This window comes from Flavobacterium galactosi (assembly GCF_048158585.1).
GTDB classification, from domain to species: domain Bacteria; phylum Bacteroidota; class Bacteroidia; order Flavobacteriales; family Flavobacteriaceae; genus Flavobacterium; species Flavobacterium galactosi.
The window spans coordinates 749,729-807,399 of the sequence record NZ_JBLNKV010000001.1 but is presented as its reverse complement, the minus strand read 5'-3'; the positions used below and the strand labels follow the sequence as shown (position 1 = coordinate 807,399).

Annotated in this window: 47 protein-coding genes, 1 tRNA gene and 1 pseudogene (2 of these 49 running past the window's edge); 22 read left to right on the top strand and 27 right to left on the bottom strand. The window is 35.1% G+C overall.

Annotated features, from left to right (window positions below; genetic code table 11):
• The 16 genes from ACM55M_RS03460 to aspS form a co-directional block, all read right to left on the bottom strand.
• Positions 1-275, bottom strand: the beginning of a protein-coding gene (locus ACM55M_RS03460) for an NADH-quinone oxidoreductase subunit N (protein WP_416856098.1). The gene continues 1,096 nt to the left of window position 1, outside the view; the window shows 275 of its 1,371 coding nt (coding positions 1-275); the start codon lies at positions 273-275; its stop codon lies beyond the left edge, outside the window.
• Positions 276-287: 12 nt separating this feature from the next.
• Positions 288-1,730 (bottom strand): complex I subunit 4 family protein, encoded by a 1,443-nt coding sequence (locus ACM55M_RS03455; RefSeq protein WP_416856097.1) that lies wholly within the window; start codon positions 1,728-1,730, stop codon positions 288-290.
• Positions 1,731-1,739: 9 nt separating this feature from the next.
• Entirely contained in the window at positions 1,740-3,635 is a 1,896-nt protein-coding gene (gene nuoL, locus ACM55M_RS03450; protein ID WP_416856096.1) for an NADH-quinone oxidoreductase subunit L, read from the bottom strand.
• A 6-nt stretch (positions 3,636-3,641) separates the two neighbouring features.
• Positions 3,642-3,962, bottom strand: coding sequence for an NADH-quinone oxidoreductase subunit NuoK (nuoK, locus tag ACM55M_RS03445; RefSeq protein WP_035668725.1), 321 nt, complete (start codon positions 3,960-3,962; stop codon positions 3,642-3,644).
• A 1-nt stretch (position 3,963) separates the two neighbouring features.
• Positions 3,964-4,476 carry an NADH-quinone oxidoreductase subunit J family protein gene (locus ACM55M_RS03440; protein WP_416856095.1) on the bottom strand — a complete coding sequence of 171 codons (513 nt, stop codon included), beginning with the start codon at positions 4,474-4,476 and terminating at the stop codon, positions 3,964-3,966.
• Positions 4,476-5,021: a NuoI/complex I 23 kDa subunit family protein gene (locus tag ACM55M_RS03435; RefSeq protein ID WP_416856094.1), complete on the bottom strand. Its 546-nt coding sequence runs from the start codon at positions 5,019-5,021 to the stop codon at positions 4,476-4,478. Before ACM55M_RS03435 ends, ACM55M_RS03440 begins: the two co-directional genes overlap by 1 nt.
• Positions 5,022-5,133: 112 nt before the next feature.
• Entirely contained in the window at positions 5,134-6,186 is a 1,053-nt protein-coding gene (nuoH, locus tag ACM55M_RS03430; protein WP_416844871.1) for an NADH-quinone oxidoreductase subunit NuoH, read from the bottom strand.
• On the bottom strand, positions 6,179-7,228 hold the full coding sequence (locus ACM55M_RS03425) for an NADH-quinone oxidoreductase subunit G (protein ID WP_416856093.1): 1,050 nt from the start codon (positions 7,226-7,228) through the stop codon (positions 6,179-6,181). The genes nuoH and ACM55M_RS03425 overlap by 8 nt, the downstream gene beginning before the upstream one ends.
• A gap of 67 nt (positions 7,229-7,295) precedes the next feature.
• Complete coding sequence (gene nuoF, locus ACM55M_RS03420) at positions 7,296-8,663, bottom strand: NADH-quinone oxidoreductase subunit NuoF (RefSeq protein ID WP_416856092.1); 1,368 nt, start codon at positions 8,661-8,663, stop codon at positions 7,296-7,298.
• A gap of 1 nt (position 8,664) precedes the next feature.
• A complete protein-coding gene (locus ACM55M_RS03415) occupies positions 8,665-9,195 on the bottom strand; it encodes a complex I 24 kDa subunit family protein (protein WP_416856091.1) in 531 nt (176 codons plus the stop codon).
• Positions 9,196-9,280: 85 nt separating this feature from the next.
• Complete coding sequence (locus ACM55M_RS03410) at positions 9,281-10,519, bottom strand: NADH-quinone oxidoreductase subunit D (RefSeq protein ID WP_416856090.1); 1,239 nt, start codon at positions 10,517-10,519, stop codon at positions 9,281-9,283.
• Between the two features lie 35 nt (positions 10,520-10,554).
• Positions 10,555-11,076 (bottom strand): NADH-quinone oxidoreductase subunit C, encoded by a 522-nt coding sequence (locus tag ACM55M_RS03405; protein ID WP_039110431.1) that lies wholly within the window; start codon positions 11,074-11,076, stop codon positions 10,555-10,557.
• Between the two features lie 3 nt (positions 11,077-11,079).
• Positions 11,080-11,628: an NADH-quinone oxidoreductase subunit B gene (locus tag ACM55M_RS03400; protein WP_035668744.1), complete on the bottom strand. Its 549-nt coding sequence runs from the start codon at positions 11,626-11,628 to the stop codon at positions 11,080-11,082.
• Positions 11,629-11,714: 86 nt separating this feature from the next.
• Positions 11,715-12,080, bottom strand: a complete 366-nt coding sequence (locus ACM55M_RS03395) for an NADH-quinone oxidoreductase subunit A (RefSeq protein WP_416842472.1) — start codon at positions 12,078-12,080, stop codon at positions 11,715-11,717.
• A gap of 293 nt (positions 12,081-12,373) precedes the next feature.
• On the bottom strand, positions 12,374-12,568 hold the full coding sequence (locus tag ACM55M_RS03390; protein ID WP_007137066.1) for a cold-shock protein: 195 nt from the start codon (positions 12,566-12,568) through the stop codon (positions 12,374-12,376).
• Positions 12,569-12,694: 126 nt separating this feature from the next.
• Positions 12,695-14,446 (bottom strand): aspartate--tRNA ligase, encoded by a 1,752-nt coding sequence (aspS, locus tag ACM55M_RS03385; RefSeq protein ID WP_416856089.1) that lies wholly within the window; start codon positions 14,444-14,446, stop codon positions 12,695-12,697.
• 235 nt (positions 14,447-14,681) lie between these two features.
• On the opposite strand from aspS, the gene ACM55M_RS03380 reads away from it, so the two are divergent.
• Positions 14,682-15,047, top strand: coding sequence for a toxin-antitoxin system YwqK family antitoxin (locus tag ACM55M_RS03380; protein ID WP_416856088.1), 366 nt, complete (start codon positions 14,682-14,684; stop codon positions 15,045-15,047).
• Between the two features lie 78 nt (positions 15,048-15,125).
• On the opposite strand, the gene ACM55M_RS03375 is transcribed toward ACM55M_RS03380, so the two are convergent.
• The 6 genes from ACM55M_RS03375 to ACM55M_RS03350 form a co-directional block, all read right to left on the bottom strand.
• Positions 15,126-15,830, bottom strand: coding sequence for an NUDIX hydrolase (locus ACM55M_RS03375; protein WP_416856087.1), 705 nt, complete (start codon positions 15,828-15,830; stop codon positions 15,126-15,128).
• A gap of 148 nt (positions 15,831-15,978) precedes the next feature.
• The gene (locus tag ACM55M_RS03370; RefSeq protein WP_416856086.1) at positions 15,979-17,664 is read right to left on the bottom strand and encodes a sodium/sugar symporter; all 1,686 of its coding nucleotides are present in this window, start codon (positions 17,662-17,664) and stop codon (positions 15,979-15,981) included.
• A gap of 382 nt (positions 17,665-18,046) precedes the next feature.
• A complete protein-coding gene (galE, locus tag ACM55M_RS03365; protein WP_416856085.1) occupies positions 18,047-19,066 on the bottom strand; it encodes a UDP-glucose 4-epimerase GalE in 1,020 nt (339 codons plus the stop codon).
• Positions 19,063-20,115 carry a UDP-glucose--hexose-1-phosphate uridylyltransferase gene (locus tag ACM55M_RS03360; RefSeq protein ID WP_416856084.1) on the bottom strand — a complete coding sequence of 351 codons (1,053 nt, stop codon included), beginning with the start codon at positions 20,113-20,115 and terminating at the stop codon, positions 19,063-19,065. Before ACM55M_RS03360 ends, galE begins: the two co-directional genes overlap by 4 nt.
• 1 nt (position 20,116) lies before the next feature.
• A complete protein-coding gene (gene galK, locus ACM55M_RS03355) occupies positions 20,117-21,286 on the bottom strand; it encodes a galactokinase (RefSeq protein ID WP_416856082.1) in 1,170 nt (389 codons plus the stop codon).
• A gap of 69 nt (positions 21,287-21,355) precedes the next feature.
• Positions 21,356-22,381: an aldose epimerase family protein gene (locus ACM55M_RS03350; RefSeq protein WP_416856080.1), complete on the bottom strand. Its 1,026-nt coding sequence runs from the start codon at positions 22,379-22,381 to the stop codon at positions 21,356-21,358.
• A gap of 128 nt (positions 22,382-22,509) precedes the next feature.
• On the opposite strand from ACM55M_RS03350, the gene ACM55M_RS03345 reads away from it, so the two are divergent.
• From ACM55M_RS03345 to fsa, 3 genes are all read left to right on the top strand, one after another.
• Positions 22,510-23,508 (top strand): GntR family transcriptional regulator, encoded by a 999-nt coding sequence (locus ACM55M_RS03345; RefSeq protein WP_416856079.1) that lies wholly within the window; start codon positions 22,510-22,512, stop codon positions 23,506-23,508.
• 410 nt (positions 23,509-23,918) lie between these two features.
• Entirely contained in the window at positions 23,919-25,958 is a 2,040-nt protein-coding gene (locus ACM55M_RS03340; protein ID WP_416856078.1) for a transketolase family protein, read from the top strand.
• A 33-nt stretch (positions 25,959-25,991) separates the two neighbouring features.
• A complete protein-coding gene (gene fsa / locus ACM55M_RS03335) occupies positions 25,992-26,648 on the top strand; it encodes a fructose-6-phosphate aldolase (RefSeq protein WP_416856076.1) in 657 nt (218 codons plus the stop codon).
• Between the two features lie 253 nt (positions 26,649-26,901).
• Here the strand turns inward: fsa and ACM55M_RS03330 are convergent, their stop codons facing one another.
• Entirely contained in the window at positions 26,902-27,591 is a 690-nt protein-coding gene (locus ACM55M_RS03330) for an NUDIX hydrolase (protein WP_416848283.1), read from the bottom strand.
• Between the two features lie 496 nt (positions 27,592-28,087).
• Here ACM55M_RS03330 and ACM55M_RS03325 point away from each other — a divergent pair, with 496 nt between their 5' ends.
• The 11 genes from ACM55M_RS03325 (at position 28,088) to ACM55M_RS03275 (ending at position 45,678) form a co-directional block, all read left to right on the top strand.
• Positions 28,088-31,132: a SusC/RagA family TonB-linked outer membrane protein gene (locus ACM55M_RS03325; RefSeq protein WP_416856074.1), complete on the top strand. Its 3,045-nt coding sequence runs from the start codon at positions 28,088-28,090 to the stop codon at positions 31,130-31,132.
• Positions 31,133-31,162: 30 nt separating this feature from the next.
• Positions 31,163-32,725, top strand: coding sequence for a RagB/SusD family nutrient uptake outer membrane protein (locus tag ACM55M_RS03320; protein WP_416856073.1), 1,563 nt, complete (start codon positions 31,163-31,165; stop codon positions 32,723-32,725).
• 78 nt (positions 32,726-32,803) lie between these two features.
• A complete protein-coding gene (locus ACM55M_RS03315; RefSeq protein ID WP_416856072.1) occupies positions 32,804-34,351 on the top strand; it encodes an alpha-N-arabinofuranosidase in 1,548 nt (515 codons plus the stop codon).
• An 11-nt stretch (positions 34,352-34,362) separates the two neighbouring features.
• Positions 34,363-35,982: an arabinan endo-1,5-alpha-L-arabinosidase gene (locus ACM55M_RS03310; RefSeq protein ID WP_416856071.1), complete on the top strand. Its 1,620-nt coding sequence runs from the start codon at positions 34,363-34,365 to the stop codon at positions 35,980-35,982.
• Between the two features lie 113 nt (positions 35,983-36,095).
• Positions 36,096-37,091 (top strand): glycoside hydrolase family 43 protein, encoded by a 996-nt coding sequence (locus ACM55M_RS03305; protein ID WP_416856070.1) that lies wholly within the window; start codon positions 36,096-36,098, stop codon positions 37,089-37,091.
• Positions 37,092-37,187: 96 nt separating this feature from the next.
• Complete coding sequence (locus ACM55M_RS03300; protein WP_416856069.1) at positions 37,188-38,171, top strand: arabinan endo-1,5-alpha-L-arabinosidase; 984 nt, start codon at positions 37,188-37,190, stop codon at positions 38,169-38,171.
• Between the two features lie 198 nt (positions 38,172-38,369).
• Entirely contained in the window at positions 38,370-40,355 is a 1,986-nt protein-coding gene (locus tag ACM55M_RS03295; RefSeq protein WP_416856068.1) for an alpha-L-arabinofuranosidase C-terminal domain-containing protein, read from the top strand.
• Between the two features lie 168 nt (positions 40,356-40,523).
• On the top strand, positions 40,524-42,215 hold the full coding sequence (locus tag ACM55M_RS03290; RefSeq protein ID WP_416856067.1) for a ribulokinase: 1,692 nt from the start codon (positions 40,524-40,526) through the stop codon (positions 42,213-42,215).
• A complete protein-coding gene (locus ACM55M_RS03285) occupies positions 42,208-42,900 on the top strand; it encodes an L-ribulose-5-phosphate 4-epimerase (RefSeq protein ID WP_416856066.1) in 693 nt (230 codons plus the stop codon). The genes ACM55M_RS03290 and ACM55M_RS03285 overlap by 8 nt, the downstream gene beginning before the upstream one ends.
• A gap of 57 nt (positions 42,901-42,957) precedes the next feature.
• Complete coding sequence (araA, locus tag ACM55M_RS03280; RefSeq protein WP_416856065.1) at positions 42,958-44,472, top strand: L-arabinose isomerase; 1,515 nt, start codon at positions 42,958-42,960, stop codon at positions 44,470-44,472.
• 18 nt (positions 44,473-44,490) lie between these two features.
• The gene (locus tag ACM55M_RS03275) at positions 44,491-45,678 is read left to right on the top strand and encodes an aldose epimerase family protein (RefSeq protein WP_416856064.1); all 1,188 of its coding nucleotides are present in this window, start codon (positions 44,491-44,493) and stop codon (positions 45,676-45,678) included.
• 324 nt (positions 45,679-46,002) lie between these two features.
• Here the strand turns inward: ACM55M_RS03275 and ACM55M_RS03270 are convergent, their stop codons facing one another.
• The 3 genes and pseudogenes from ACM55M_RS03270 to ACM55M_RS03260 form a co-directional block, all read right to left on the bottom strand.
• Complete coding sequence (locus tag ACM55M_RS03270; protein WP_416856285.1) at positions 46,003-46,308, bottom strand: glycoside hydrolase family 97 C-terminal domain-containing protein; 306 nt, start codon at positions 46,306-46,308, stop codon at positions 46,003-46,005.
• A 246-nt stretch (positions 46,309-46,554) separates the two neighbouring features.
• A pseudogene (locus ACM55M_RS03265) lies at positions 46,555-47,922 on the bottom strand (glycoside hydrolase family 97 N-terminal domain-containing protein); the annotation flags it as partial.
• Positions 47,923-48,630: 708 nt separating this feature from the next.
• Positions 48,631-48,710 (bottom strand) — tRNA-Leu (locus ACM55M_RS03260).
• Positions 48,711-48,931: 221 nt separating this feature from the next.
• Here ACM55M_RS03260 and ACM55M_RS03255 point away from each other — a divergent pair.
• The 3 genes from ACM55M_RS03255 to pth all read left to right on the top strand — a co-directional run bounded on the left by ACM55M_RS03255 (position 48,932) and on the right by pth (position 51,554).
• Positions 48,932-49,873: a ribose-phosphate pyrophosphokinase gene (locus ACM55M_RS03255; protein ID WP_416856063.1), complete on the top strand. Its 942-nt coding sequence runs from the start codon at positions 48,932-48,934 to the stop codon at positions 49,871-49,873.
• A 97-nt stretch (positions 49,874-49,970) separates the two neighbouring features.
• Positions 49,971-50,582, top strand: a complete 612-nt coding sequence (locus ACM55M_RS03250) for a 50S ribosomal protein L25/general stress protein Ctc (protein WP_416856062.1) — start codon at positions 49,971-49,973, stop codon at positions 50,580-50,582.
• 297 nt (positions 50,583-50,879) lie between these two features.
• Positions 50,880-51,554, top strand: coding sequence for an aminoacyl-tRNA hydrolase (pth, locus tag ACM55M_RS03245; RefSeq protein ID WP_416856061.1), 675 nt, complete (start codon positions 50,880-50,882; stop codon positions 51,552-51,554).
• Between the two features lie 52 nt (positions 51,555-51,606).
• Here pth and ACM55M_RS03240 read toward each other — a convergent pair whose 3' ends face one another.
• Entirely contained in the window at positions 51,607-54,285 is a 2,679-nt protein-coding gene (locus ACM55M_RS03240; protein ID WP_416856060.1) for a zinc-dependent metalloprotease, read from the bottom strand.
• A 206-nt stretch (positions 54,286-54,491) separates the two neighbouring features.
• Here ACM55M_RS03240 and ACM55M_RS03235 point away from each other — a divergent pair, with 206 nt between their 5' ends.
• From ACM55M_RS03235 to bioB, 4 genes are all read left to right on the top strand, one after another.
• Complete coding sequence (locus ACM55M_RS03235; protein WP_416856059.1) at positions 54,492-55,421, top strand: bifunctional riboflavin kinase/FAD synthetase; 930 nt, start codon at positions 54,492-54,494, stop codon at positions 55,419-55,421.
• A gap of 120 nt (positions 55,422-55,541) precedes the next feature.
• Entirely contained in the window at positions 55,542-55,985 is a 444-nt protein-coding gene (locus ACM55M_RS03230) for a hypothetical protein (protein WP_416856058.1), read from the top strand.
• 172 nt (positions 55,986-56,157) lie between these two features.
• On the top strand, positions 56,158-56,595 hold the full coding sequence (locus tag ACM55M_RS03225) for a hypothetical protein (protein WP_416856056.1): 438 nt from the start codon (positions 56,158-56,160) through the stop codon (positions 56,593-56,595).
• A 99-nt stretch (positions 56,596-56,694) separates the two neighbouring features.
• On the top strand, positions 56,695-57,671 hold the 5' portion of the coding sequence (gene bioB, locus ACM55M_RS03220) for a biotin synthase BioB (protein ID WP_416856055.1). 109 nt of this gene lie beyond the right edge of the window; 977 of the gene's 1,086 nt are visible here — the first part of the coding sequence; the start codon lies at positions 56,695-56,697; the stop codon falls past the right edge of the window.

The window sequence follows — 57,671 nt, the reverse complement described above, 5'->3', positions numbered from 1 at the left end:
GAAATTTTAGATTGATGATTGGCGTAAAAATTATGCCCTAAAGCCACCAAGAAAATAGTAAGCACAATAAACAAAGAAGAAAACACAGTTGAAAATTTACTCACAATAATCATATTGTTATAGTAACTCTGTGTGGAATTAAATTCAGATATGGTTAAACCAAGAACTGCCAATAATCCAATAATCGTTATTGGAACAATGACTTTCCTTAAATTAAAAATTTCAAATAAAAGGCATAAAACACCTAATCCTATTATAGTTATTAATGTATTCATTTTTTATTTGACTTAGTTTATTCGGTTTATTTGAGTTAAAATTTCTTCAAGACTTGGTGTGATCAAATCAATGATTGGTTTTGGATACATTCCAAAAAAGAACAGTACAGCGATTACAATTACCAAAGTTATTCCTTCATTGATCGTTACATCAGCAAAAAGTTTTGAATGGGTTTCGCCTAACATAGCTTGTTGAAACATTTTCAACATATAATAGGCTCCCAAGATTATAGTTGATCCACCTAAAATAGCAAACCAAATATTTATTTGTGAAAGACTGTATAAAACGGTAAATTCTCCAACAAAGTTAAAAGTAGTTGGCAATGCTACAGAAGCCAAAACCAAAATCAAAAACATCGAGGTGAATTTTGGTGTTTGCGCACGAATGCCTCCCATTTCACCAATTGCTCTTGTCTGATATCTCCTGAAAATAATCTCCGCAACAAAAAACAATCCAACAACCACAAAACCGTGTGCAATCATTTGTAAAACTGCTCCACGCAATCCGTCTAATGTCAACGTGTAAGTTCCAGCAGCTATTAATCCTACGTGTGCCAAAGAAGAATACGCTAATAATTTCTTCAAGTCTTTTTGTCTCAAGGCTACAATTGAACCATATATAACACCTGCAATTCCAAGTCCAATAAAGAGGAACATGTATTCTTTAGCGGCAAGCGGTGCTAACGGTAATTGCCAACGAATAACGCTGTACAATCCCATTTTTAGCATAATCCCTGACAAAAGCATCGTTCCAACAGTTGGTGCTTTTTGGTACACATTAGCCTGCCAAGTGTGGAAAGGAATCAATGGAATCTTAATCGCATACGCCAAGAAGAAAGCCAAGAATATCCATAATTGTTCGGTTGCAGATAAATTCAATTTATACAAATCTTCCAATAAAAGACTACCAGCTTTTTGATACATATAAACAAAAGCAACAAGCATAAATAATGAGCCTGCAAGCGTATAGATAAAGAATTTAACTACCGCTTTTTTGCGTTCTTCTGTGTCTCCATTACCCCATATTAATGCAATGAAGTAAATAGGAATCAATGATAACTCCCAGAATATATAATATAAAAGACCGTCTGATGCTAAGAATGTGCCCGCCATTGCAAATGACATAAACAAGATTAACGCATAAAATGATTTTGAATTTTTATAGTCGTTTCCAAAAGAAGAGAAAATAATAATTGGAGTCAAAACCGTAGTCAATAAAAGCATTGCCAAGGAAAGTCCGTCTGCTTTTAAAGCAAAAGAAATAGTAGGTTTTGTAATCCACTGTTTGATGAAACTGATATTTTCACCTAAATTATAGTGATTTAATAATACAAAAGAACAGCCTGCAGCAGCCAATCCAAAGAACAAAGCCACTTTTGAAGCTAGTTTATCGCCTGCAAGAAAAGTTGCAAACGCACCAACTAAAAGTATAATTAATATTAGAGATACATTCATAGTATAAGATTATTGAGCTAAAAATAAATAAGAAACAATGGCACAAAGCCCTAATACGAAAACAAAAAGATAAAGACCAATGCTTCCATTTTGTATTTTCTTTCCTTGATAACTTATTTCGTTGGTAACTTTTCCGAATCCAAAAACCAAAGCTGATAAAGCAGTTTCTATAGTGTCTCTGAAAAAACGAGACAAGACATTAATTGGTTTAACAAAAATAGCATCATAGCATTCATCAACATAATATTTATTGTAAAGTACTTTAGAAAACCCTGTGATTTCAGCATCTTCTGTAGGAACTGCGTTTTGTTTAATGTATTTAGCGTAAGCTAAACCAATTCCTACCAATCCACCCACAACCGCAATAGCCATCAACATGTATTCTGTAGTTCCTAAATGGTGCTCCGCATTCAATAATTCCGGCAAAATAGGCGTTAAATACCCATTCAACCAACTATTTCCTGGTAAACTGATCAAACCACCTATTGTTGCCAATATTGCTAAAATTATTAAAGGAAAAGTAATCAGAGAAGGACTTTCGTGCAAATGGTGTTTTTGTTTTTCGGTTCCTCTGAATTCTTGGAAAAATGTTAAAAACATCAATCTAAACATATAGAAAGCAGTCATTATTGACGCAACCGAAGCGACAACCCATAACGGAATGTTATGATGGAAAGCCACTAATAAAATTTCGTCTTTAGAGAAAAACCCGGAGAACAATGGAACACCGGAAATCGCTAATGAAGCAATGAACATGGTGATAAAAGTAATTGGCATCGCTTTTTTCAAACCACCCATTTTGCGCATGTCTTGCTCTCCGTGCAACGCATGAATTACAGAACCTGATCCTAAGAACAAACAAGCTTTAAAGAAAGCGTGTGTGATTACGTGGAAAACAGCCACTTCATAAGCTCCCAATCCCAAAGCCAGGAACATCAATCCCAATTGAGAAACAGTAGAATAAGCCAAGACTTTCTTAATATCATTTTGAACCAATCCAATTGTAGCCGCTACTAAAGATGTAACTGCTCCAACAATCGCAATAATATCATTTACCAAATGCATACTCGGCAAATCAAGACTGTATAAAAAGTTTAATCTGGTAATCATAAAAATACCTGCAGTAACCATTGTCGCCGCGTGAATCAATGCCGAAACCGGTGTTGGTCCAGCCATCGCATCCGGCAACCAAGTATATAATGGTATTTGTGCTGATTTACCACAAGCTCCAATAAATAGAGCAAAAGCGGCAACTCCAATCCAATAGCTATTTAAATTGGTAGCTGTTGAAATAGCCGTTTTTAATGTAGCAAAATCTAGCGTCGAGAATAAGCTTCCAAGAATGAAAACTCCAACTAACAGACCTAAATCCCCAATTCGGTTCATGATAAAAGCTTTCTTAGCTGCATCATTGAAATCCTGGTTTTTATGCCAAAATCCTATCAGCAAATACGAACAAAGACCTACGCCTTCCCACCCGATGAACATTACTAATAAGTTACTTCCTATTACTAAAGTGATCATGAAAAATATAAACAGATTCAAATACGCAAAGAATTTGTGCATATTTTCATCCTCGTGCATGTAACTGATAGAGTACAAATGAATCAAAGATCCAATCCCGGTGACGAAAAGCAACCATAAAATGGACAATTGGTCTAATTGAAATCCGAAATCAACCTTGAAATTACTGATTTGGATCCAGTCAAAAAGTGAAATACGAATTCCTTCCGGTTGTGCTGAAATTCCACTGAAGAAATAAGCGGTTGCAATAAAAGAAACCACGACAGAACCGGTTCCAATTATTCCAGACAAACTTTTCCCCAGACTTTTCCCAAAGAAAACATTGATTAAAAATCCTAAAAAAGGAGCAAGAACTAAAACTAAAGCTATATTGGTATTCATTTCCATTTATCCTTTTAAGTTTTTTAAATTATCGATTGTAATTGAGCCTAAATTTCTAAATATTGAAACTAGAATTGCCAATCCTACCGCAACTTCTGCGGCAGCAACAGCCATCGAAAAAAACACAAAAACTTGTCCTTGCGCATCTTGATGATAGGTAGAAAATGCCACGAACAATAAGTTTACTGCATTCAGCATTATCTCAATTGACATGAAAACGATAATGGCATTTCGTCGGTATAACACTCCAAAAACGCCGATACAAAAAAGTATCACGCAAAGGAATATATAGTTTTCTATACCTATTTGATTTAAAATATTGTTCATCTTATTTTTGAAGTTTTTCTTTTTTAGACAATAAAACAGTCCCAATCATCGCAACTAAAAGTAATACAGACGCAAATTCAAAAGGAACCATATATTCATTTAGTAATATTCTCCCTAATACTTTTATAGACTGAAAATCTTCGCCTGTTGAAACATACTCCCCAACAATCGGTTTTGAGTTTATAAAAATCAAGATCAAAACGATGCATATCAAACAAAAAGAAACAATAGCACCTAATCTGGTAATCCTGGGTCTGTGCACTTCTTTTTGCTCATTTAAATTCATCAACATGATCGTGAATAAAAATAAAATCATAATCGCTCCTGAATAAACAATAATGTGAACAATTGCCAAAAACTGCGCATTCAATAACAAATAATGCCCTGCAACCGAAAAGAAACAAATCACTAAATAAATAGCACTGTGTATTGGGTTTCTGCTAAAAATTGTCAAAAATGCAGTTGACAAAGTTATCGCTGATAAAACACAAAAAATAATAAGTATCGTAGACATTAGTTAGCGTTTTTAAGTTGAGCGTTTTTCATTGCCATTTCCAGCGGCATGACCAATTTGTCTTTTCCAAAGATAAAATCTTCTCTTTCATAACTGGAAGGAACCAATACTTTTGAAGTCGTCAGGTAAATGGCGTCTTTCGGACAAGCCTCCTCACACAATCCACAAAAAATACAACGCAACATATTGATCTCATATATTGACGCATATTTTTCTTCTCTGTACAAATGTTTTTCATCTGCTCTGCGCTCTTCCGCTTTCATCGTAATCGCTTCCGCAGGACAGGACAACGCACACAAACCACAAGCGGTACAATTCTCACGGCCTTCCTCGTCGCGTTTCAACATGTGCTGACCGCGATACACGGGACTCATTTCACGTACTTGCTCCGGATATTGAATCGTTACTTTTCGGGTAAACAAATGCTGAATCGTAATTATCAAACCTTTGACAATTGCAATAAGATACATTCTTTCCCAAAAAGTCATCTCCTTGTTAGAGACCTGCTTTTTTCTTCCCGATAAGGATATATTTTCTATTGACATTTTTTATTTTTATTTGAAGCTTGTTCCTGCTATTCGTTTCAATCTTTTATTTTTTAAAGAAAAAATAAAAGGATTTCCACTGCTATCAGGGCTAGGGCTTTTTCGGTACTAATTAAAATCCTAAATAAGTTGCAATTTCACTTCTCAAAATTACAATTCCGGTAATTATAATATTAATGATAGACAAGGGAATTAATATTCTCCAACCCAAATGCATCAATTGATCGTATCTGAATCTTGGAATAGTCCAACGAACCCACATATAGAAAAATATGAATCCACATAACTTGATAAACAAAGCACCAAATCCTAAAACATTGGCAATATTCACTCCCCAATTTTCAACAACCCAACTCATCCCGGGATAATTATACCCTCCAAAGAATAAAACCGCTAAAATCGTAGAAGAAATAAACATATTCGCATATTCCGCAAATAAATAAAATCCCATTTTCATCGATGAATATTCCGTGTGGTATCCTCCAATCAATTCACTTTCGCATTCCGCTAAGTCAAAAGGAGTTCTGTTCGTTTCTGCAAAAGCACAAATTAAAAATATAATAAAAGATAACGGTTGGTAAAACACATTCCAATTCATTCCTGCCTGTTGTGCCGAAATCTCTCTTAAACTCAAGGTTCCGGTCATCATCAACAAAGCAATCATCGAAAGTCCCATGGCCACTTCATACGATACCATTTGCGAAGCCGCACGAACGGCACCCATCAAAGAGAACTTATTATTAGATGCCCAACCACCAATCATAATTCCATAAACACCCACTGAAACAACACCAAAAAAGTATAACAATCCAATGTTTAAATCCGTAGCCTGCAATAAAATATCTCTCCCAAACAAATGCAACCGGTCTCCCCAAGGAATTACGGCACTCGTCATTAAAGCGGTACTCATAGCAATTGCCGGACCTACAAAAAACAAAAATCTATTTGGAGTGTTTGGCTCAAATTCTTCTTTCGAAAATAATTTTAAACCATCGGCAAGCGGTTGAAACAATCCAAAAGGACCCGCTCTGTTTGGTCCAACACGATCTTGAAGCCAAGCGGCCACTTTTCGTTCCGCCCAAGTGGAATACATTGCCATCAACATTGTCAAAGCAAAAACCGCAACAATAATGACACTTTTTTCTATGATAATAGTACTATCCATTATTACCCAAGCTTTTTTGATTAATAATGTCTTCTTCAGTCAATGGGATTTCGACCATGCTTATTTTCTTGCGGTCTTCTTCTCTACCTAAAAGGATATGATCTTCGGTAGCGATTTCCACTTTTTGCAATTTTCTGTTGTATTTATTTTGATTGATAACCGAATCTTTTTCAAATGCTCTCGGTCCTTCGATAATCCAATCTTTTATTTCTTTGTGGTCAAAACGGCATCCATTACAAATAAATTCGTCTACTTCATGGTATTCGTCTTTTCTCCCTGTAACACGTTGAATTTCGTCACCAAACATCCAAACCGTAGTTTTCCCGGAACAAGTAGGACAATCCCTGTGCGCATTATAAGGCTTGCTGAACCAAACTCTAGATTTGAATCTAAACGTTTTATCCGTCAATGCGCCTACCGGACAAACATCAATCATATTCCCAGAGAATTCATTATCAACTGCTTTTGAGATACAAGTTGATATATTAGAATGATCTCCTCTATCCATTACTCCGTGTACACGATCATCAGTCAATTGATCCGCCACCATTACACAGCGGTAACAAAGAATACAACGGTTCATGTGCAATTGAATATTTGGACCAATATTTTCTGGCTCAAAAGTTCTTTTTTCTTCGATAAAACGAGTTTCTGATTTCCCGTGCTCAAAGCTTAAATTTTGCAAATCACATTCTCCAGCTTGGTCACAAACCGGACAATCTAGTGGGTGATTGATCAATAAAAACTCGGTTACTGATTTTCTTGCTTCGGTTACTCTTGGTGAAGATTTACTGTTCACTTCCATTCCGTCCATACAACCGGTTACACAAGATGCCATTAATTTAGGCATTGGTCTTGGATCGGCTTCACTTCCTTTGGCAACTTCCACTAAACAACAACGGCATTTTCCACCGCTCCCTTTTAGTTTAGAATAATAGCACATTGCCGGCGGAACTACTTCTCCACCTATCATCCGTGCTGCCTGCAGGATGGTTGTTCCTGGTTCTACTTCTATGCTTTGACCGTCTATGGTTACTTTCATTATCTACCAATATTTAACTCCTACGGAGTATCTTAATTCTGAAATCAAAAATCGTTAATCCTCAATCTTAAATCATTTCTTTAGAAACTAAATGCTTTACTTTTTCAAAAGGTTCAGCAACAAAATGATCTCTACTTTTTATTTTTTCCGGGAAACGAATATGGTATTCAAACTCATCTCTAAAGTGACGAATTGCTGCTGCCACTGGCCAAGCTGCTGCATCACCTAATGGACAAATTGTATTTCCTTCAATTTTACTTTGAATACTCAAAAGCAAATCGATATCTTCTTCACGGCCGTGACCATTTTCTATTCGGTGCAATACTTTTTCCATCCAGCCTGTACCTTCACGGCAAGGCGAACATTGTCCACAACTTTCATGGTGATAAAAACGAGAGAAATTCCAAGTATTACGAACGATGCAAGACGTATCATTGTAAACAATAAATCCACCTGATCCTAACATAGAACCAGTTGCAAATCCACCGTCACTTAACGATTCGTATGACATCAAACGATCTTCGCCAGCGGCTGTTTTATAAATTAAATGGGCTGGTAAAACGGGAACAGAACTTCCTCCCGGTACAAAAGCTTTTAAAGGTCTATCAGAACTCATTCCGCCTAAATATTCATCCGAATTCATGAATTCGTAAACACTTAAACCCATTTCGATTTCGTAAACACCTGGGTTTTTAATATGCCCTGAAGCCGAAATTAATTTGGTTCCTGTAGAACGTCCGATACCAATTTTGGCATATTCTGCACCTGAATTATTAACAATCCAAGGCACAGCAGCAATTGTTTCTACGTTGTTAACAACCGTTGGATTTGCCCAAAGTCCTGAAATAGCAGGAAATGGTGGTTTGATACGAGGATTTCCTCTTTTTCCTTCCAATGATTCAATCAATGCAGTTTCTTCACCACAGATGTAAGCTCCGGCACCACAATGAACATAAAGTTCTAAATCGTAGCCCGAACCTAATATATTTTTACCCAAAAATCCAGCAGCTTTTGCTTCGTTAATGGCTTTTTCCAATATTTTATAAACCCACATATATTCTCCACGAATGTAGATGTAAGAAAGGTTTGCACCCAAAGCATAACTGGAAGTAATCATTCCTTCAATCAATAAATGAGGAATAAATTCCATCAAATAACGGTCTTTGAAAGTTCCTGGTTCTGATTCATCCGCATTACAAACTAAATGTCTTTGTTTTCCTGATTTTTTATCGATAAAACTCCATTTCATTCCTGCTGGGAATCCTGCTCCACCACGACCACGCAATCCTGAAGTTTTTACTTCTTCGACAACTTCGTCAGGTGTTAATGTTTTTAAGGCTTTTTCTACTGAAGCATACCCCCCGTTCTGACGGTATACTTCGTAAGTTTTTATTCCTGGAATACTTATTTTATCTAATAATATTTTTTGTGACATATTATTTATCGTGTAATATTATTTTATCGTTTTTGCAATCAGCAATTAATTGATCGATTTTTGCTGCCGTCAAATGTTCTTTGTAAAAATCGCCTAATTGCATCATTGGAGCGTAACCACAAGCACCCAAACACTCAACACCTCTAACTTCGAATAAACCATCTGGAGTAGGCTCACCCACTTTTACACCTAATTTTTCACAAGTGTAATCCATTAAATCTTCAACTCCATTCAAACAACAAGGAGAAGTTTGACAAAATTCGAACATGTATTTTCCAATTGGTCTTTGGTTGTACATCGTATAAAACGAAACTACTTCGTAAACCTCAATTGGTTTGATTAAAAGAATTTCAGCTACTTTATTCATTAATTCAATACTCAACCAATTCTCGTGAGCATCTTGAACTTCATGCAAAACAGGTAATAATGCCGATTTTCTTTTGTCTTCAGGATAATGACTTACTAATTCATTGATGCGAGTCATCAATGCTTCCGTCATATTTATTTCTTGTTTGTGATACGTACGTTCCATTTTTTATTATTTCAAATTTTGAATTATAAATTTTAAATGTTTTTGACTTTCATTCCTAATTTATAATTCATCATTTATAATTTTATTAAGCGTCTAATTCTCCGGCAATAACATTTAAACTTGACAAAATAACAATTGCATCCGATAGCAATGAACCTTTAATCATTTCTGGATACGCTTGATAGTAAATAAAACAAGGTCTGCGGAAATGCAATCTATAAGGCGTTCTACTTCCGTCTGTAACTAAATAAAAACCTAATTCCCCGTTTCCGCCTTCTACAGGATGATAAATTTCCGCAACCGGAACAGGAATTTCTCCCATTACAATTTTGAAATGATAAATCAATGATTCCATGTTTGTGTAGACATCTTCTTTTGGTGGGAGATAATAATCCGGAACGTCAGCATGAAAGTCATTTCCTTCCGGCATTTTTGCCAATGCTTGACGAATAATACTCAAACTTTCCCAAACTTCGGCATTACGAACACAGAAACGATCGTACGTATCTCCTGATTTTCCAACAGGAATAATAAAATCAAAATCTTCGTAAGAAGAATACGGTTGCGCTACACGAACATCATAATCAACCCCCGCAGCACGTAAATTTGGACCTGTAAATCCGTAAGCCATAGCTTGTTCAGCTGTTATAGCCCCTACATTTACCGTTCTGTCAATAAAAATTCTATTTCTTTCGAATAAGTTTTCAAATTCTTTCCAAGCTGCCGGAAACTCCTCTAAAAACACATCTAATTTCCTAAAAGCTTCTGGTGACCAATCTCTTTCGAAACCACCAATTCTTCCCATATTAGTAGTCAAACGAGCACCACAAATTTCTTCGTAGATTTCATATACTTTTTCTCTAAACTGGAACACGTATAAAAACCCTGTATATGCTCCGGTGTCCACCCCAAGAATTGAATTACAGATAATATGATCCGTGATTCTTGCCAACTCCATTACAATTACTCTTAAATATTGCGCTCTTTTTGGCACTTCAATATCCAATAATTTCTCTAATGTCATCCACCAACCCATATTATTTATAGGCGATGAACAATAGTTCATTCTATCCGTAAGAGGGGTGATTTGGTAAAAAGGACGGTTTTCCGCTATTTTTTCAAAAGCTCTGTGAATGTAACCAATGGTTGGTTCCGCTTCTAGAATTCGTTCCCCATCCATCAACAAGATATTTTGAAAAATACCGTGTGTCGCTGGGTGAGTAGGTCCTAAATTCAGGATAGAAAGCTCGCTTCCATCTTCGTTTAGTTGGGCTGCAATTCTTTTAGCATAGCGATGCTCTGGTGGTAATAATAGTTCTGACATTTAGTTAATGTGAAAAATTATAATAGTGAGTATTTTTAATAATTGTCTGTCGTTCTTCCAAAGAAGCGGTCATCTTTATCCGTTCTTCCGCTATCTTCCATTGGAAATTCTTTTCGCATTGGAAAAGAAATCATTTCATCCATATTCAAAATACGTTTCAATTGTGGATGACCAATGAAGTTTATCCCATAAAAATCAAACGTTTCTCTTTCCATCCAATTTGAACTTAAGAAAATATTAGATATCGTTTTTATTTCTGGATTTTCACCGTTGATAAATGCCTTGATTTTAATTCTTTTGTTTTCGTACCAATTATGCAAATGATAAACAACTGCAAATTGATGATCCACATCATTATCAGGATAGTGAATCCCACACAAGTCAGTTAAAAAATGAAAACGTAATGTTGGGTCATTTTTCAAAAAAAGAATCACCGCCGTAATTTTATCGGCAGCGACTTCAAATGAAAATATGTCTTTTTCCTGCTTGAATTCAAAAACAGCTGAATCAAATGTTTCAACTAATTTTTCTTGGATTTGTATTGTTTCTAGCGCCATTATTTATTTGATATTATAAGAAGCCAATAATTCTTGGTATTCTGGAGAACTTCTTCTTCTAACAGATTCGTTTCTTACTAGTTCCTGCAATTTCATAACACCATCAACAATTTGCTCTGGTCTTGGCGGACAACCCGGAACATAAACATCGACCGGAATTACCTTATCAATCCCTTGCAAAACAGAATAGGTATCAAAAATTCCACCCGAACAAGCACAAGCACCAACAGCGATTACCCAACGAGGTTCTGACATTTGCTCATAAACCTGACGTAAGATTGGCGCCATTTTTTTTGAAATTGTCCCCATCACCATAAGCATATCCGCTTGACGAGGAGAAAAACTCACTCGCTCCGAACCAAAACGTGCTAAATCATAATGCGAAGCCATTGTAGCCATAAATTCAATCCCACAACAAGAGGTTGCAAAAGGCAAAGGCCATAATGAATTAGCACGAGCCATTCCCACAACATCATTCAGTTTTGTAGCGAAGAAACCCTCCCCAACAACACCTTCTGGTGGCTCAACCATATTTATTTTAGAATCGCTCATTTTTTATTATTTTGAATTATAAAATTTGGATTATAAATCACAATGACACCATTTAAAATTTAGAATCCAGCTTTTAAAATAAATCTTTATTCCCACTCTAACGCTTTCTTTTTGATAATGTAGAAAAAACCTACCAAAAGCAAAAGCATAAAAATTACCATTTTAACCATTCCTTCCATTCCTAATTCTTTGAAATTGATTGCCCACGGGTAAAGAAAAATTACCTCAACGTCAAACAACACAAACAATATAGCAACAAGAAAGTATTTAACTGAAAACGGAATTCTTGCGTTACCTACTGATTCGATACCGCATTCGAAGTTTTTATCTTTGATTTCAGAGTTACGTTTAGGCCCCAATTTTCCCGAAATGAATATCGTCCCTACTACAAAACCTACAGCTAAAATAAACTGCATTAAAATTGGAATATAACTTGATTGGTCGGATTGCATATTTATAGTTGTTTTTTAAGTAAAAATAAGGCACAAAGATAACTTTCAAATTATTAAATAACAATGAAAATTTAAAAATACATCTGCACTATATCGTTGTAAATTTACAGTTTTTATTAATTATAAATAAGAAAAAAAATTATATTAAGAAGTGTTTAACGTTTTAAATTTTAACAAACTTAAACAAAGGTGTGTTATTTCAATAGTCAAAAAAGTATAAGACAAAAAAAAACGTTCCGAATAATCGGAACGTTTTAAACATTCGTAGGCAAAAAAAATTATTTTTTTTATGCTTAGATCACTGCTACTTTCGCAGCAACTTTTCCTTTTCTTCCTTCTTCTTCTTCATAGCTAACTCTGTCACCTTCGCGTAATTCTTCCGCGTTGATTCCTGATGCATGAACAAAAATGTCTTTTCCTGTTTCTTCGTCTGTAATGAATCCGTAACCTTTAGATTCATTGAAAAATTTAACTGTACCTGTACGCATTGTAATAGTAATAATAATTTATAATGGAGCAAATGTAATATTTAATATAATACGAAAGACATTCTTCTCTTTTTATTTTGTAAAAATATTGATATTCAACGTTTTCTAACAAATTTAAACGACAAACTACACTAAATTAATTTTTATATGGAGCTCTTTTAACTGGGATTCGTCAATTGCTGAGGGCGCATCTATCATAACATCTCTACCTGAATTATTTTTTGGAAAAGCAATAAAGTCCCTAATAGTTTCTTGTCCACCTAAAATCGCCACTAATCTATCCAATCCAAAAGCTAAACCTCCGTGTGGCGGTGCACCAAACTGGAAAGCATCCATTAAGAATCCAAATTGCGCTTTCGCTTCTTCCTCGGTGAAACCTAAATATTTAAACATCAATTGTTGCGTCGCTTTATCATGAATACGGATTGATCCTCCGCCAATTTCATTTCCATTCAAAACCATATCATACGCATTGGCACGAACTTTCCCTGGATTTGTTTCTAACAAATGCATGTCTTCCGGCTTAGGAGACGTAAAAGGATGGTGCATGGCATGGTAACGACCACTTGCTTCATCAAATTCCAACAAAGGAAAATCGACAACCCATAGCGGCGCAAATTCAGTTGGTTTTCTCAAACCTAATCGGGTTGCTAATTCCATTCGCAAAGCACTTAGTTGCCCACGTGTTTTGTCTGCTGGTCCAGATAGCACAAAAATCATGTCTCCCGGTTGAGCACCTGTTGTTTTTGCCCAGTTACTCAAATCATTTTGATCGTAGAATTTATCAACCGATGATTTATAGGTTCCATCTTCGTTGCATTTTACATACACCATTCCTGATGCACCCACTTGAGGACGCTTTACCCAGTCAATTAATCCATCTATTTCCTTACGGGTATAATTCCCTACTCCGGGAACAGCGATTCCCACCACTAATTCCGCAGCATTAAAAACTGGAAATTCTTTACTTTTTGCTACTTCATTCAACTCGCCAAATTCCATTCCAAAACGAATATCCGGTTTGTCATTTCCGTATGTTTTCATGGCATGTTCGTAGGTCATTCTTGGAAATTTCTCTACTTCTACACCTTTTATTTCTTTCAATAAATGCCTTGTCAACCCTTCGAAAATATTTAAAATATCTTCCTGTTCCACAAAAGCCATTTCACAATCAATCTGTGTAAATTCTGGTTGTCTGTCAGCACGTAAATCTTCATCACGGAAACATTTCACGATTTGGAAATATTTATCCATACCACCCACCATCAACAACTGTTTGAAGGTTTGAGGCGATTGTGGTAAAGCATAAAACTGTCCTTCATTCATTCGAGAAGGAACAACAAAATCTCTTGCTCCTTCCGGAGTAGACTTAATCAAATAAGGCGTTTCCACTTCACAAAAATCCAAATCTGAAAGGTACTTGCGCACTTCCATCGCTACTTTATGACGAAAAAGCAAACTGTTTTTCACAGGATTTCTTCTAATGTCAAGGTAACGGTATTTCATTCTAATATCTTCACCACCATCCGTTTCATCTTCAATCGTGAAAGGAGGCGTCAACGAAGCATTAAGAATATTAAGTTCTGTAACTAAAATTTCTATTTCTCCTGTAGGAATATTTTTATTCTTTGCTTCACGCTCAATAACAGTTCCTTTTACCTGAACCACAAATTCACGCCCTAAGGTTTTTGCTAATTCGAAAACCGTTTTGTCAGAACGACCTTCGTCGAAAATTAATTGCGTAATTCCATAACGGTCTCGCAAATCAACCCAATTCATAAATCCTTTATCACGAGATTTCTGAACCCAACCGGCAAGCGTAACTTCTGTTTTAATATGTGAGGCGTTCAATTCGCCGCAATTATGACTTCTATACATGATCCAAATTTTAGATTATTTCATCTGTTCGCCCTGTGGGCTCGGGTGCAAATTTAGGACTAATTATGAATAATGAATTGAGAATAGTGAATTTTTACACTATTGTTTTTTACTTCAATTTATTTTCCAATGTTAAGCTTTTGTCTAATGTTATTAAATTGTTATCAAAAAGTTTTTTTAATGTAAAGTATTCGTTAATTTTGGTGAAGAAATATAAATATTAAAAACTATAGATATGAAAAATTGTATTATTTTAGTTGCAATGTTGTTCTCAGGGATGATTTTTGCACAAGAATCAAAACCAGTATTGGAACCTTTTGGCAAAAAGGTTAGAGCAACTTACTTTTTTGAAAATGGACAAGTGCAACAAGAAGGTTTTTTTGAAAACGGAAAATTAGAAGGTGTTTGGGTTTCTTTTGATGAAAAAGGAAATAAAACTTCATCTGGTGAATATACAAATGGCGTTAAAACCGGCAAATGGTTTTTTTGGTCTGAAAAAGGCGACAATGGCTTTAGTAATTTAAGTGAAGTTGATTATTCCAACAACAGAATAGCTTCTGTTAAAAACTGGAAACAAGAAGCAATAGTTAACATAGACTAAAGACTAATTCTTACTTTATAAAAAAGCTTTCGCCTAAAACGAAAGCTTTTTTAGCTTTTTTCTGTTTCGACAAAAATATTATTCATTGATATATTGGCTGGAAACAAAATTTAAAAAGGTTTTAAAACCAGCACTATATTTCTTTAAATTTACAGTGTAATAAAATGCTCCTTTTTTTGAATTAAGCATATCTTTATCTTCCAACTTTTCCAACAATTTTGTAGACAACAACTTCCTGTTGAAATTTCCTTTATCAAATTCCATGTTATAGACAGCCTCATAAAGGCTCTGTAATTGTGGCATGGTGAATTTATCCGGCAACAATTCAAACAATAGTGGATGAAGCGCAGCCTTATAACGCAATTTTTCCTTGGCCAGCTCGACAATAGCAGAGTGGTCAAAAATTAATTCGGGTAATTGATTAATAGAAAACCAAGCAGGATGATAGTCTTCATTGATTTGTTGATTGTATTTTTGAATATCAATTAAAGCAAAGAAGGCTACAGAAATGATTCTCTCCGCACCACCTCTTTTGGGTTCCGAAAAACAATGCAACTGTTCCATATACAAGCCATCTAAGCCGGTAAGTCCTTTAAGTACGCGAACCGCTGCTTCTTCAGCACTTTCATCATCTTCTAAAAAACCTCCTACTAAACTCCACTTCCCTTTAAATGGTTCAAAACTTCTCTTTATAACTAACAATTTTAAATCCTGACCATCATATCCGAATATGATGCAATCAACCGCAAATGAGAAATTTTTTTCTTTTAAAAGCCCCTTCATACCAATTAAATTTTATATACACCCCTTTAAAATCAAAAGCCCTTTAGTTAAACATTTCAATTGATTAATCACTAACTGAAAAACTTAACTAAACGGCATTTTAATCTGATTACAATAGTAATCAAAAAACTAGTTTTTTAAAATAATATTACCAAAACTTAGCATACAAAGCAAAAATAATCAATAATGTGATTACAATCAATACTGTTGTTTGAGGTTTTACCTTAAACATTTCGGCATCTAATTCAAATGCTTTAGGATTTACTTTTGGACCAGCGAAACTTATTCCAATCATAAGAAGCATTGTAAACATAAATGATAATCCCATACAGATGTGAAACGGTATTTCAAATCCACCTTTACCATTTGTGTAAGCTGTGTAAAGCAATGTTTCATTACCAAATAAAGCTGGCGCAAATTCATTAAATAAAACAGATAATAGAAAACCGGCTATAACACCTACTATTGCTGCAGTACCAGTAGTTCTTTTCCAGAACATCCCAAGGAAAAACATGGCAAATACTCCCGGACTAATAAAACCTGTGTATTTTTGAATGTAAGTAAAACCACCCACACCACCAATACCTAATAAATCATTCCAAGTAAATAAAACCGCAAGAAGCATGGCTGCAAAAATAGCATATCTTCCTATGTTTACCTGAGCTCTATCTGTAGCATCTTTTTGAATGTATTTTTTGTGAACATCCAACGTATAAATAGTAGAAATACTGTTTACTTTACCAGCTAACGAAGCTACAATAGCCGCAGTTAAAGCTGCTACCGACAACCCTTTTAGACCGGTTGGCAAGAAAGTTAACACTGCAGAATAAGCACCGTCTTTTCCACCTACTAACTGAGGCAAATGTCCATTTTCGTATAAAACGTAAGCGGCGATACCTGGCAACATAACAATAAGTGGCATTAATAATTTTAAAATACCTGCAAACAAAATACCGGTACGGGCAGTTTGTAAATCAGCTCCTAATGCTCTTTGCGTAATGTATTGGTTACACCCCCAATAATTAAGATTGATAATCCAAATACCCGCTAAATAAGATAGCATTCCAGGAAAAGTAAGGTATTTATTGATATCGTTTTGTGATGAAGCCGCAGTTGGCTTAGGAATAATCATTTTGAAATGTTCTGGTGCTTCTCTCATCAATACTTTGAAACCTGCAATAGCATTTTCGCCCACTCCAAAATAGTGTCCAACCGTAGTCAAAGCGATATAAGAAGTAACCAATCCACCTATTATTAAAACTGCAACCTGAATTACATCAGTATAAGCAACAACTTTCATTCCTCCTAAAGAGATCAACAAGGCAAAAACAGCAAGACCTACCATAATCACATGTAAATATTCACCTCCGGCTAATCCATTAATAGCTACAGCTCCTAGATATAAAATAGAAGTCAAGTTTACAAATACATACAGGAATAACCAAAAAACAGCCATAATTAAAGCAGTTGATTCATTATACCTTGTTTTTAAAAATTGAGGCATCGTGTAAATCTTGTTTTTTAAATAAACAGGAATAAACCAAACGGCTACAATAATCAAAGCAATAGCAGCAACCCATTCGTAAGCAGCAACAGCGATTCCTAAAAAGAATCCTTCTCCACTCATCCCAATAAACTGTTCTGCGGAAATATTAGAAGCAATTAAAGAAGCTCCAATCGCCCACCAAGTCAATGTTCCTTCTGCCAAAAAATAAGCTTTGGCATCGTGTTCATTTTTTTCACGTTTGCGATAAATGGTATATCCATAAGTGGATACCACAATAAAATAGATAATAAAAACTGCGTAATCCGCAAAAGCGAGGTTCTGGTTCATGAGTAATTTGTTTTTTAGAAAATTAATATAAATAAATGAGATTATTGTTGTGGGTTATTTCTTTTTTTAGTGATTAATTGAACTGTTTTTATATTTACCACTGTTCAACATCCTATGCGTAAAATTATTATAAATTAAATAATGCATTATAAATTATGATATATGTTTTAATTTCATAATTTTTTTATGAATTACGAAAGTCAAAAGTAAAATAAAAAACTTTATTAACATCATTTACAAATGTATTTTTTACATTTATTATTGTTAAATAAGTTAAATTCTAAAAAGAATGTAATTAACTCGCTAATTTATAGAGCTCTTTCGCAATTATTTTTTGTTTGTTAATTGATTTCATCAGCTATTAATAGCTTTTTATTATTAACTAATTATTATTCCTAACTTTTTGCTCCCATTTCCAGGCACTTGCTATCCCTTCTTCCAGAGTTGATAGTGTTTTCCAACCAAGAATACTGTTCGCTTTATCAGTATTGGCGTAAGCCGAAATCACATCCCCTTCCCTTCTAGCAACAATTTTGTATGGCAATTTTTGTCCGCTTACTTTTTCGAAAGCATTAATCACTTCCAAAACAGAACTTCCCGTACCGGTTCCAAGATTAAAAATTTCTATTTTATCTAAATTCTTTTTGTCAACTAACCTTTGCAAAGCAATAACATGCGCTTTTGCTAAATCAACAACATGAATATAATCCCGTACACAAGTTCCATCAGGTGTTGGGTAATCATCTCCGTAAACGGATAATTCTTTTCGCAATCCAATTCCTGTTTGGGTAATAAATGGCACCAAATTTTGCGGAGTTCCAATAGGTAATTCCCCAATTTCTGTTGATGGATGTGAGCCAATAGGATTAAAATAACGCAATAAAATAGCATTTATACCACTTACTTTTGTAACATCAGTAATGATTTCTTCGCCTATTTGTTTCGTATTTCCATAAGGAGACATTGCAGGTTTAACCGATGCATTTTCGTTAATAGGCATCGTCTCGGCTTGACCATAAACAGTGCAAGATGAACTAAAAATAAAATGAGCTTCTGGTTTTTGTTGCAATTCCTGAAGCAAATAGATTAAAGTATTAATATTGTTTTCATAATACAACAATGGTTTTTCGACACTTTCACCAACCGCTTTAGAAGCTGCAAAATGAATTACACAGCTTACATCAAAATGTCTTTTGAAAAAATCCTGAACCGCTAATTTCTCTCTCAAATCCAGCTTTTCAAAAACAGGTGTTTTGCCTGTTATAGCAACTATTCCTTTTAAAACTTCTTCAGATGAATTTGAAAGATTATCGATAATAACAACTTCAAAACCTTCATTTTGTAATTCAACAACAGTATGCGAACCAATAAAACCTAAACCACCAGTAACTAGTATTTTCATATTTTACTTTTATAATGAACATCTGACTGTTCTTTTAATACCGTAGCACTCTTTTCTGGAGTAATATCTCTTTGCGACTCGCCCATCATTTCGTAACCTACCATAAATTTTTTTACAGTTGCAGAACGCAACAATGGCGGATAAAAATGCATGTGAAATTGCCATTCCGGATGAGATTCCCCATCGGTTGGTGACTGATGAATTCCTGACGAATACGGAAATGAAGTTTCAAAAAGATTGTCATATTTTGTAGTCAATTGTTTTAAAATCGTCGCAAAAGCAGTTGTTTCTGCTTCAGTAAAATCAGTTATTTTCCCAAAATGACGCTTGCTGATTATAATTGTTTCATAAGGCCAGATTGCCCAAAAAGGAACTAATGCCACAAAATGATCATTTTCACTTACAATACGTTCGTTCAGTTTTAATTCTTCTTTCAAATAATCCTGTAAAAGATTGCTTTGATGTTTGTCGTAATAGGCTTTCAGATTATTTTGTGTTTTCTCCACTTCCGTTGGCAAGGACGATTGTGCCCAAATTTGTCCATGCGGATGTGGGTTACTGCAGCCCATTACACTTCCTTTATTTTCAAAAATCTGAACGTGATTAATATAATCAACAGTACCTAAATCCGTATATTCTTTTTGCCAAGTCTGAATGATGTTTTCAATTGCAACAACAGGCATTTCCGGTAACGTCAAATTGTGTTTTGGAGAAAAACAAACCACTCGGGAGATTCCTCTTTCTGGTTGTGCTTTGAAAAAAGTTTCATTTTTATTTTCTTCAAATGCAATTTCTTCTTGCTTTAAAGCGGCAAAATCATTTTCAAAAACAAAAGCGTTTTCATACGCTGGATTTACCTCACCATTCGCTCGAACATTCCCTGGACATAAATAACAAGTCGGGTCATATTCTGGAAGTGCGTCTGATGTAACGGTTTCATTTTGACCTTGCCAAGGTCTTTTTGAACGGTGCGGAGAAACCAAAACCCATTCATTGATTAACGGATTATATCGTCTGTGCGGATCTTCGTTGATGTCAAAATTTTTCATTCTAATTATTGTTATAAAGTGATGTTCCGTTACCGATTTTAACATCATAAATTTTTAATTCTATCCCAAAAGTATCAAAATAAAGTGCCGAAAGTTTCTTTTTAACACCCTCTTCATGCCCCTTTTTTATTAAGTTGATTGTACAACCACCAAAACCACCGCCCATTAGTCGGGAACCAATTACAGCTTCTTCTTTTTTAAGCGTGTCAACAATCATATCTAATTCAGCGCAACTTACTTCATAATCAAGTGATAATCCTTCGTGAGTTTCGAACATTAGTCGGCCTAACGTTTCGATATTACCGCTATCTAAGGCTTTACATGCTTGGACAACACGATTGATTTCTTTTACTACAAAAAGGCTTCGTTTGAAAACTGCAGCACTCATTTTGTCTTTCAAACTATTCACTTGATTTTCGGTGCAATCTCTAAAACTATTGATTTTTGGATAATTTTTTTTAATAATAGCGATACCTTCTTCACATTGCTGTCTTCTTTCATTATAAGCCGATGTCATCAAAGAATGTTTCACATTACTATCGAATAAAATCAAAGAATAATCACTGAAATTAGCATCATGGTATTCATATTCCAAGGTTCTGCAATCAATTTTTATCACTTTATTTTCTTGTCCCATGACACTCGAAAACTGATCCATTATCCCACAATTAATACCAACCCAATGCTCCGCTTTTTGTCCCATTAGTGCGATATCTATTGGCTTTATATTTAAATTAAAAAGCTCATTAATTCCAAATAAAAAACCACATTCTAAAGCTGCAGAAGATGACAAACCAGAACCAACGGGAATATTACTGCTAAAAACACAGTTAATGCCTTCGAACTCAAAATTATTTATTTTCAATTGATTAACTACACCACGAATATAATTAGTCCAAACATTATCCGTCAATTCCATTGAAGCAGTAACGTCCATTTCAAATTCATCGTCAAGATCTATCGCAATTATTCTTGATGTATTTGAATTGCTTTTTTCGAAAGCAAAACAAATAATTTTGTCTATAGCTGCTGGCAAAACATATCCGTCATTATAATCTATATGTTCACCAATTATGTTAATTCTTCCTGGAGAAAGCACTATTTTTTGTGGTTCAGTACCAAATGTCTCTTCAAAAAAAGCGGTCGTTCTTTTAATTAAAATATCATTCATTGTTTAGAAATTGTAAGTGTTCCTTTTTGAAATTTATGGAACTTGATGTTATTTTTATTAGTTTTTTTATCAAAAAGATTGAAACTTATAAATCGTTTTGTGATTATAGGTCTCCTCTTTTTTCAAAACTGAATTCGGAAAATGTTGCTGATTCGGCGCATCAGGAAAATTTTGCGTTTCAAAACAAATACCGCTCAATGAATGATAATCCACATTTTCTTTCCCTTTTATCGTATTGAAACAATTACCGCCAACATATATGTGAACTCCTGGTTGATTCGTATAAACCGCCATTTTTAGATTATTCTTCTTATTGAAGAGCGAAGCTGCAAATTCATTTTCTTTTTCCAGAACAAACGTAGTGTCAATTTTTGAAGGACATTTTTTTGGTTTACTAAAATCAAAAGAAGAATTAGCAGTGTTTATGAACCCTCCAGTTGGGATATTTTCATTTGTTGTCTCTAACATTTTTTCGGAATTTACAATCAATTCCTGTTCTAAAATATCGGATTCGTGACCATCAAGATTAAAATAATTGTGATGTGTTAAATTCACAATTGTGTCCTGAGTAGTGTTTGCTTTGTATGCTATAATCAATTCGTTTTCCTCAGATAAAGTGTAAGTTGCCATAACTGATAAATCTCCTGGATAATTCTCTTCATTATTAGGACTGAAATACGACAACGTTATTGATGGGTTTCTACCTTCATTTACATTCTCGACCTTCCAAATTTTTTGGCTAAACCCTGTATTTCCACCATGCAACGAATGATTATTATTGTTTCTATTTAAATGGATTTTTTTTCCTTTCAAACTAAAAGCACCATCCTTTATTCTTCCGGCAAACCTGCCGACAGTTGCTCCAAGATAAGGAGCACTTTCTAAATCAAATGATTTTATATAAGCCTCTAAAGTGTCAAACCCCAAAACTACATCCACCATTTTACCGTTTTTTAATGGCATTTTCAATGATGTAATAGTAGCACCATAAGTAACAACCTTCAATTGCATTCCATTTTTATTAGTTAATTCATAAGAATCAACAGCTTCGCCATCAACCATCAAGCCAAACAATTCCATTACAGATTCAGTCATAAAATGTGATATGTATTTTATTTTGATTATTTTTTTATGAAATATGAAAAACCAAAAGTAAAATAATTACGCATATAAACATACCAGTACCTACCAGTTTTTAATATATTTGCAAAAACCATTTCTTTATGAAAATCATAACCGTTCAAAATAATCAGGGTATCCCAAAATACAAACAAATCATTTCTTCTATTGAAAAGACCATAGAAGATGGTTATTTAAAAAAGGATGAAAAGCTCCCCTCTATAAACAAAGTATGTCTCGAATTTTCATTATCCAGAGATACTGTTTTACAAGCCTATGATGAGTTGAAAAAAAGAGGGATTATCTACGCTATTCTTGGAAAAGGATACTATATAAAAAGTACAGAAGTCAGAATAAAACAACGGATATTTTTACTTTTTGAAGAGCTAAATATTTTCAAGGAAGACCTTTACAATTCCTTTTTAGAAAACATTGGAAAAGACGTTCAAGTAGATATTTTCTTTCACCATTTTAACATTCAAGTTTTCCGAAAACTAATAAATGACAGTAATGGCAACTACACAAAATATATTATAATGCCTACAAACCTAGTTGAAGCAGCTTCAATTATAAAAACCCTACCAGTAAATGAAGTAATCATATTAGACCAAACCAATTCCGAATTAAAAGACTATCCCGCTATTTACCAGAATCATAAAAAAGATATTTATAACGGGTTACTAAAAGGAAAATCTAAATTAAGCAAATACGAAAAACTGATTATGATTTTTCCAGGATTCAGGGAGCCATTAGGCATGAAAATGGGTTTCGATAATTTTTGCAAAGACTACGCTTTTAATTATGAAGTAATCACTGAATTTAAGAATCGGGAAATAAAAAAAGGCGAAGTGTATATCATTCCCAGTGATAGGGATTTAGTTCTTGTAATCGAAAAAGCAAAGCTTCAAAACCTAAAAATAGGCAGTGATTTTGGTATAATTTCCTATAATGAAAGTCCATTAAAAAAAATTGTCGAAAATGGTATAACCACAATTTCAACAAATTTTGTAGCCATGGGGAAAATTCTAGCTGAGATGATTCTGAAAGGAAAAAAAGAACAAATTGAAAACAAGAGTGCCTTGATTATTAGGAATTCTTTATAAAAAATAATTCCCTTATTTACATTCATAATTTTAAAAAAATATAAATACCATTTTTTATTGGCAAAGAAAATATGGTTCTCATTAAAAAAAAGCAAGAAAAATAATTTATTTGTTATTGTAGAATAAATTTATATATATTTGCAAATGTATTTTTTACACTTATTATTAATTCCTACGTTAAACCCTAAAAAACAGCATTTTATTTGACCAACTTAAAAAGGACTGGTTACAAATAATCAAACACAACAATACTTTTAAAGCTATTAGCATGTTTAATATTGAACCAACCATTTCAGAGCCAAACCATTTGGAAATGATTTAGAAACTTTAGAATCTCTATGTTGGAATAACTACAATAAAAACGAATCATGTATTTTTTCTAATTACAAGAAAACTATTATAATTAAATTATGAATAAAAAAATTGACCAATTAGCAGCCAATAATATAAGAGCACTTGCCATTTCAATGGTAGAAAAAGCAAAGTCAGGACATCCCGGAGGTGCTATGGGCGGTGCCGATTTCATGCATATTTTGTACACTGAATATCTGAATTTTGATCCTACAGAAATGGATTGGACTTTTAGAGATCGTTTCTTTATGGATGCCGGACATTTATCTGCATTAATGTATTCTCAATATTATTTATTGGGTAATTATAAAAAAGAAGATCTTCAAAATTTTAGACAATGGGGTTCTGTTACACCTGGCCACCCAGAAGTAGATGTACTCAGAGGTATTGAGAATACTTCAGGTCCTCTTGGACAAGGGCATGCTATGGGTGTGGGAGCAGCAATTGCAGCGAAATTTTTAGATGCAAGATTTAAAGGACTCTTCAATCATAAAATATACGGTTTCATTACCGATGGTGGTGTACAGGAAGAAATTTCTCAGGGAGCAGGAAGAATCGCAGGACATTTAGGATTGAATAATTTTATTATGTTTTATGATTCTAATGATGTGCAGCTTTCTTCTATGACCCATGAAGTCACCTCTGAAGATACTGCAATGAAGTATGAAGCTTGGGGATGGAATGTAATAACTATAGATGGTCATGACCATGCACAAATCAGAAAAGCGCTGAATGAAGCGCACGAAGAATCAGAAAAACCCACTTTGATAATTGGAAAAACAATTATGGGAAAAGGTACTGTTACTGCAACCGGCGACATGTATGAAGGTGAATGTGAATTACACGGAAAACCAATTGGTGAAACCAAAGCAGATTATACAAAAACACTTATCAATCTAAATGCAAATCCTGAAAATCCATTTGCCATTTTTGAAGAAGTTGAAACGCATTATGCCAAAATACTAGCAATAAAAGCTGAAAAATCAGCCTATAAAAAATTGCAAATTACAACTTGGAGAAAAGAGAATACGGAATTATCTCAAAAGATGGATTTGTTTTTATCTGGAAAACTACCTGAATTAGATTTAAGCAGTGTTATCCAAAAACCCAATGCGGCCACAAGAGATGCTTCTTCAGCAGTACTTGCGTATTTAGCAGAAAACGTGGAAAACATAATTGTTTCATCGGCAGATTTGTCTAACAGTGATAAAACAGATGGATTCCTAAAAAAATCATCCATATTACAAAAAAATGATTTCAATGGAGCCTTTTTACAAGCTGGAGTTGCGGAACTGACCATGACGGCTATTGCCAATGGAATCGCACTTCATGGAGGCGTTATTCCTGTGGTGGCCACGTTTTTTGTGTTTTCCGATTATATGAAACCTGCCATTAGATTAGCAGCAATTCAAGAACTACCGGTAAAATATGTTTGGACACACGATTCTTTCCGAGTGGGTGAAGACGGACCAACGCACCAACCAATTGAACAGGAAGCACAAATCCGTTTAATGGAAAAAATAAAGAACCATTCTGGAGACCAAAGTTTATTGGCGCTACGCCCAGCCGATGCAATAGAAACTTCGGTAGCTTGGAACATGGCCTTAAACAATACCAAAACACCGACTGGCCTAATTCTTTCCAGACAAAATATTAAAGACATTCCTGCGCAAGGAACGTCAAGATACGAAGAGGCAACCGAAGCTACAAAAGGAGGTTATTTAGTGAAATCTACGCAAAATCCTGACATTACTTTAATCGCAAATGGATCAGAAGTTGCCACACTTTTAGAAGCAGCTATTATATTAGAAAAAGAGATAAATCTAAAAATAAACGTAGCGTCAATTATATCCGAAGGTTTATTCAAACAACAATCAAAAGCGTACCAAGACAGTATCATTCCAAAAGGAACGTTAGTATTTGGACTTACAGCCGGACTTCCGGTAAATCTTGAAGGCTTGATTGGCGATAGTGGAAAAGTGATTGGATTGGATCATTTTGGCTATTCAGCCCCCGCAACTGTATTAGATGAAAAATTCGGATTTACAAGTGAACATGCTTGTACAGCAATCCTTAAATATATTGAAGAAAGTAAATAAATAAACAACCAAAAAAACTAAATAATAAAAGACATGAAATTTTTTATCGATACCGCAAATTTAAAAGACATAAAAGAAGCCAATGATTTAGGAATCCTAGACGGCGTAACCACTAACCCATCGCTAATGGCAAAGGAAGGAATTACGGGAGCTGACAATATTATTGCTCATTATGTGAAAATATGTGAGTTGGTTGATGGTGATGTTAGTGCCGAAGTGATTTCAACTGATTTAGCAGGAATGATTGCCGAAGGAGAAAGATTAGCAGCTTTGCACCCTCAAATCGTGGTAAAAATCCCGATGATTAAAGATGGTATAAAAGCGATAAAATACTTTTCGGACAAAGGAATCAGAACCAACTGTACTTTAGTATTTTCTGCAGGTCAAGCGTTGCTTGCTGCAAAAGCCGGAGCCACTTATGTATCCCCTTTCATTGGTAGATTAGATGATATTTCTACTGATGGAATGGCATTAATTGCTGAAATCAAATTGATTTACGACAATTACGGTTATGAAACACAAATTTTGGCGGCTTCAGTACGTCACGTCATGCATATTTTGAATTGTGCAAAAATTGGAGCCGATGTAATAACAGGCCCATTAAGCGCTATCGAAGGATTACTGAAACACCCACTTACGGATAGCGGCTTAGCTACTTTTTTGGCTGATTACAACAAAGGGAATAGTTAATACGAATCTTTAATCTTTTAGAACTGCCCTATTTTAGCCATTTTATATAGGATGGAAGTTTTAATTTATAGGAAATAATCTAAAATCTTGAAATTGTAGTAAATCAAAGAAAATAAGATTATTTCTTCCCATTTTTACTTAATTACACAAAAAAAGGAAGTCTCACATAATGGAGGCTTCCTTTTTAATTTCCTGAAATAATGAACTACCTTCTTATTCAAAAAGTTGATTTCAGATTAAAACTTAAAACTATTTATAAGTTCAAAACAAAATCATTCAATAATTTTGCATCATATTTTTCTTTGTCAAATGTATATAGATAGGACCCTTTTCTAGAAGACATCATATCCTTCTCCTCTAATTTCACAAGAATATCTAACGAGTTTATTTTACTGATAAAATTTCTCTTATCCAGTTCTTTGCTTAAAATAGCTTCGTATAATTCCAACAATTGACGCATCGTAAATTTCTCCGGTAAAAGCTCAAATCCAACAGGCTTAATAGAAGTTCTATAACGCAATCTTCTAATGGCGTGTTCTACCATCGAATCATGGTCAAAAATTAGTTTAGGAGCTTGAGCAACACTAAACCATTGGGCATGATAATTTTGAGTCAATTCGGCATTATGATTTTCAATATTAATCAAAGCATAATAAGCGACAGAAATGGTTCTTTCTACCGGATCCCGATTTATTTCACTATACGTATACAATTGCTCCATGTATATATCTTGAAGTCCAGTATAGTTATCAAGTATTCTAATAGCTGCACTATCCAATACCTCATCTTTTCTAAGAAATCCCCCCATTAAAGACCACTTCCCTTTTTCAGGTTCAAAATCTCTTTTAATCAAAAGTATTTTTAATCCTTCATGATCAAATCCGAAAATGATACAATCTACTGCTAATAAAACCTTGTCAGCAGAACTATAACTATTTAACATACTACGCTTTTTAGGGTAAATATATAAACTTCCTTTTAGGTTTCATAATTTTATTAATGTAGATTTTACACTTAGTGATTCCAAAAATCAAAACAGAAAACCCAGATTTGTAATCCGACTTTTTCCCATTTCGTTCGATTAAGATGATTATTAACGATTTATTGTTGTAGAATTTGGCCCTTTTATTAAAAAAGACAAGCCGTAAACAATCTAAAAGTTAACTATTTCCCTCTTTTTTTAAAATAATTAAGAAAGGTGATTTTTTATATAATTGTTGGTTTTTTGAAGCAAAGCGTAAATTTTACACAAAGTAATTGTAAAAATTTGCTTTTTTTTAAAAAAATCACAACTTTTAAGTGTTGTTTTTACACTTAAATTACGAGATACATTTTTTTTTACTACTTTTTTTATCAGATTAATTTGTTTTTATAGATATTTTTTAATTAAATTTACAAATGTAAAATACACACTTATAAATTAACCAAAACAAAACAGAATGAAAACAAACCAACGATTATTTTTCTATTGCAATTTTTTATTGCCAAGAAAAGAATGGCTACTAGCGATAGTAGTTATGTTATTTTCTACTTATACTCTTTCTGCTCAAGAAGCTAAGGTCATTCAGGGAACCGTTACGTCTACAAAAGATGCAATGTCTTTACCTGGTGTAAATGTTTCAATAAAAGGTACTAATACAGTTACAGTTACTGGATTTAATGGAGAATATTCAATAAAAGCCACCCCAAAAGATGTTCTTGTTTTTTCTTACATAGGATTTTCAAATCAAGAAATTACTGTTGGAAACAAATCTCTAATAAACATAGTATTAAATGATGATTTGAATAAACTCGATGAAGTAGTTGTTATTGGGTACGGAACACAAAAGAAATCAGACCTTTCTGGATCAGTTGGCATTGTAAATATGGAATCCGCAAAAAAAACAGTAACCTATGATGCCGCAAAAATGCTTCAGGGACAAGTAGCTGGTGTAACGGTACAATCTTCTGGTGAACCAGGGGGATTTGTAAATATTAAAATTAGAGGGCTTAACTCGTTTACTAACAACAACCCTCTTTTTGTAATTGATGGAATGATTGTAGATTCTCCGTTTGATTTCGCCCCAGGAGATATCGAATCGATGCAAGTACTTAAAGATGCTTCATCGGCAGCTATTTACGGAGTTCGTGGTGCTAATGGTGTTGTAATTATTACAACCAAAAAAGGAAAAGCAGGGAAACTAAATATCAAATATAAATCTCTTGTTGGTTTTCAAAATGTATCCAAAAAATGGTCAGTAACTGACAGAGTAGGTTATCAAACGATTACCAGTGCTGCAGAAAAAAATGCTGGATTAAGTGTAGCTCCAGGAAATGACCCAACAAATCCACTTTATATTAGTAATGTTGATACTAATTGGCAAAATGCCGCATATGAAACTGGTGTTATAGAAAACCACTCGTTAGCGTTTAATGGCGGTGCTGAAGAATTAGCCTATAATATGAATATGGATTATTTCAAAAACAGCAGTTATATCAAATCTCCTCAAGACTATGAAAGATTGTCTATGAATTTGAATTTGAATGGAAAAAAGGGGAAATTCAAATACGGTACTAAAATAGGATATACACAATCTGACAAAGAAAATTTTAACAGTTATGTAGGAGAAAATGCAGTCGGGGCTTTAGTTGGTGCAATTCCTACAATGCCGGTTTATGATGCAAACCGATTAGGTGGTTACGGAGGTACAACCAACTTAACACAAAGAGCCATATCACTTAATGTTATAGGATTTAATAACTTAATAGAAAACAATGGAAAAAGAAACCGCTTTATTGGAGATGTCTGGGGAGAATATGAAATTGTAAAAGGATTAAAATATAAAATTGACGCCAGTTTTGACCGATTGGATTATGAAAACAGAAGATACATTCCACAAAGTGATTTAGGATGGTATTATATTACTACCAAAGAAGAAGCTTCATTAGATATATCAACAGGCAGCAATGACAAAACATTCTTTAACAACACATTAACCTACTCATTAGACATCGAAAAACATAAATTTGATATTTTGGCTGGCTGGGTACAAGAACGCAACGATTCTTATAATCACTGGTCAAGAGGTGTAGGCTATGATTCTGGTGAAATAAGTAAACTCCAATATGCAGATGATACTAGTACGGGAGAAAGTAATGTAACCATAACTGGTAAATCATATATAAGCAGAATCAATTATTCTTATGACGATCGCTATTTGTTGCAAGCTAACTTTAGACAAGACAAAACATCTCTTTTTAGCGAAAAAAACAATACCGCTAATAACTACTCCTTCTCTGGAGCTTGGAAATTAAGTAACGAAAAATTTATTCACTTGCCTGAATGGGTAAACACTATCAAATTAAGAGGTAGTTATGGTAAATTAGGAAACAATACTATTCCTCCGTATTTTTTCGCCACAACAATCAATAGTTTTGCGGGGTATGATTTTAATAATCAATTGGCTCCTGGTACAACAGTTGTAGCATCTTTAGATCCAAATGTACGATGGGAGGATGTAAAAACGACCGATGTAGCCCTTGAACTTGGATTGTTCAACAATGACTTGCAATTTACTGCAGAGTATTTTGTGAAAAATTCTACAAATTTATTGGTTGATGTTCCATTACCGTTTTCTACAGGTGCTTTCCCAGCATCTATTAGAACAAATGCCGGCGCAATGAGAAACAAAGGCTTTGAATTTTCTACAACGTACAACAACAACGACAATGCTTTCAAATACAGCATATCTGCCAATATAGGAACGTTGAAAAATGAAGTATTACAAATTGGTATCAATGGGAATCCAATCTATGGTGCTGCTTCAAAAACAGTAGTAGGCAGGTCTATAGGCGAAATTTTTGCTTATGAAACCGCTGGTATTTTTCAAAACGCCGCAGATCTTGCTGCATCACCAACACAAACCAATGCAGGAGTGGGTGACATTAAATTCAAAGATATCAACGGCGACGGTATGATTAGTGATCTAGACAGAACATTTCAAGGGATAACGATTCCTAAATATAGCTACGGTTTCAACTTTAGTGGTTCTTACAAAAACTGGGACATCGCTATGTTTTGGCAAGGTGCTGGAGGAAATAAAGTTTTCAATAGTATATACCGCAATTTAATGGCAGGACAATATGGAAACCACAGTACCGATGAACTTAATTATTGGACTCCTACAAATACCAATACAAACGTTCCTCGCCCAATTATTGGTGACCCTAATGCAAACGGTAGAGACTCTAATCGATTTATAGAAAATGGAGACTACCTAAGACTACAGACTATGGAAATTGGATATCAAATTCCAGTTCCTTCTAAAAGTTTTATTCAAAAAGCAAAAGTGTATGTAAATGGACAAAACTTATTGACTATTAGTAAATATAAAGGAAGTGATCCTGATTTTAATAGCAACGACGGATCTTTCTCTAGAGGATATGATGGTGGTTCATTCCCAAATCCTAGAACTGTTTCTTTAGGACTTGAAGTGAATTTTTAAAAACAACCAAACTAATTAAAACGAATCAAAATGAAATATAAAATATTTAATTATCTAGCTGGTTTCTTTTCACTGGCAGTTATAACAACAAGTTGTGTCAACAATGAAGATTTAATTCAGCTTGACCCTAATAATGATGCTGCAGATTCATTCTGGAAAACGGATCAAGACGCTATAGAAGGTGTAAATGCCGCTTATGGTAGTTTGTTAACTGATGGTACTTACATGCGAAGTACTCCTTTATTATTAGACCTAAAAGGGGATGATTCCAGAAGTAACAGTCCATGGGATGCAATGTACAATGTAGGTCGTTTCAACTCGAATGTTTCAAATTCTGCCATTTATGGTTGGGCTTATGAAACTTATTATCAAGGAATTTACCGTGCTAATCAAGTTTTGACCAATGTTGCCACCATCAACATGACCGATACAGCGCTTAAAAACAGAATCTTGGGTCAAGCCTATTTCTTGAGAGGATTGTATTTATTTCATGCGGTAAATATGTTTAAAAACGTACCCTTACCAACAGAAATTGCTGCTTTCTATCCTCAAAAAACAGAAGCTGAAGGTTGGAAACAAGTTATTGCTGATTTTAAAGCAGCAGCAGATTTACTTCCTACTTCATACACCAATGTTACTGGTTTAGATGCAGGTCAAAAAGGACGTGCCACAAAAGGAGCAGCTTTAGGATATTTAGGAAAAGCATACTTGTTTACCAAAGATTTCACAAATGCGAAAATTGCATTTAAACAAGTCATCGATTTAGGAGTTTACTCTTTAGTTTCTAATTACCGTGATAACTTTACTGACACTAACGAAAACAATTCAGAATCGCTATTCGAAGTACAATTCAGCAGAAGTGCAGGTGGTGTTGATTTAGGTTGGGGTGGTGCTCCAGCTACAGGATGGGGAAAAACATCAGCAAGAGCCATTACCTATGGACCTAGAGCTTTTGGATGGACAGATGTACAACCTACAAGAACATTATTTAATGAGTTCCAACAAGAAAAAACTACGGCAAATACAACAGATCCACGTTTAGATGCCACTATGTTCTATAACAAACCAGGTGGAATGCAACTTTACGGACAAAATTTCGCTACTGTTTATGCAGGAAATTTAGCAGATTTAAATGATTTATTTTGCCGAAAATATCAAAATTCTGATGGAGCGTATGCAAACGAATTTGACTGGCGTTCTGGTATAAACGAACGTCTATTACGTTATGCTGACGTATTGTTAATGTATGCCGAATGTTTAAACGAAACTGGCGATACTCCGGGGGCTTATACGTACATTCAAATGGTTAGAACTCGTGTAGGATTGCCTAATTTAGCTACTGCAAAACCAGGATTGTCACAAGCAACCATGAGAGATCAAATTGGACACGAAAGATTCTTGGAATTCCCATTAGAAGGACACCGTTTTGATGACATTCGTCGCTGGGGTTGGTTGCAAGATCCAGTAAAATTAGCATGGTTAAAATCAAGAGACGTTGAATTTAATTCTTATGCAACAGGAAGAGAATACTTCCCTATACCACAATTAGAAATGGATAACAATCCAGGTACGATTCAAAATACCGGATACTAATATTATTTATTTGAATTAGTTAAAACTTTAATATCACATGGTAAAATTTACCATGTGATATTATAACTTAAAGACATCATGAAAAAAGCGTTATTACTATTATTTGTTTTTATCTTTTGCAATCAAATTATTGTTGCGCAAAAAGAAACCACAGTACTTTCTATAAAAAATACTGCAAATGCACCTACTATCAATAAAAATATCTACGGACATTTTGCAGAACATTTAGGAAGATCGATTTATGGTGGCTTTTTTGTTGGGGATACTTCAAAAATACCCAATACGGCCGGCGTTCGAAATGATGTTGTAGCGGCTTTAAAAGACTTAAAAATACCAAATTTACGTTGGCCGGGCGGTTGTTTTGCCGATACCTACCACTGGAAAGATGGTATTGGACCAAAAGAAGAACGACCAACAATTGTAAACCAATGGTGGGGCGGCGTTACCGAAGACAATAGTTTTGGAACCCACGATTTCTTAAACCTATGCGAACTACTGGGTACCGAACCTTATTTAGCCGGAAACATGGGTAGTGGCACGGTTCAAGAATTAGCAGACTGGGTACAATACGTGAATTTTAATGGGAAAAGCCCAATGAGTGATTTGCGTATTAAAAATGGCAGAACAGCACCTTGGAAAGTAAAAATATGGGGCGTTGGCAACGAAGCTTGGGGTTGCGGCGGCAACATGACAGCCGATTATTACGCAGGTGAATACCGCAAATATGCCACCTTTATGTCCGATTGGTCCAACACAGGAGGCTTGATGCGTGTAGCTTCTGGGGCGAACAGTGCCGATTATAACTGGACTGAAACCTTAATGAAAAACATCCCAGGTAATATGCTTGGCGGAGTAGCTTTACATCATTATTCCGTAATTGATTGGGACAAAAAAGGAGATGGTGTTGATTTTACCGAAGACATTTATTTCAGAACCATGACACAAGCATTAAAAATGGAGGAACTCGTTACTAAACATTCCGCCATTATGGATAAATACGATCCAAAGAAAAAAATAGCCTTGGTAGTTGATGAATGGGGCGGTTGGTACGAAGTTGAAAAAGGCAGCAATCCTGGCTTTTTATACCAACAAAACACCATGAGAGACGCCGTTTTGGCGGGGAGCACCCTGAATATTTTCAACAATCATGCCGACAGAGTTCGTATGGCCAATTTGGCTCAATGCGTCAATGTACTACAAGCGGTTATTCTTACCGATAAAACAAAAATGTTGTTAACGCCAACCTATCACGTAATGAAAATGTATAGCGTACACCAAGACGCTACTTTAATACCCCTAACATTTGAGTCGCCTCTATACACACTCAATGACAAAAATTTACCAGCCATAAATATTTCGGCTTCAAAAGACGCTAAAGGCTTAACTCATGTTTCATTGGTAAATATTGACTCCAAAAAAGAAAATAAAATAGAGATTGACATAAAAGAACTTGGAATTAAAAATGTTACAGGAACCATAATCACTTCAACTAAATTGCAAGACCATAATACATTTGACAATCCAACAAAAATTCAACCCGTAATTTTTAAAGGATTTGAAATTAAAAAAGGCAAACTTGAAATAACAATTCCTCCTTTTTCTGTTGTAACTCTAGAAGGGAAATAAAAAACACGAAAATGAAAAAATCAAATTCCATTATAAAGTTAGTACCCTATTTAGTACTTTTTTTATTGATACTATCCGTGAGTAGTTGTTCCAGTAGCGATGACAGTCCGAGCCCTGCTCCAACACCGACACCAACGCCTACACCAACTCCTACACCAACATTTGCAGGACCTACTTATGCAGATAATTATTCCTCCATTGCTGCATGGGGTTCTAATTCGCAATGGAATTTAGCCAATGTACACGACCCTTCTGTCGAAAAATGTGGCGATTATTATTATATGTACCAAACAGATGCTTCTTATGGAAACGCACATGATGGACACGGGCATTTTCATTACAGACGTTCTAAAGATCTTGTAAATTGGGAATATATGGGACCTTCAATGACAACAGCACCAGCTTGGGTAAAAGATTCATTGAATAATAAAAGGGCTCGTATGGTTCCGGCTTTACCAGCAATTGCAAATCCTAGATACGGCTATTGGGCGCCTTACATCAAAAAAGTAGGCAGCAAATACCGAATGTATTACAGCATTGTGGTAGATGAACCGATTACAGGAGCCGATTTTACTTATTCATGGTCAGAGAGAGCCTTTATTGGATTGGCAGAATCAGACGATTTAGCCACTAATGTTTGGGTTGACAAAGGAATGGTAGTATGCTCTGAGCCAGACGGATTAAAACCGTATTCTTTTACAGGTACCAGAAATTGGGAAAATGCTTATTTCAAATTTAATGCTATCGACCCTACTTTTACCGTTACTCCAGAGGGCGAACATTATTTAATTTACGGTTCATGGCATTCCGGTATTGCAGCACTTAAACTGAATCCAACTACAGGAAAACCAGATCAATTAAAAACGTTAAGTGATTATGGAACACGTATTGCTTCTCGAAGTGCCACTAGTCGCTGGCAAGGCTCCGAAGGTCCAGAGATTATTTACAATCCGGACACTCAATATTATTATCTTTTCTTGGCTTATGATGGTTTAGATGTTCCTTACAACACCAGAGTTTGCCGTTCCAGAAGTATTACAGGTCCCTATCTAGGAATCAACGGTGCCAATGTAACCAATGGAGCTGATGCTTGGCCAATGCTTACGCATCCTTATGGATTTAACAACCATACCGGATGGGTTGGATTTGCGCATTGTTCCGTTTTTCAAAATCCAGATACCAAACAATGGTTCTATGCTTCTCAGGCTCGTTTGCCAAAGGATGTACCAGGTATCAATGCATCAAATGCCCTCATGATGGGACATGTTCGCGCCATAAAATGGACAGAAGACGGCTGGCCTGTAGTTGATCCCGAAAGATATGCTGCAGTACCAGAAACTACCATTAGCGACGCGTCATTCATTGGAACATGGGAGCAAATTACCATGAATTATCAATATGCAGTTATTCAAAAATCAACTACAATATATTTAACCGCTGACAAGAAAGTAAGCGGTGGAGTTACTGGAACTTGGTCGTATGACAGCACTAACAAAACACTAAACGTCAATGGCATAAAATGTAAAGTTAGTGATGCTTGGGACTGGGAAAAAAGCACTCGTAAAGTAACCATTTCTTATTCTGGACTTACCGCTGCGGGAGTTCCAATTTGGGGTAAAAAAATAGATTGATAGATTCTTTTAATATTTAGATTAGTTAGTAAAAAATGCTCCTTTTGTTTCTTTACAGGAGAGGGCATTTGGATAAAACAAACACAGTAAAAAGCTGTAACGTCTTTAAAGAAATGAAAAAAACACTCTCCATCCTATCGCTTTTGGTACTTATTGCGTCTTGCAAAACCATAAAGCCAGATGAGGTTACGGCTTACGCCAATGGAAATGCAAATCCAACTTTGACAATGAATAATCCCATTATCAAAGACAAATACACGGGAGATCCTGCAGCTTTGGTATACAAAGACAAAGTATATCTCTATGCCGGCCATGATGAAGCGCCAAATGATTTCAATTTTTATAAAATGAATGAATGGTTGGTGTATTCCTCATCCGATATGGTGCATTGGCAAGAACATCCCGTACCGCTAAAAGTGACTGATTTTACGTGGGCAAAATCCGATGCTTGGGCTGCTCAAGTTATTGAACGCAACGGAAAATTCTATTGGTATGTAACCGTTTCACATGGAACTATCAATGGAAAAGCGATCGGTGTTGGTGTTTCCGACAGTCCAACAGGTCCTTTCAAAGATGCTTTAGGAAAGGCTCTTATTACCAATGACATGACCACACAAACCAAGATCGATTGGGATGATATTGACCCAACTGTTATAATTGATGATGATGATGGCCAAGCCTATCTTTTTTGGGGAAATACTGTTTGCCATTATGCAAAATTGAAAGCTAACATGATTGAACTTGACGGCCCAATACAGACCATCAGTTTACCCAATTATACCGAAGCACCTTGGATTCACAAACATAACAATTGGTATTATTTGTCCTATGCCTATCAATTTCCTGAAAAAATAGCCTATGCCATGAGCAAGTCTATTAAAGGACCATGGGAATACAAAGGAATTTTAAATGAACTTGCCGGCAACTCGAATACAAATCATCAAGCTATAATTGATTTCAAAGGAGACTCTTATTTTATCTATCACAATGGAGGTACTCAGCCTAACGGTAGCAGTTTTAGAAGATCCGTTTGTGTGGACCGTTTATATTACAATGAAGATGGAACTATGAAACGAGTAATTATGACTTCGGAAGGGATAACGCAGTAAGCAATTTTCAGGAATTGCTTTAAACACAAACGATTAATAAAACCATTTAAACTTACATTTTCTTAAATGACTTATATGGTTAAAAAAAAATAAAACATGAAATTATATAAAAAAATACATCTCCTGCTCTTCATGCTTGTGCTGACAATGACAATTCCTTCATGGGCGCAAGACATTACCGTTCATGATCCCGTGATGATTAAACAAAAAGACACGTATTATTTGTATTGTACGGGACAAGGAATTAGTGTTTTTAGTTCTAAAGACATGAAAAACTGGAATCCGGAACCTGCTGTATTTAAAGAAAAACCGGTTTGGGTTGACTCAGTCGTACCTGATTTCAAAAATCACATTTGGGCACCCGATATTTCATTTCACAACAACACCTATTATTTGTATTATTCAGTTTCTGCTTTCGCAAAAAACACTTCGGCTATAGCTGTAGCAACTAATACTACTTTAAATTCAAAAGACCCTGCTTATAAATGGGTAGACCACGGAATTGTAATCCAATCAATTCCAAACCGTGATATGTGGAATGCCATAGATCCGAATTTAACATTCGATGAAAATAACACGCCTTGGTTGGCTTTTGGCTCTTTTTGGGATGGTTTAAAAATGGTCAAATTAAATCCTGATTTAAAATCACTAGCTCAACCAGAAGAATGGTTTACCATATCAAAGCGCAAAAGAACTTTTGAATTAGCCGATACTAATCCCGGAGATGGCGCCTTGGAAGCTCCTTTTATATTCAAAAAGAACGGGTATTATTATCAATTCCTTTCTTGGGATTTGTGTTGCCGCGGCGAAAAAAGTACTTACAAAGTAGTCGTGGGAAGATCAAAAAGTATTACAGGTCCTTATGTAGATAAAGACGGAAAATTATTAAACGAAGGTGGTGGAACATTACTTATTCAAGGAAATGAAAACTGGTACGGAGCTGGTCACAACAGTACTTATACTTTTGACGGGAAAGATTATATTGTTTTTCATGCCTATGAAACCAAGAATAATGGAAGACCAAAATTAGAAATCAAAGAATTGAAATGGGATGCCAATTTATGGCCTATTGTTCAATAACGCAATTAAAAATAGATGAAATGACCCTCATCAAAAAATTAAAATCCGTTCCAATAAGCCTAGCTTGTCTGACAAGGTGTTAGAAAAAATAAAAATTGGATTGATTATAAAAAGATAAAGACCAAATAGTAAAAACAATTAAAGTTTAGAGTTCAATTCAAGAAACTTCAAACCTTAACTTTAAAAAAAATGAAAAAAATGAAACCGAATTTAATTACTAAAATCACCCTTTGTGGCCTATTACTGAATGGTATATATGTCAATGCCCAAAAAACGAATCTCGAAGTTAATATTGCCAATACAATTACTAAAATTCAACCTACGATGTATGGTGCCTTTTTTGAAGACATCAATTTTGCCGCGGATGGTGGATTATATGCTGAAATGATTAAAAACCGTTCTTTCGAATTTGAAACGCCACTAATGGGATGGAAGCAACCAAATAGCGACAAACATTCTTTCAATGAACAATCAGGTATTGCAACAACCATCAAAGTATTGGAAAATAAAACCAATCCAAATTTTTGCAGGGTTCTTGTAAATAATGACAAAGGATTTGAAATGATTAATGAAGGATTTAGAGGAATGGGAATAAAAAAAGATGCTCGTTATAATCTTTCTCTAAAAGCGGCTAATCACAACGGAGCCATTAAAAAAATCATCATCCAATTTATTGACAGAAATAAAAAGGTTTTAGGCGAAACCATCATTGTACCGACAGCTACTGATTGGCAATCCTATTCTGCACAATTTACAGCTACTCAAACAGAAGCAAAAGCGCAGTTAAAAATCACTTTCGAAGGAACAGGAACAATCGATCTAGATATGATTTCCCTATTCCCAGAAGACACTTGGAAAAATAGAAAAAATGGTTTGCGTAAAGATATCGTTCAATTACTTTATGATATGAAACCTGGATTTTTGAGATTCCCCGGAGGCTGTATTGTCGAAGGAAGAACTTTGGCACAACGGTACCAATGGAAAAAAACCGTGGGTGATGTGGATAAAAGAGAAACCTTAATCAACCGATGGAATACCGAGTTTGACCATAAACCAGCTCCTGATTATTTTCAGACTTTTGGATTGGGATTTTTTGAATATTTCCAACTTTCAGAAGATCTTGGCGCACAGCCATTACCTATTTTAAGTTGTGGAATGGCATGTCAATTCAATACTGGAGAATTAGTTCCAATGGATGAGTTAGATCCTTACGTGCAAGATGCCTTGGATTTAATTGAATTTGCAAATGGTGGCATTGAAACTCCTTGGGGAAGAATCCGTTCTGAAATGGGACATCCAAAACCTTTTAATTTAAAACTTATTGGTGTTGGAAATGAGCAATGGGGACCTCAATACATCGAAAGATTTAAAGTATTTGAAAAAGCGATTAAATCAAAATATCCAAAAATGACCATCGTGTCAGGAGCCGGTCCATTTCCAGAAGGCGATTATTTTGATTACGGCATGCAGGAACTTAAAAAGTTAAATGCCGAAATCGTTGATGAACATTATTATAAAAACCCACAATGGTTTAGAGAAAATGCAACTCGTTATGATAAATACGACAGAAAAGGGCCTAAAGTTTTCGCAGGTGAATATGCTGCCCAAAGTGTGGCTATTGCAAGTCCTGATAACAAAAACAATTGGGAATGTGCGTTTTCTGAAGCTGCTTTTATGACCGGTTTAGAAAGAAACGCCGAGGTGGTGAACCTAACTTCCTATGCTCCATTGATGGCGCATGAAGAAGCTTGGCAATGGACACCGGATTTACTTTGGTTCAACAATTTAGAAGCCTATGGTTCCGCTAATTATTACGTGCAAAAATTATTTTCAACTAATAAAGGAACCGATTTAATAGCCATCACAAAAGACGGAAAACCAGTAATTGGACAAAATAATCTTTTTGCTTCAGCGGTAAAAGATGTAAACACTAAAGAAGTAATCGTAAAATTAGTAAACACGGCTGCAACGGCACAAGAAGTAAATTTAGACTTAAAAGGAAGCAAATTAGCCTCAAAAGGAACTGTTATTACACTTACAAGTCCAAATTTGCAAGACGAAAACTCTTTTGCTAATCCCAAAAAAATAAGCCCTACAGAAAACGAATTAAAGTTGAAAGGAGAGAAAGCTAAAATGAACCTTCCAGCCTATTCGGTAACCGTTTTGAAGATAATGTTGAAATAATCACAACATAATAATTGTATTATTGACATTTATTTTTTATTTTACTCATAAACAACTATTTTATTGATGTTTTGATAAAAATGATCTAATTAAATTAAATTAAGTGTTTTTTATACACTTATAAAATAAATATATTTATATTTGCATTTCTCTTAAAAAGATTTTAGAATGAAAAATTACGTTATAGGATTAGACTACGGAACAGATTCTGTTCGAGCGATTTTAATAGATACAGAAAACGGGCAGGAATTGGCATCGAATGTTTGTCACTACAAGCGTTGGAAAAATAAAGAATATTGTAACGCATCTATAAATCAGTTTCGTCAACACCCTTTAGATCATATCGAAGGATTAGAATCCACCATAAAATATGTTGTTGCAAACAGCAATGTAGACCCTTCCCTAATACGAAGTATTTGCATTGACACAACCGGTTCTTCACCAGTACCAGTTACTGAAGACGGGACACCTTTGGCTTTGACAAAAGGCTTTGAGAACAACCCTAATGCCATGATGGTATTATGGAAAGACCATACTTCTATAAATGAAGCGAATGAAATCAATGAACTTGCCGCTACTTGGGGTGGAGAAAATTTCACAAAATATGTTGGAGGAATTTACTCTTCCGAATGGTTTTGGGCAAAAATCTTGCACATAGCCAAACAAGATGAAGCTGTAAAAAATGCCGCTTACACTTGGATGGAACATTGTGATTTAATGACGTATTTATTGATTGACAATAAAGATTTAAAATCGTTTAAAAGAAGCCGTTGCGCAGCTGGTCATAAAGCGATGTGGCACGAAGACTGGAACGGTTTACCTTCAGTAGAATTTCTGGGGAAACTACATCCTTATCTTGCGGCACTTCGCGGAAGATTGTACGATGAAACATATACATCAGATCTTGTAGCAGGAAATTTAAGCCAAGAATGGGCTACCAGATTGGGACTTACCACAAATACAGTTATTGCTGTTGGAACATTTGATGCGCACTCAGGTGCTGTTGGAGCAAAAATAGAAGAACATACCTTGGTTCGTGTTATGGGAACCTCAACTTGTGATATTATTATTGCTTCAGAAGAGGCAATAGGAACTAAATCAGTACGTGGAATCTGCGGACAAGTTGACGGATCCGTAATCCCTGGTTTCATTGGTTTAGAAGCTGGTCAATCCGCTTTTGGAGATTTATTGGCTTGGTATAAAGAATTACTACTGTGGCCAACGGATAATTTATTAGCTACTTCTACCCTTTTGACTGATACTCAAAAAGAGCAACTAAAAGAAGAAATGAGCGATAATTTAATTATAAAATTGACAGCTGAAGCAGAAAAAATCCCATTATCAGAAAGTGTTCCAATCGCCTTAGATTGGATTAACGGAAGAAGAACACCGGATGCCAATCAGGAAATAAAAAGCGCCATTTCTAATTTATCATTAGGCACAAAAGCACCTCATTTATTCAAATCACTAGTTAACGCCATCTGTTTTGGTTCTAAGAAAATAGTAGACCGTTTTGAAGAAGAAGGGGTAAAAATAAACAGTGTCATCGGAATTGGTGGTGTTGCGAGAAAATCACCTTATATCATGCAAACCTTGGCTAATGTTTTGAACAAGCCTATTAAAATTGCAGCTTCGGATCAAACACCGGCATTAGGTGCAGCTATTTATGCAGCAGTTGCGGCAGGAATTTATCCTAATGTAATTGAAGCCAGTCAAAAAATGGGAAGCGATTTTGACGGAGAATATTTCCCTCAATTAGATAAAGTTGCAGCCTACAACAAATTGTTGTTAGCCTATGACCAATTAAGCTCTTTTGCAGATCCGTCTCTTAAAAAACTACAACCAGAACACTATGTATAAAGATTTAAAACAAGAATGCTACGAAGCAAACATGCAATTAAACGCATTGAATTTAGTAGTATATACTTTTGGAAATGTAAGCGCTGTAGATAGGAAAAATGGCGTTTTTGCCATAAAACCTAGTGGCATTCCTTATGAAGATTTAAAACCGGAAGACATTGTTATTGTGGATTTTGACAACAACATTATCGAAGGTAACATGCGTCCTTCATCGGATACAAAAACGCATGCTTATTTATATAAAAACTGGCCGAACATTGGCGGTGTGGCACACACTCATGCTACTTATTCTGTGGCTTGGGCGCAATCACAAAGAGACATTCCAATCTTTGGAACAACACATGCCGATCACTTAACATCTGATATTCCTTGTGCAGCTCCAATGAGTGATGCGCTTATCGAGGGAAATTACGAACACAATACCGGAATTCAAATTTTGGATTGTTTCAAAGAAAAAAACCTTTCTTACGAAGAAGTCGAAATGATTCTAATCGGAAATCACGGTCCTTTTGCTTGGGGAAAAAACGCTGCAAAAGCGGTTTATAACAGTAAAGTTTTAGAAGTAGTCGCCGAAATGGCTCACTTGACATTACTAATTAACCCAAATGCACCAAGACTAAAAGATTCCTTAATAAAAAAACATTACGAACGTAAACACGGAAAAGACTCGTATTACGGACAGTAATTGTCCAACACATTGAACAGTTAAACGATTAAACAAATAAACGATTAAACAAAAAACATGATCGATATATCTCAAAAAGAAATTTGGTTTGTAGTAGGAAGCCAAGAATTATATGGTGAAGAAACACTACGAAAAGTAGCGGAACATTCACAACACATTGCAAAAGGATTAGATGCTTCATCACATATACCCGTAAAAATCGTGTATAAAGATGTAGTAAAGTCTCCATCTCAAATTACTAATGTATGTTTAGAAGCTAATTCGAACAAAAACTGTATTGGTATTGTGGCTTGGATGCATACTTTTTCGCCTGCTAAAATGTGGATTGGTGGTTTAAGCATTCTTAAAAAACCGTTGTGCCACTTACACACACAATTCAACGCTGAAATTCCATGGGCTTCAATGGATATGGACTTTATGAACTTAAATCAATCGGCTCACGGAGATAGAGAATTTGGTTTCATCATGTCCAGAATGCGTAAAAAACGCAAAGTGGTTGTGGGACATTGGGAAGACGAACGTGTTCAAAAAAAATTAGCTATTTGGTCCAGAGTGGTTTTAGGTTGGGATGAATTCCAAAACTTAAAAGTTGCCAGAATTGGAGACAATATGCGTGAAGTTGCAGTAACCGAAGGAGATAAAGTCGAAGCCCAAATCCGTTTTGGTTTTTCGGTAAATGGTTTCGACTCTTCGGACGTTACAAAACATATTGACACGGTTTCTGATGCCGACATAAACAAACTAGTTGAAGTATATGAAGCCTCTTATACATTAGCTCCAGCGCTTCAAAAAGGAGGTGCTCAAAGAGAAGCATTAGTAGAAGCTGCTAAAATAGAAATAGGCCTTAGAGCTTTCCTTGAAGAAGGCGGTTTCAAAGCGTTTACAGATACTTTCGAAAATCTTGGTTCGTTAAAACAACTTCCTGGAATTGCAGTACAACGCCTTATGGCTGATGGATACGGTTTTGGTGGTGAAGGTGACTGGAAAACTGCAGCGATGCTTAGAGCAATGAAAGTAATGAATGTAGGTCTTGAAAGCCAAGGCGGAACTTCCTTCATGGAAGATTATACGTATCATTTTACACCTGAAAAATCATATGTTTTAGGTTCGCATATGTTAGAAATCTGTTCTTCTATTGCTGATGCAAAAGCTTCTTGCGAAGTACACCCATTAGGAATTGGAGGAAAAGAAGATCCAGTTCGTTTAGTATTTAATGTAGCTGCAGGAAATGCAATTAATGCTTCATTAGTTGATATGGGTAACCGTTTCAGATTGATTGTAAACGAAGTAGAAGCGGTAGCGCCTATGGCTGATTTGCCTAAACTTCCTGTTGCACGTGTTTTATGGGATTGCAAGCCCAACCTCGATATTGCAGCAACATCATGGATATTAGCAGGTGGTGCACATCATACGGTGTACAGCCAAGTGATCACCACGGAATATATGGAAGATTTTGCCGATATTGCAGGAATAGAATTGCTTGTTATCGATGAGAAAACTACTATCAGAGATTTTAAAGATAAAATCAATGCTAACGAAGCGTATTACCACCTTTTTCAACATGGCATGTAACACCAAAAATTTAAAATTATGAATATAGTAAAACGTTGTATTTATGGAATTTCCATTATGAGTTTAGCAAGTATGAGTATTCAATGTAAAGGAGATAAAAAAGCCGGAGCCGATGAAACTGCTTTAGAAGCTAAAGCTACAGACTCAGTATCTATAGCAAAAGCGGCATATGGTAAAACGGATAAAGGCGAACAAGTTGATCGCTACACGCTGAAAAACCAAAAAGGAATGGAAGTAAATATTATTACTTATGGTGGTATTATTTCTTCTTTAAAAGTGCCTAACAAAGCGGGAGTTTCAGAAGAAGTTGTTATCGGTTTTAATTCTTTGGAACAATACATGAAACCCAATCCTTATTTTGGAGCCCTTATCGGAAGATATGGTAACCGAATTGCAAAAGGTAAATTTACTTTGGATGGAAAAGAATATTCTTTAGCTATCAATAACGAACCAAATGCTCTACATGGAGGACCAGAAGGTTTTCATAGAGTCGTTTGGACTGCCGCCGAAGCAAAAGGTGGCGATAGCGCTTCCTTGAAATTGAAGTATGTGAGTAAAGACATGGAGGAAGGATACCCAGGAAACTTGACCGTTTTTGTAACCTACACGTTAAAAAATGACAATTCCCTAGATGTACTTTATGAAGCGACTACAGACAAGAAAACAATCGTGAATTTAACGCAACATTCGTATTTTAATTTATCATCTGATTTTTCTAAACCTATTTTAAATGATGAAATAACTATCGATGCTGACAAATTAGTTCCAGTAGATGCAACCTTAATACCTACAGGTAAATTGACCGATGTAACGAATACACCTTTCGACTTTAGAAAACCTAAAGTTGTTGGAAAAGACATCGAAGTTAAAGACGATCAGTTGAAAAAAGGATTGGGTTACGATCATTGTTGGGTACTAAACAATCAAGGCAAAGGGGAACGTTTTGCAGCTTCTGCCTATGATGCAGGAAGCGGAAGATTGCTTGAAGTATACACGGACCAACCAGGAATACAATTATATACCGGAAACTTTTTAGACGGAACTTTACCAATGAGAAATGGTGGGACTTATGCACACAGAACTGGCTTGTGTTTAGAAACACAACATTATCCAGATTCTCCAAATCAAAAAGATTTTCCATCTACGGTTTTAAGCCCCGGGGAGAATTACAAAACAAAAACTACATTTAAGTTTTCAGTAAAATAAATTTAATAAAAAGACGCTAACTATTATAGATTATTTTTCTATACCATAATTAATAAGTTGAATGGTTTGGTTTATCATATGGAATTAGTTAGTAAGCCCGGAAGTAACACTTTCGGGCTTTTTTATGCTTGTTTATTTTTATACAGCAAAGAAATTAAATCATCTCTTTGTCATTCCTGACAAATTTCAAGACACAAATTTGCAATATGAAAAAACTCATTCTCTTGCCTATAAATAGAATTAAACAATAATTTTTCACAAAAAAAAACCTCGAAAGCACAAACTCTCGAGGTTTTTTAGAATTAATAAGATCCTTTTATAATACTATATCTTCACCACAAAACCACCATGAGGTTTCATCGTTACTTTTAGTTTAGTGCTTTTTGACACTGCATTTTGCTGAAATCCTTTCTCATTTTCAGAAATAATAAAACCTTTACTATTGGTTACAAAAGACAAATCAATCTCCATTTCTTTTGTCGTGTTTTCTCCATTAACTCCAACGATATGCCAAACGTTATCTTTTTTTCTTGCCATTACAATATATTTTCCGGGATACCCATCAATAAATTTAGAGTCATCCCAATTAGTTGGAATATCTTTTAGATAATCGACAACATAGGCGGGCATTTTGGCCATTCCTTCCGGTATTTCGGCGATGTGTTGCACTCCGGATAAGAATAAAACAGGCAATGCCAATTCGTAAGCTGGAGTCGTTCTTCGTTTTATATTTGGAACTGCATCTAACACCATTGGCGTAAAATCCATTGGATCAAAAACATTTCTTGCAAAAGGAAGCATCGCACAATGCGTTGGTTCTAAATCAGCAATATCTTGAAAAAAGCTAATGTACTCGTACCCTTTGACTGCTTCTGCTGAAACTAAATTAGGATACGTGCGTTGCCATCCTCTAGGCAAAGTAGCCCCATGGAAATTTATTAATAATTTATGGTCAGCAGCATCCTTTAACATATCATGGTAATAGGCAATCATCGATTGTCCGTCACCCCCAAAAAAATCTACCTTTATTCCAGCAATGTCTAAATCATTAAGTCTCGAAAACTACCTATCTCTATCGGCATGTGTGAGTAATTTGCTTTTAGGCTCCTCTAATGTACTATTCCACGATCCCGATGAATTGTACCAAACCAGTACTTTTACATTTTTTTCTTTGGCGTAAGCCACTAATTCCTTCATTTTAACATCGCCTATTTTGGTATCCCAACCGGCGTCAATTAAGCAATACGCCCAATTCATTTTAGAAGCATAATCAATAAACTTGATTGTAGTTTCATAATTAATAGATTCATCTTTTAACAAAACCCAACTCCAAGAAGCCAAACCACTTTTTATAAAGGAAGTGTCAATAGGAATTGCCGGATCGGCCAAATCAGTTCCTAATGTACTTTCAGTAATTGTTTTTAAGGATCCAATGGCAACTATTCGCCAAGGAGTATACCATGGCAATTTAGATTCTGGATTCAATGCGCCATTGGGAAAAATCTCTTCTTTTTGTGGGAAGGTTACCTGCATTGCTTTTGATGCATCGTTATACACCAATCGGGTACCACAGTAATTACTCGATAATCCGGTTTCAGAAACTAAAAGCCAAGTCTCATTCGTATTAAATAAAGCCGGATACACCCACCCTTCTCCAATCGCGGGTTTTGTATTTACGGGAACACCCATCGCATAATGTTCCTCGTAAGCAGGATTGGTTTCTTTCCATCCTGTTTTAGCTTTAGACATAGGTTGCAACCAAGCTTTTGTGGTAGAATCAAAATTATAAGTGGTTTTCTCTTCGACTATTTTTTTGATTGCTGTTGAGGTTTCTGGAAAATAGTATCGCAACGCAATTCCATCACGGGATAGTTGAAAAATAATATCCATAGTTTCTCCGGTACTATTTTGTAAGCGCACCGTATATTGATTTGCAGCATAAGAAATTTGTTTTCGTTTCCCTTGCAACATGGAATAGGTTGATTTAATTGGTGTTGACGAAGAAACATTTACTATTTTTAAACCGGTATAAAAATTGGCATCTTCTCTTATAATCCCCAAATCGGAGGTATTGATAACCAATTTATCTTTAAAGAAAACTTTGTAAGACGGCGTCTTGCTTGAAGTTAGATTAAATTCCATTTTTATTGTTTTATCCGAATTGACAAAATAATAAGCGGTTGGTTTCCCCGCAAACGAAGTCAATGATACAGCCAATAAAGCTAGCAAAACTATTTTTTTCATAATTAAGTGTTTAATTTACACTTACAAGAATACAAAAATAAATTTATATAAATAACGATATCACTAAAATTTCATAACCCAATTTAGAATATCACAAAAACCAATTTGATTATAAAAAATGCTGCAAATGAAGAGTATGACCTTAAGCATACGAATAAAAACACATGTTGAAATCTAAATTGGTACAGTAAATCATTAGATACTGATCAAGTAACTAGTAATCAATATCTTTATGTGACTGATGAACTTAGAATGTCTATGTCTTATATTGATGAAAAACATACTAAAAAATGAGGGTTTCAGATAATGCAAAAGAAATTTTAAATTATAAAATCTACACTTTTTATAGGTTAAATTTTACCAAATTGTGGTTTTCCGTAATGAAACGATAGTATTATTGATGTTATTTGCTTGTATTCATCTTATGAAAACATCTAATTTAAAACACTTATTATGGAAAAAATTCAAGCTATCAAGCCAGGTCCAAAACCTAAAACGCCAGATGAAAGAAGGCGAGTTACGGCCACCTAATCAGCCAAAACATCCTGATTTAAAACCTCATATCCATAAGCCAAAGGATTGAAGGGTTTAATTTTAAGAATAAAAGAGATAGTTGAAAAACTGTCTCTTTTTATAAATATTTTATTTTTTTTAGAAAACAGGAAAAGTATAAAACCAAAAAAACCGCTTCTTTCGAAGCGGTTTTTGTACCCGGAGCCGGAGTCGAACCGGCACGGTTTCCCACAGGTGTTTGAGACCAGCGCGTCTACCAATTCCGCCATCCGGGCTTAGCTAGACATGAAATAACGACAGTTACTTCAAACGCAATAAAAGATGTGATTGTATTTAAATCAACCATCAATTCCTTTAACACGGTGCAAATGTAAAAAATAATATTAAATGTTCAACTAAAAATACTTAAAATTTTCCTTTCAGAGTTGAATAAATTTTATAAATTTGCACCTCGCTAAAAACGGAACACACAACTAACTACAAAACAACAAATTAAATGTCACACCTAGAACCAGAAGCTAAAATTTTTGCTTGTTCACAAAGTGTCTATCTTGCAGAAAAAATAGCAGAGCAATACGGAATTCCGTTAGGGAAAATTACTATGTCAAAGTACAGCGACGGTGAATTTCAACCTTCTTATGAAGAGTCTATCAGGGGTTTACGCGTTTTTATTGTTTGTTCTACTTTTCCAACTGCCGATAATTTGATGGAATTGTTACTGATGATTGACGCTGCAAAACGTGCTTCGGCAAGACACATTACCGCAGTAATTCCTTACTTTGGCTGGGCAAGACAAGATAGAAAAGACAAGCCTAGAGTTCCGATAGGAGCTAAATTAGTAGCTAATTTATTAGATGCTGCAGGTGCAACACGAGTAATGACCATGGATTTGCACGCGGATCAAATTCAAGGATTTTTTGAAAAACCAGTAGATCACCTTTTTGCATCGACTATTTTTATACCGTATATAGAAAGTTTAGGTTTAGACAATTTAACGATTGCGTCACCAGATATGGGAGGTTCTAAAAGAGCCTATGCGTATTCTAAATTTTTAAATTCAGACGTAGTTATTTGCTACAAACAAAGAAAAGAAGCAAACATTATCGACACCATGGAATTAATTGGTGATGTAAAAGGTAGAAATGTAATCTTAGTGGATGACATGATTGATACCGGAGGCACTTTGGCGAAAGCCGCAGATTTAATGATCGAAAAAGGAGCGTTAAGTGTAAGAGCCATTTGTACCCACGCTATTTTATCCGGTGGTGCTTACGAAAAAATAGAAAACTCGCAATTGAGCGAATTAATAGTTACCGATTCTATCCCATTAAAGAAAGAATCAAACAAAATAAAAGTGTTGAGTTGTGCACCACTTTTTGCCGAAGTTATGCACATGGTGCACCACAACAATTCCATTAGTGGAAAGTTTATAATGTAAGACATAAGTCGTGAAGTCAATGTCTTAAAGTCATGCTGATAGCCAAAAGCTAGAAGCCAAACAAGTAATATTATTTAATAACTATATTTTTTTTACAATGAAATCGATTACAATTAAAGGATCAGAAAGAGAAAGCGTGGGCAAAGTTGCGACTAAAGCCTTACGTAATGCTGGATTGGTTCCTTGCGTATTATACGGAGGAAATCAGGCAGTTCATTTCTCAGCAGAAGTTATGGCTTTCAAAAACTTGGTTTACACTCCAAACGCTCACACAGTTGAGATCGATCTTGGAAAAGGAAAATCATTTAACGCCATTTTACAAGACATTCAGGTTCACCCGGTGTCTGACAAGATTTTACATATTGACTTCTTTCAATTATTTGATGACAAAGAAATCACTATGGAAGTTCCTGTAAAAGTGGTTGGAACTTCTAAAGGAGTTCTTGCAGGTGGTGTTTTACGTTTGAATACGCGTAAACTTAAAGTAAAAGCTTTACCAAAAAATCTTCCAGATTTTATTGAAGCTGACATTACTCCACTTGAAATGGGAAACAAATTGTACGTTACTAAATTAGCTAACGACAACTACAAATTGGTTCACCCAGAAAACACAGTTGTTGCTCAAGTAAGAATCTCTCGTGCGGCTATGAAAGCAGCTCAAGAAGCAGCGAAAGCAGCAAAAGCTCCTGTAAAAGGAAAGAAAAAATAATATTTTTTCAATCATTCAAGAAAGCATCAGTTGTAAAACTGGTGCTTTTTTTTTGATCTTTATTTTGTCATTTCGAGGAACGAGAAATCTCATTATCCTAATTTTATTTTTAGGAGCACAGCCATTCGTTTTCAGAACAACACTCCTCCTGCTGACCGCTTTATCTTTTTATCCTGAAACAAGTTCAGTATAAAAAGATAAAGCGGTCAGCAGGGCTATCCAGAAATATTTTGCAGCAAACACCTATTTTCTAAAAATCTAATAGTTCAAGAATCTAATTAAGTCTATTTTTGCAGCATGATAAAATGGATTTCAAATTTATTCACATCAACAAAAATAGACGACACTACAGATTGTATGAAACCGGAGGTTCACGAACACCAAAAAAATAATATAAAAAGCGTGAGTAATAAATTTCTAATAGTTGGACTCGGCAACATTGGCGCCGAATATGTAAACACAAGACACAACATCGGTTTTAAAATAGTCGATTTCTTGGCCAGAAAAGAAGGAGTCAACTTCGAAACCGTAAAACTGGGTTCCCTTGCCGAATATAAATTCAAGGGAAGAACTTTTTTACTTTTGAAACCCAACACGTACATGAATTTGAGTGGCAAAGCGGTACAATACTGGATGGATAAGGAAAATATTCCTTTGGAAAATATCTTAGTCATTACCGATGATTTGAACCTTTCCTTTGGAGCCATTCGCATCAAACCAAAAGGAAGCGACGGTGGACACAATGGATTAAAGAATATCAATCTTGTCTTGAATACGCAGAACTACACGAGATTCCGTTTTGGGATTAGTGATGAATTCAAAAAAGGAAAACAAATTGATTATGTTCTGGGAGACTGGGATGATGCCGAAAAAGGAGTACTCCCAGAACGATTAGAATTAGCTTCCGATATTATAAAATCATTTGGAACTGCAGGATTAGAAATCACAATGACCACATTTAATGGAAAATAAAAAAAGGGAAACGTTTAAAAACGTTTCCCTTTTTTAGTAAATTCTATTTTGATTATTCGATCACTATTTTTCTTACCTCTTTTTTATCTCCATCAATTACCGTCAATAAATAAAGTCCCGACTGAACATTTTTTAATTGGATATTTTCATTGAAATTTTGTTGAATTCCAAATTCTTTTTCGAAAATTTTTCTACCTAACAAATCGTGTACTAGTATTTTACTTGTACTAGTAGAATCACTGGTAAATTTTAAGTTAAAATTCCCTTTGTTTGGATTTGGATACAAGACTAAATCATTTATTTGAAAATCAGGAGCTGCTAAAGTAAAGGTTTCCGTGCAAATGGTTATTGATGCTGAATTTAAGGTTCCCGTATTAGCCGTATAAGCATCTCGAACTCTCAGTGTCCAAACTCCCTGTTGATCTTGCCCATTAAAAGCAGACAATGGTTCAAATGGAGCCACCGTTTGAGCAGTTGTAGTTCCGCAAGCAAGTATACCTCCCAAATCATCATAATTCAATATTAAACTATTATTAGTATCCCCACAGCTTCTTTCAAATAATTTCACAGTAGTACCTTGCGGGCTTACCACCTCTATTTGCACATCTGACAAATACGAATGAGTAAAACCTACTGCAAAATTTACATCTGAGACAGTTCCAGTCGAACTAGGCACATTAACCGTTTTAGAAGTATAAGTCGGTGATTCCGGTATGGGAAAAGGGGTTGCAAAAGCATACGTATTGCAAGATGAAGCAACCGTATATCCAATAGCAAATGGTTTACTATTTATGGCATAATAAATATTTGCGGTTGGCTCAATTAAAATTCTACATTTTTTTGCAGTAACATTTGGAACTGTAATTGTTTGAGAACCATCGTTTGGAGTAGCCGAAACTAAAATTGTGGAAAATGTTAATCCACCATCTGTAGAAAGTTTGATATTTACATTTGTAGATCCAGCGAAAGCATTTGACCCATTTACACTCCAAGTTACGGTTTGCGTGGTTCCCTGTGACCAACTTAAATTTTCTGTATTTTGTGAGGTAACAGCAAATGGGCCTGTTCCGCTTACGGTAACAATCATTTCATCGGTATTGGTTTGAGCCGTTCCAATTGCAGCAGTAGTATTATCTCTGCCTGTTAAAGTGAAGTGAAGTGTTCTTGCTATTGTGGAAACTGATTCCCATGTTGTGGTTAATTTACCGGACAATACAGTATTGTAAGAAGGCATATACCGTATAGGGGAACTCATTGGATACAGAGATCGAAAAAGAGGACCATCTGCTTTGGTCGGTAAGGCGATACTATTTGCTCCACTTGTAGTTGTAGCTGTGTCATTTTGTTCCCAACAATAAGAAATAGCATCCCCATCAATATCAGAACCAGTACCTGTCAACTTAAAAGCTGTACCATTGGGGATTGTGTAATCTGAACCAGCACTAATTGTTGGTGGATTATTACTTATTGCTGTACTTACAGGACACGTTTTTGCAGCAAGATTATCTTGTATTTGTTTAATACTTGCATAAGCAAAGTAATCATCCGAATTGGTTTGAACATCATAATCTGTAATCCCGGCATACCCCATAATCGTTGACCCGCTTCCCGGCTCTACATTTACACCTGTTCCTTCAAGCGTATAAGAAAAGGTGTGTTGTGCTCCCAGCTGATGCCCCATTTCATGAGCAACAAAATCAATATCAAAGGTGTCGCCTTGTGGCTTTGCATCAGCTGGCGAGGTAAAAGCACTCCCTTTTGCTAATGGATCAGCAGTAGTGGGATTCACACACACACAACCGATACAACCAGAATTACCGCCACTTCCAGTAGCGCCAAATAAGTGGCCTATATCATAACCTCCATCTGTTATAGTGCTGGTTAATGTACTCTGTAGCTCTTGATTCCACGCTCCTCCTGCTCCTGCAGTGGCATTAGAATAAGGATCAGTAGCCGCATTAGTATAAATTATGAGATTGTTGTTTGCGATAATATTCAATTTTACAGCTAAATCTTTATTAAAAACACCGTTCACTCGTGTCATAGTCGCATTCATCCCTACCAAAGCACCCGCTACAGTCCCTCCAAAATAGGCAGCATATTCCCCTGTACAGGACAACGCCAGTTTTAAAGTTTTAAAAACCTTATTACTAGCTGAAATTTTACTAGTTTTATTTAATAATTGTTTGTTTAAAGCTACATCTTCGGTTTTACAGGAAAAAGGCAAACTTCCTCTGGTTCTGTTTTTGGAATTAAAAAGAACATATACCGTTTTGTCTTTAGAATCTTGTTCAATAAATTCCGACCCACTATCTCCCCTTAAAATCATGGTTTGAATTCCCTTTGGTGAGAAACTGAAATAAAGCGATGCATTTCGATCTGTAATTCCAATACCGTTATAAGCTCTGATATCTGGATATTTTACCTGCAACTCAGGCTCAAAATTAGAGAATTCCCAAACTGAAAACTTTTCTAAAACACCATTCATATTCGGAATAGAAATTTCAATTCTATTTTCCTTTGCTGTATTATTCTGAAGTGGTTCCAAAAATTGTTTAATCGCAACTTCGTCTAATTTAAACAACAATTGATTATCAGCACTCAGCTTAGGACTGATCTTATCTGAAAAAGCAACCTTATTTTGATCTATTCTTTTCCAAGGAGAACCATTTTGCGCATGCGCTATTGAACTGGAGAGAATAACAATAAAAAACAGTATAATTTTTTTCATGATTTGAAAACATTTTAGCATCAAAATTAAAGTATTTATATTAATGTATCAACGCAATCCCTAATATATTGAATGAATTCATAGCTTCTAAATGTCTATTTTTTGTTTTTAAGCCATTTTTTTAGAAACCTATGCGAAAATCAATTCCTCATACCGTTACTTTTAAAATAGATAGTATAAATTTGCACTATTATAAAACATTTGCTTTGAAAATTTTTCATTCTATAAACGATTTCAGTTCCACAAAAAAAACAATCCTAACTTTAGGTACCTTTGACGGAGTTCATATTGGTCACAAAAAAATTCTGGAAAAAGTAATACAAAAAACTAAAAATGAGAATTACGAAAGTTTAGTACTTACTTTTTTTCCTCATCCCAGAATGGTTTTACAGGAACATTCCGACATAAAACTACTTAATACCATTGACGAAAAAATAGATTTATTAGAAGAAATAGGTATTGAAAATCTTGTAATCCATCCTTTTGACGAGACTTTTTCGAGATTAACTGCCGAAGAGTTTGTCAAAACCGTTCTTGTAGATCGTTTTCATATTCAAAAAATAATTATTGGTTACGACCATCGATTTGGGAGAAATCGCACTGCTAATATTGATGATCTTATTGATTTTGGAAAACAATACGATTTTGAAGTAGAACAAATATCAGTTCAGGAAATAAATGATATTTCTGTGAGTTCTACTAAAATCAGGAAAGCATTGCTAGATGGAGATATGGATTTGGCCAATGAATATTTAGGATATGATTATTTCCTGACCGGAATTATTGTCAAAGGAAAACAATTAGGGAGAACTATTAATTTCCCAACCGCCAACCTAAAAATTGAAGAAAACTACAAGCTTATTCCACAAAACGGGGTTTATATTGTAAAAAGCACCATCTATCAAAAAACTGTTTTTGGAATGATGAATATTGGATTCAACCCTACTGTTGAAGGGCAAAGTCAATCTATAGAAATTCATTATTTTGATTTTAACGAAGATTTATACAATCAAAAAATCAGGATTTCCATGTTACACAGAATCCGTTCAGAACAAAAATTCGAGTCTGTTATGCTTTTAAAACAGCAACTTGAAAAAGACAAAGAAACTGCACTAACCTACCTTAATAAAATTTAGCTTTCTCTAAGATTATTTTTTAACACATTTCGTACAATATTGTCATATTTTCTGTAAATTTGAATATATGTATCATTTATCATCGCCGTATTATTTTTAACTCTTCTAAAAATTAATCCTATGAAACTGCCAAAAGAATTTTACAACGGATTTATAATTTTCCTCGGAATAGGACTTTACTTTTTGTTAATGGAGCTTTTGGGTCTTGCTGATTTGTTTTACTTGCGCCTCCTTAACGTCCTATTCGTATTTTATGGGACCAACAGAACTTTAAAAACAAATTTTACAGAAGGGAAAACTCTTCTTGCTCCCAATGCTGCCTCAGCATTAACCACATCGCTCACAGGGATTTTCTTAAGCACCATTGGATTAATAATTTACAGCTATTCAAGAGGTGGCGATGCTTATGTAGGATCATTGTCAAAAACTTTTCTATTTGGAGGAAATCCCTCCGTGATGACGTATTCAATTTCTCTACTTTTTGAAGGAATCGTATCAGCCGTAATTGTAACATTTATGTTGCTCCTATACTGGGAAAGCCGTTACTCTTCAGACAAACATTAAAAATAAATCAATTAGAAATTAACGTTTTTCTCTGCGTTCAATTGCAAAGAAAAAACAAATTCCAACAACTATATCATACGCTTTTCTCTTTCGCTCTATTCATTTAGTTCAAAAAAAAACTCTTTAGATAATTCAGATATGTGTTCTATTTTTAATTATAAAAAATAATCAAATGAAACTACCTAAAGAATTAGTAAACGGAGGTATTATTTTTGCCGGAATTGCAATCTATTTTTTGTTAATGAATGCACTAGGCTACGCTGATTTATTTTATTTACGCATCGTTAATGTATTTTTTGTTTTTTATGGCGTTAACAAAACCATCGAAATGAATGTTGCTGAAGGTAAAAAAAACTTTATTACCAATGCCATATCAGCAATGATCACATCACTCATAGGAGTGTTTTTAAGTATCATCGGATTAGTAGTCTACAGCTACATGCAAGGTGGGGACTCCTATGTAAAATCCTTATCAAAAACATTTTTATTTGGCGGAAACCCGTCCGTAAACACTTATTCTATTTGCTTACTATTTGAAGGAATTGCATCTTCCGTAATTGTTACTATGTTGCTCATGCTATATTGGAACAACCGCCTTACAACAGATTAACATTGTCTGTTAAATTATTCTCCAATCAGCTTTTAGATACTATTCCATTGCTTCTTTAGAACAATTTGACTACTTTTGGTGCATCAAAAAATCGTATCGATGAGCATTACAAAACATAACTGGACGAAAGAAGAAATTATAGCAATATATAACAAACCTATGATGGATTTGCTTTATGAAGCAGCTTCTACTCATAGAGAACATCATGATCCTAACGTCGTTCAAGTTTCGACCTTATTATCCATAAAAACAGGCGGTTGCCCAGAAGATTGCGGATACTGTCCACAGGCCGCCCGTTATCACACCGCTGTTGAAGGCAATGATTTAATGTCGGTTAGTCAAGTAAAAGCACAAGCTTTACGCGCAAAATCAAGCGGTTCTTCCCGTGTATGTATGGGAGCAGCCTGGAGAAATGTAAAAGACGGTCCTGAATTTGATCAAGTACTGGAAATGGTTCGCACCATAAATAAACTTGACATGGAGGTGTGCTGCACCCTTGGAATGATTACCGAAAACCAAGCGCATCGTTTGGCAGAAGCTGGTTTGTATGCCTATAACCACAATTTAGACACTTCAGAAGAATATTATAAAGAAGTAATTTCAACACGCGGTTTTGAAGACCGTTTGCAAACCATAGAGAATGTTCGTAAAACGAATGTCACTGTTTGTAGCGGTGGAATTATCGGAATGGGAGAAAGCATTGAAGACAGAGCAGGAATGCTTGTAGCACTTTCTACACTAAATCCCCAACCGGAATCCGTGCCAATAAACGCTTTGGTTGCTGTTGAAGGAACGCCAATGGAAGAAGAAAAACCGGTAGAAATTTGGGAAATGATAAGAATGGTAGCCACTACCCGAATTATTATGCCGGAAACTCAAGTGCGTTTATCCGCAGGAAGAATGAACATGAGCCGCGAAGGCCAAGCCATGTGTTTCTTTGCTGGTGCCAATTCTATTTTTGCAGGAGACAAACTATTAACTACACCGAATCCAGATGTAAATGAAGACATGAAAATGTTTGAAATGTTGGGTTTAAACCCTCAAAAAGCATTTACAAAAGTTTCTCAACCTCAAAC

Coding starts and splice junctions, on each gene's coding strand:
- ACM55M_RS03455 (WP_416856097.1), bottom strand. CDS start 1,730: ATGAATGTATCTCTAATATTAATTATACTTTTAGTTGGTGCGTTTGCA.
- nuoL (WP_416856096.1), bottom strand. CDS start 3,635: ATGAATACCAATATAGCTTTAGTTTTAGTTCTTGCTCCTTTTTTAGGA.
- nuoK (WP_035668725.1), bottom strand. CDS start 3,962: ATGAACAATATTTTAAATCAAATAGGTATAGAAAACTATATATTCCTT.
- ACM55M_RS03440 (WP_416856095.1), bottom strand. CDS start 4,476: ATGTCTACGATACTTATTATTTTTTGTGTTTTATCAGCGATAACTTTG.
- ACM55M_RS03435 (WP_416856094.1), bottom strand. CDS start 5,021: ATGTCAATAGAAAATATATCCTTATCGGGAAGAAAAAAGCAGGTCTCT.
- nuoH (WP_416844871.1), bottom strand. CDS start 6,186: ATGGATAGTACTATTATCATAGAAAAAAGTGTCATTATTGTTGCGGTT.
- ACM55M_RS03425 (WP_416856093.1), bottom strand. CDS start 7,228: ATGAAAGTAACCATAGACGGTCAAAGCATAGAAGTAGAACCAGGAACA.
- nuoF (WP_416856092.1), bottom strand. CDS start 8,663: ATGTCACAAAAAATATTATTAGATAAAATAAGTATTCCAGGAATAAAA.
- ACM55M_RS03415 (WP_416856091.1), bottom strand. CDS start 9,195: ATGGAACGTACGTATCACAAACAAGAAATAAATATGACGGAAGCATTG.
- ACM55M_RS03410 (WP_416856090.1), bottom strand. CDS start 10,519: ATGTCAGAACTATTATTACCACCAGAGCATCGCTATGCTAAAAGAATT.
- ACM55M_RS03405 (WP_039110431.1), bottom strand. CDS start 11,076: ATGGCGCTAGAAACAATACAAATCCAAGAAAAATTAGTTGAAACATTT.
- ACM55M_RS03400 (WP_035668744.1), bottom strand. CDS start 11,628: ATGAGCGATTCTAAAATAAATATGGTTGAGCCACCAGAAGGTGTTGTT.
- ACM55M_RS03395 (WP_416842472.1), bottom strand. CDS start 12,080: ATGCAATCCGACCAATCAAGTTATATTCCAATTTTAATGCAGTTTATT.
- ACM55M_RS03390 (WP_007137066.1), bottom strand. CDS start 12,568: ATGCGTACAGGTACAGTTAAATTTTTCAATGAATCTAAAGGTTACGGA.
- aspS (WP_416856089.1), bottom strand. CDS start 14,446: ATGTATAGAAGTCATAATTGCGGCGAATTGAACGCCTCACATATTAAA.
- ACM55M_RS03380 (WP_416856088.1), top strand. CDS start 14,682: ATGAAAAATTGTATTATTTTAGTTGCAATGTTGTTCTCAGGGATGATT.
- ACM55M_RS03375 (WP_416856087.1), bottom strand. CDS start 15,830: ATGAAGGGGCTTTTAAAAGAAAAAAATTTCTCATTTGCGGTTGATTGC.
- ACM55M_RS03370 (WP_416856086.1), bottom strand. CDS start 17,664: ATGAACCAGAACCTCGCTTTTGCGGATTACGCAGTTTTTATTATCTAT.
- galE (WP_416856085.1), bottom strand. CDS start 19,066: ATGAAAATACTAGTTACTGGTGGTTTAGGTTTTATTGGTTCGCATACT.
- ACM55M_RS03360 (WP_416856084.1), bottom strand. CDS start 20,115: ATGAAAAATTTTGACATCAACGAAGATCCGCACAGACGATATAATCCG.
- galK (WP_416856082.1), bottom strand. CDS start 21,286: ATGAATGATATTTTAATTAAAAGAACGACCGCTTTTTTTGAAGAGACA.
- ACM55M_RS03350 (WP_416856080.1), bottom strand. CDS start 22,381: ATGACTGAATCTGTAATGGAATTGTTTGGCTTGATGGTTGATGGCGAA.
- ACM55M_RS03345 (WP_416856079.1), top strand. CDS start 22,510: ATGAAAATCATAACCGTTCAAAATAATCAGGGTATCCCAAAATACAAA.
- ACM55M_RS03340 (WP_416856078.1), top strand. CDS start 23,919: ATGAATAAAAAAATTGACCAATTAGCAGCCAATAATATAAGAGCACTT.
- fsa (WP_416856076.1), top strand. CDS start 25,992: ATGAAATTTTTTATCGATACCGCAAATTTAAAAGACATAAAAGAAGCC.
- ACM55M_RS03330 (WP_416848283.1), bottom strand. CDS start 27,591: ATGTTAAATAGTTATAGTTCTGCTGACAAGGTTTTATTAGCAGTAGAT.
- ACM55M_RS03325 (WP_416856074.1), top strand. CDS start 28,088: ATGAAAACAAACCAACGATTATTTTTCTATTGCAATTTTTTATTGCCA.
- ACM55M_RS03320 (WP_416856073.1), top strand. CDS start 31,163: ATGAAATATAAAATATTTAATTATCTAGCTGGTTTCTTTTCACTGGCA.
- ACM55M_RS03315 (WP_416856072.1), top strand. CDS start 32,804: ATGAAAAAAGCGTTATTACTATTATTTGTTTTTATCTTTTGCAATCAA.
- ACM55M_RS03310 (WP_416856071.1), top strand. CDS start 34,363: ATGAAAAAATCAAATTCCATTATAAAGTTAGTACCCTATTTAGTACTT.
- ACM55M_RS03305 (WP_416856070.1), top strand. CDS start 36,096: ATGAAAAAAACACTCTCCATCCTATCGCTTTTGGTACTTATTGCGTCT.
- ACM55M_RS03300 (WP_416856069.1), top strand. CDS start 37,188: ATGAAATTATATAAAAAAATACATCTCCTGCTCTTCATGCTTGTGCTG.
- ACM55M_RS03295 (WP_416856068.1), top strand. CDS start 38,370: ATGAAACCGAATTTAATTACTAAAATCACCCTTTGTGGCCTATTACTG.
- ACM55M_RS03290 (WP_416856067.1), top strand. CDS start 40,524: ATGAAAAATTACGTTATAGGATTAGACTACGGAACAGATTCTGTTCGA.
- ACM55M_RS03285 (WP_416856066.1), top strand. CDS start 42,208: ATGTATAAAGATTTAAAACAAGAATGCTACGAAGCAAACATGCAATTA.
- araA (WP_416856065.1), top strand. CDS start 42,958: ATGATCGATATATCTCAAAAAGAAATTTGGTTTGTAGTAGGAAGCCAA.
- ACM55M_RS03275 (WP_416856064.1), top strand. CDS start 44,491: ATGAATATAGTAAAACGTTGTATTTATGGAATTTCCATTATGAGTTTA.
- ACM55M_RS03270 (WP_416856285.1), bottom strand. CDS start 46,308: ATGCCCGCCTATGTTGTCGATTATCTAAAAGATATTCCAACTAATTGG.
- ACM55M_RS03255 (WP_416856063.1), top strand. CDS start 48,932: ATGTCACACCTAGAACCAGAAGCTAAAATTTTTGCTTGTTCACAAAGT.
- ACM55M_RS03250 (WP_416856062.1), top strand. CDS start 49,971: ATGAAATCGATTACAATTAAAGGATCAGAAAGAGAAAGCGTGGGCAAA.
- pth (WP_416856061.1), top strand. CDS start 50,880: ATGATAAAATGGATTTCAAATTTATTCACATCAACAAAAATAGACGAC.
- ACM55M_RS03240 (WP_416856060.1), bottom strand. CDS start 54,285: ATGAAAAAAATTATACTGTTTTTTATTGTTATTCTCTCCAGTTCAATA.
- ACM55M_RS03230 (WP_416856058.1), top strand. CDS start 55,542: ATGAAACTGCCAAAAGAATTTTACAACGGATTTATAATTTTCCTCGGA.
- ACM55M_RS03225 (WP_416856056.1), top strand. CDS start 56,158: ATGAAACTACCTAAAGAATTAGTAAACGGAGGTATTATTTTTGCCGGA.